General features: G+C 66.6%; 47 protein-coding genes. 23 read left to right on the top strand and 24 right to left on the bottom strand.

Features of this window, described 5'->3' with window-relative positions:
- Positions 1-302: 302 nt before the first annotated feature.
- Positions 303-1,517, bottom strand: a complete 1,215-nt coding sequence (locus Q7V45_RS25550; protein WP_304857168.1) for a CaiB/BaiF CoA-transferase family protein — start codon at positions 1,515-1,517, stop codon at positions 303-305.
- A 134-nt stretch (positions 1,518-1,651) separates the two neighbouring features.
- Here Q7V45_RS25550 and Q7V45_RS25545 point away from each other — a divergent pair, with 134 nt between their 5' ends.
- The 3 genes from Q7V45_RS25545 to Q7V45_RS25535 are packed head-to-tail and all read left to right on the top strand — an operon-like array spanning position 1,652 to position 4,624.
- Positions 1,652-3,103, top strand: coding sequence for an amidase (locus tag Q7V45_RS25545; RefSeq protein ID WP_304857167.1), 1,452 nt, complete (start codon positions 1,652-1,654; stop codon positions 3,101-3,103).
- Positions 3,104-3,129: 26 nt separating this feature from the next.
- Positions 3,130-3,912: an SDR family NAD(P)-dependent oxidoreductase gene (locus tag Q7V45_RS25540; RefSeq protein ID WP_304857166.1), complete on the top strand. Its 783-nt coding sequence runs from the start codon at positions 3,130-3,132 to the stop codon at positions 3,910-3,912.
- A 37-nt stretch (positions 3,913-3,949) separates the two neighbouring features.
- The gene (locus Q7V45_RS25535) at positions 3,950-4,624 is read left to right on the top strand and encodes an isochorismatase family protein (RefSeq protein WP_304857165.1); all 675 of its coding nucleotides are present in this window, start codon (positions 3,950-3,952) and stop codon (positions 4,622-4,624) included.
- A 181-nt stretch (positions 4,625-4,805) separates the two neighbouring features.
- Here Q7V45_RS25535 and hydA read toward each other — a convergent pair whose 3' ends face one another.
- A complete protein-coding gene (hydA, locus tag Q7V45_RS25530; protein WP_304857164.1) occupies positions 4,806-6,251 on the bottom strand; it encodes a dihydropyrimidinase in 1,446 nt (481 codons plus the stop codon).
- Positions 6,252-6,380: 129 nt separating this feature from the next.
- Here hydA and Q7V45_RS25525 point away from each other — a divergent pair, with 129 nt between their 5' ends.
- From Q7V45_RS25525 to Q7V45_RS25480, 10 genes are read left to right on the top strand one after another with little or no spacing between them, the layout of a single operon-like run.
- The gene (locus Q7V45_RS25525; protein ID WP_304857163.1) at positions 6,381-7,388 is read left to right on the top strand and encodes a BMP family protein; all 1,008 of its coding nucleotides are present in this window, start codon (positions 6,381-6,383) and stop codon (positions 7,386-7,388) included.
- Positions 7,385-8,911: an ABC transporter ATP-binding protein gene (locus tag Q7V45_RS25520; protein ID WP_304857171.1), complete on the top strand. Its 1,527-nt coding sequence runs from the start codon at positions 7,385-7,387 to the stop codon at positions 8,909-8,911. Before Q7V45_RS25525 ends, Q7V45_RS25520 begins: the two co-directional genes overlap by 4 nt.
- Positions 8,908-10,005: an ABC transporter permease gene (locus Q7V45_RS25515; RefSeq protein WP_304857162.1), complete on the top strand. Its 1,098-nt coding sequence runs from the start codon at positions 8,908-8,910 to the stop codon at positions 10,003-10,005. Before Q7V45_RS25520 ends, Q7V45_RS25515 begins: the two co-directional genes overlap by 4 nt.
- A gap of 1 nt (position 10,006) precedes the next feature.
- Positions 10,007-10,927 carry an ABC transporter permease gene (locus tag Q7V45_RS25510; RefSeq protein ID WP_304857161.1) on the top strand — a complete coding sequence of 307 codons (921 nt, stop codon included), beginning with the start codon at positions 10,007-10,009 and terminating at the stop codon, positions 10,925-10,927.
- A gap of 1 nt (position 10,928) precedes the next feature.
- The gene (locus Q7V45_RS25505; RefSeq protein ID WP_304857160.1) at positions 10,929-11,324 is read left to right on the top strand and encodes a cytidine deaminase; all 396 of its coding nucleotides are present in this window, start codon (positions 10,929-10,931) and stop codon (positions 11,322-11,324) included.
- The gene (locus Q7V45_RS25500; RefSeq protein ID WP_304857159.1) at positions 11,321-12,112 is read left to right on the top strand and encodes a purine-nucleoside phosphorylase; all 792 of its coding nucleotides are present in this window, start codon (positions 11,321-11,323) and stop codon (positions 12,110-12,112) included. Before Q7V45_RS25505 ends, Q7V45_RS25500 begins: the two co-directional genes overlap by 4 nt.
- A gap of 1 nt (position 12,113) precedes the next feature.
- Positions 12,114-13,436, top strand: a complete 1,323-nt coding sequence (gene deoA / locus Q7V45_RS25495; RefSeq protein WP_304857158.1) for a thymidine phosphorylase — start codon at positions 12,114-12,116, stop codon at positions 13,434-13,436.
- Positions 13,433-14,224, top strand: a complete 792-nt coding sequence (locus tag Q7V45_RS25490; protein ID WP_304857157.1) for a phytanoyl-CoA dioxygenase family protein — start codon at positions 13,433-13,435, stop codon at positions 14,222-14,224. The genes deoA and Q7V45_RS25490 overlap by 4 nt, the downstream gene beginning before the upstream one ends.
- Entirely contained in the window at positions 14,221-15,180 is a 960-nt protein-coding gene (gene add / locus Q7V45_RS25485) for an adenosine deaminase (protein WP_304857156.1), read from the top strand. The genes Q7V45_RS25490 and add overlap by 4 nt, the downstream gene beginning before the upstream one ends.
- Positions 15,177-16,034, top strand: coding sequence for a 5'-nucleotidase, lipoprotein e(P4) family (locus tag Q7V45_RS25480; protein ID WP_304857155.1), 858 nt, complete (start codon positions 15,177-15,179; stop codon positions 16,032-16,034). The genes add and Q7V45_RS25480 overlap by 4 nt, the downstream gene beginning before the upstream one ends.
- Here the strand turns inward: Q7V45_RS25480 and Q7V45_RS25475 are convergent.
- The 9 genes from Q7V45_RS25475 to Q7V45_RS25435 form a co-directional block, all read right to left on the bottom strand.
- Positions 16,025-17,335, bottom strand: a complete 1,311-nt coding sequence (locus Q7V45_RS25475) for an ABC transporter substrate-binding protein (RefSeq protein ID WP_304857154.1) — start codon at positions 17,333-17,335, stop codon at positions 16,025-16,027. The two genes, Q7V45_RS25480 and Q7V45_RS25475, sit on opposite strands and share 10 nt — an antisense overlap.
- 10 nt (positions 17,336-17,345) lie before the next feature.
- A complete protein-coding gene (locus Q7V45_RS25470; protein ID WP_304857153.1) occupies positions 17,346-17,828 on the bottom strand; it encodes a Dps family protein in 483 nt (160 codons plus the stop codon).
- Positions 17,829-17,895: 67 nt separating this feature from the next.
- The gene (locus Q7V45_RS25465; RefSeq protein ID WP_304857152.1) at positions 17,896-19,110 is read right to left on the bottom strand and encodes an adenylate/guanylate cyclase domain-containing protein; all 1,215 of its coding nucleotides are present in this window, start codon (positions 19,108-19,110) and stop codon (positions 17,896-17,898) included.
- Between the two features lie 15 nt (positions 19,111-19,125).
- Positions 19,126-20,103 (bottom strand): ABC transporter ATP-binding protein, encoded by a 978-nt coding sequence (locus Q7V45_RS25460; RefSeq protein ID WP_304857151.1) that lies wholly within the window; start codon positions 20,101-20,103, stop codon positions 19,126-19,128.
- Entirely contained in the window at positions 20,096-21,073 is a 978-nt protein-coding gene (locus Q7V45_RS25455) for an ABC transporter ATP-binding protein (protein ID WP_304857150.1), read from the bottom strand. The genes Q7V45_RS25460 and Q7V45_RS25455 overlap by 8 nt, the downstream gene beginning before the upstream one ends.
- A 10-nt stretch (positions 21,074-21,083) precedes the next feature.
- On the bottom strand, positions 21,084-21,938 hold the full coding sequence (locus Q7V45_RS25450; RefSeq protein WP_370692660.1) for an ABC transporter permease: 855 nt from the start codon (positions 21,936-21,938) through the stop codon (positions 21,084-21,086).
- Positions 21,935-22,870: an ABC transporter permease gene (locus Q7V45_RS25445; RefSeq protein WP_304857149.1), complete on the bottom strand. Its 936-nt coding sequence runs from the start codon at positions 22,868-22,870 to the stop codon at positions 21,935-21,937. The genes Q7V45_RS25450 and Q7V45_RS25445 overlap by 4 nt, the downstream gene beginning before the upstream one ends.
- A 108-nt stretch (positions 22,871-22,978) precedes the next feature.
- The gene (locus Q7V45_RS25440) at positions 22,979-24,574 is read right to left on the bottom strand and encodes an ABC transporter substrate-binding protein (RefSeq protein ID WP_304857148.1); all 1,596 of its coding nucleotides are present in this window, start codon (positions 24,572-24,574) and stop codon (positions 22,979-22,981) included.
- A gap of 177 nt (positions 24,575-24,751) precedes the next feature.
- Positions 24,752-26,365, bottom strand: a complete 1,614-nt coding sequence (locus tag Q7V45_RS25435; protein ID WP_304857147.1) for a gamma-glutamyltransferase family protein — start codon at positions 26,363-26,365, stop codon at positions 24,752-24,754.
- Positions 26,366-26,465: 100 nt separating this feature from the next.
- Here Q7V45_RS25435 and Q7V45_RS25430 point away from each other — a divergent pair, with 100 nt between their 5' ends.
- The 4 genes from Q7V45_RS25430 to Q7V45_RS25415 all read left to right on the top strand — a co-directional run bounded on the left by Q7V45_RS25430 (position 26,466) and on the right by Q7V45_RS25415 (position 29,483).
- A complete protein-coding gene (locus Q7V45_RS25430; RefSeq protein WP_304857146.1) occupies positions 26,466-27,545 on the top strand; it encodes an LLM class flavin-dependent oxidoreductase in 1,080 nt (359 codons plus the stop codon).
- A 52-nt stretch (positions 27,546-27,597) separates the two neighbouring features.
- Complete coding sequence (locus Q7V45_RS25425) at positions 27,598-28,653, top strand: hypothetical protein (RefSeq protein ID WP_304857145.1); 1,056 nt, start codon at positions 27,598-27,600, stop codon at positions 28,651-28,653.
- Positions 28,654-28,664: 11 nt separating this feature from the next.
- Positions 28,665-29,192: a UGSC family (seleno)protein gene (locus Q7V45_RS25420; protein WP_304857144.1), complete on the top strand. Its 528-nt coding sequence runs from the start codon at positions 28,665-28,667 to the stop codon at positions 29,190-29,192.
- Positions 29,193-29,258: 66 nt separating this feature from the next.
- Entirely contained in the window at positions 29,259-29,483 is a 225-nt protein-coding gene (locus Q7V45_RS25415; RefSeq protein WP_304857143.1) for a hypothetical protein, read from the top strand.
- A 7-nt stretch (positions 29,484-29,490) separates the two neighbouring features.
- On the opposite strand, the gene Q7V45_RS25410 is transcribed toward Q7V45_RS25415, so the two are convergent.
- The 9 genes from Q7V45_RS25410 to Q7V45_RS25370 all read right to left on the bottom strand — a co-directional run bounded on the left by Q7V45_RS25410 (position 29,491) and on the right by Q7V45_RS25370 (position 37,276).
- A complete protein-coding gene (locus Q7V45_RS25410) occupies positions 29,491-30,273 on the bottom strand; it encodes a glutathione S-transferase family protein (protein WP_304857142.1) in 783 nt (260 codons plus the stop codon).
- A gap of 5 nt (positions 30,274-30,278) precedes the next feature.
- The gene (locus Q7V45_RS25405) at positions 30,279-30,632 is read right to left on the bottom strand and encodes a Lin0512 family protein (protein WP_304857141.1); all 354 of its coding nucleotides are present in this window, start codon (positions 30,630-30,632) and stop codon (positions 30,279-30,281) included.
- A 15-nt stretch (positions 30,633-30,647) separates the two neighbouring features.
- On the bottom strand, positions 30,648-30,986 hold the full coding sequence (locus tag Q7V45_RS25400) for a Lin0512 family protein (RefSeq protein WP_304857140.1): 339 nt from the start codon (positions 30,984-30,986) through the stop codon (positions 30,648-30,650).
- A gap of 147 nt (positions 30,987-31,133) precedes the next feature.
- The gene (locus tag Q7V45_RS25395; RefSeq protein ID WP_304857139.1) at positions 31,134-31,532 is read right to left on the bottom strand and encodes a DoxX family protein; all 399 of its coding nucleotides are present in this window, start codon (positions 31,530-31,532) and stop codon (positions 31,134-31,136) included.
- A 138-nt stretch (positions 31,533-31,670) separates the two neighbouring features.
- A complete protein-coding gene (locus Q7V45_RS25390; protein ID WP_304857138.1) occupies positions 31,671-31,841 on the bottom strand; it encodes a hypothetical protein in 171 nt (56 codons plus the stop codon).
- 80 nt (positions 31,842-31,921) lie between these two features.
- Positions 31,922-32,077, bottom strand: coding sequence for a hypothetical protein (locus Q7V45_RS25385; protein WP_304857137.1), 156 nt, complete (start codon positions 32,075-32,077; stop codon positions 31,922-31,924).
- A gap of 202 nt (positions 32,078-32,279) precedes the next feature.
- Positions 32,280-33,254 carry a tripartite tricarboxylate transporter substrate binding protein gene (locus Q7V45_RS25380; protein WP_304857136.1) on the bottom strand — a complete coding sequence of 325 codons (975 nt, stop codon included), beginning with the start codon at positions 33,252-33,254 and terminating at the stop codon, positions 32,280-32,282.
- A 27-nt stretch (positions 33,255-33,281) separates the two neighbouring features.
- On the bottom strand, positions 33,282-34,205 hold the full coding sequence (locus tag Q7V45_RS25375) for a hypothetical protein (RefSeq protein ID WP_304857135.1): 924 nt from the start codon (positions 34,203-34,205) through the stop codon (positions 33,282-33,284).
- A gap of 218 nt (positions 34,206-34,423) precedes the next feature.
- Positions 34,424-37,276, bottom strand: coding sequence for a PAS domain S-box protein (locus Q7V45_RS25370; protein WP_304857134.1), 2,853 nt, complete (start codon positions 37,274-37,276; stop codon positions 34,424-34,426).
- A gap of 525 nt (positions 37,277-37,801) precedes the next feature.
- Between Q7V45_RS25370 and Q7V45_RS25365 the strand changes: the two genes are divergently transcribed.
- Complete coding sequence (locus Q7V45_RS25365; RefSeq protein WP_304857133.1) at positions 37,802-38,143, top strand: hypothetical protein; 342 nt, start codon at positions 37,802-37,804, stop codon at positions 38,141-38,143.
- 258 nt (positions 38,144-38,401) lie between these two features.
- Positions 38,402-39,730 (top strand): histidine-type phosphatase, encoded by a 1,329-nt coding sequence (locus Q7V45_RS25360; RefSeq protein ID WP_304857132.1) that lies wholly within the window; start codon positions 38,402-38,404, stop codon positions 39,728-39,730.
- On the opposite strand, the gene Q7V45_RS25355 is transcribed toward Q7V45_RS25360, so the two are convergent.
- Genes Q7V45_RS25355 through Q7V45_RS25345 form a run of 3 tightly spaced genes read right to left on the bottom strand, consistent with a single transcriptional unit; the run spans position 39,727 to position 41,573 of the window.
- Entirely contained in the window at positions 39,727-40,083 is a 357-nt protein-coding gene (locus Q7V45_RS25355) for a hypothetical protein (protein ID WP_304857131.1), read from the bottom strand. The genes Q7V45_RS25360 and Q7V45_RS25355 overlap by 4 nt on opposite strands.
- 45 nt (positions 40,084-40,128) lie before the next feature.
- Positions 40,129-40,821 carry a hypothetical protein gene (locus Q7V45_RS25350; protein WP_304857130.1) on the bottom strand — a complete coding sequence of 231 codons (693 nt, stop codon included), beginning with the start codon at positions 40,819-40,821 and terminating at the stop codon, positions 40,129-40,131.
- Positions 40,822-40,847: 26 nt separating this feature from the next.
- Positions 40,848-41,573, bottom strand: a complete 726-nt coding sequence (locus tag Q7V45_RS25345; RefSeq protein ID WP_304857129.1) for an ABC transporter substrate-binding protein — start codon at positions 41,571-41,573, stop codon at positions 40,848-40,850.
- A gap of 152 nt (positions 41,574-41,725) precedes the next feature.
- Here Q7V45_RS25345 and Q7V45_RS25340 point away from each other — a divergent pair, with 152 nt between their 5' ends.
- From Q7V45_RS25340 to Q7V45_RS25330, 3 genes are read left to right on the top strand one after another with little or no spacing between them, the layout of a single operon-like run.
- Positions 41,726-43,261: a carboxylesterase/lipase family protein gene (locus Q7V45_RS25340; protein ID WP_304857128.1), complete on the top strand. Its 1,536-nt coding sequence runs from the start codon at positions 41,726-41,728 to the stop codon at positions 43,259-43,261.
- The gene (locus Q7V45_RS25335; RefSeq protein WP_304857127.1) at positions 43,258-44,364 is read left to right on the top strand and encodes an enolase C-terminal domain-like protein; all 1,107 of its coding nucleotides are present in this window, start codon (positions 43,258-43,260) and stop codon (positions 44,362-44,364) included. Before Q7V45_RS25340 ends, Q7V45_RS25335 begins: the two co-directional genes overlap by 4 nt.
- A gap of 31 nt (positions 44,365-44,395) precedes the next feature.
- Complete coding sequence (locus Q7V45_RS25330; RefSeq protein WP_304857169.1) at positions 44,396-44,848, top strand: YaiI/YqxD family protein; 453 nt, start codon at positions 44,396-44,398, stop codon at positions 44,846-44,848.
- On the opposite strand, the gene Q7V45_RS25325 is transcribed toward Q7V45_RS25330, so the two are convergent.
- Positions 44,845-46,431 carry an ABC transporter substrate-binding protein gene (locus Q7V45_RS25325; RefSeq protein WP_304857126.1) on the bottom strand — a complete coding sequence of 529 codons (1,587 nt, stop codon included), beginning with the start codon at positions 46,429-46,431 and terminating at the stop codon, positions 44,845-44,847. The genes Q7V45_RS25330 and Q7V45_RS25325 overlap by 4 nt on opposite strands.
- Before the next feature lie 323 nt (positions 46,432-46,754).
- On the opposite strand from Q7V45_RS25325, the gene Q7V45_RS25320 reads away from it, so the two are divergent.
- Entirely contained in the window at positions 46,755-50,042 is a 3,288-nt protein-coding gene (locus Q7V45_RS25320) for an AsmA family protein (protein ID WP_304857125.1), read from the top strand.
- The last annotated feature ends 69 nt before the right edge of the window (positions 50,043-50,111 follow it).

Below are 50,111 nucleotides of genomic sequence, written 5' to 3'. Positions count from 1 at the left end.
GCGACGATGTCGGTCGCCTGGCCGGCCGGAAAGCCGACCACCAGCTTCGCGACCTTGTCGCCCTGCGCATGGGCCGACGGCGCGGCCAGGGTGGCGAGCGAAAGCGCGCCAAACGTACGTCGTAGCATCGTGATCCTCCCTTGCAGGCTGTTGGAACAGGTTTTTGCAGGGACCGGCGAGCAACATCAACCCGCCAGCGGTACCAGGATACCTGCCTCAGAGGGTACGACATTCAATTCGTTAGATTCGTTTAATGCGTTTATTTCGTTTATTCGCCCGGGCCCGGCTTACTGGACGGCCTGCTAGATGACCTTGCGTGCCCGAAGGTCCGCGATCTCCGCCGCGGACAGGCCCAGCCTGCCATAGACTTCTTCGTTGTGCTGTCCCATCGCCGGACCGGCATGGCGTACGGCGCCCGGCGTCTCGGAGAAGCGCGGCACCACGCCCTGCATGCGCACCGAGCCCAGCTCGCCATCGGGCACGCTTACGATCGCCTGGCGTGCCGCGAATTGCGGATCTGCGAAGACGTCGGCGATGTCGTAGATCGGCGAGAAGCCCACCTCGTGGCGCGTGAACGTCTCACGCAACTCGGCGAGGGTCAGCTTGCCGATGGCGGTGCCGACGATCTCGTCGAGCTCGCGGTAGTTCTTCACCCGCGCCGGATTGAGGGCGAATCGCGGATCCTCCAGCAGGTGCTTCAGGTCGAGCGCCGCGCACAGCCGCACGAAGATGCTCTGGGTCGAGGCCGCGATCGACGCCCACTTGTCGTCGGCGGTGCGATAGACGTTGCCCGGCGCGGCGTACTGGCTGCGATTGCCCGACCGCGTGCGCACGGCGCCGAGCTGGTCGTATTCGATGGCGAGGAACTCGAGCGTGCGCATCATCGCCTCGGTCGCGGAGCAGTCGATCTCCTGGCCGCGCCGCTCGGGATGCTGCGCGAGATCGTGCAGGGCGGCGAGGATCCCCAGCGCGCCGAACAGGCCCGCGACGGCGTCGGAGATCGGATAGCCGAGATGCAGGGGCCGTCCGTCCTCCTCGCCGCAGATCTGGGTGAACCCGCTCATCGCCTCGAAGATGCGCGCGAAGCCCGGGCGCCCGGCATAGGGCCCGTCCTGGCCGAAGCCGGTGACCCTCAGGATCGTGAGGCGTGGATTGAGGCCCTGCAACCAGGCCCGCGTGATGCCCCAGCCGTCGAGCGTCCCCGGGCGGAAATTCTCCACCAGCACGTCGGCATCGGCCACCAGCTTCGCAAACAGGTCGCGTCCCTCGGGCAGCCGAAGGTCGAGCGTGACGCCCTTCTTGTTGCGGTTGGTGACCTTCCACCACAGCGGCACACCGTCCTTGTGCGGCGCCAGGGCGCGCAGCGAGTCGCCGACACCCGGCATCTCGACCTTGATGATCTCGGCGCCGTAATCGCCCAGCAGGCCCGCCGCGAACGGGCCGGCCACGACCGTCGATATGTCGACGATGCGCAGGCCCTTGAGCGGTCCTTGGGCTTCGGGTTGGTCGGTCTTCATCGGGCGTTTCCTCATGGTCGAACCGTGGGCCGATGCGCATGCGGAGCGGTCAGGGCAGCTAAACCAGCTTTGCGCGACCGAGAAGGCAGACAGGCGCGGGCGAAGGCTGGCAGACTGGCCGCTGGAGGCACATCATGAGCAACGAACTATGGCGTCTTACCGCAGTCGAGGCCGTTTCGCGCCTCAGGAAGAAGGAGATTTCGCCCCTCGACCTGGTGGAAGCCTCGGCGCGGCGCATGGAAGAGGTCGAGCCCGCGGTGAACGCCATGCCGACGCTCTGCCTCGACCGCGCCCGCGACCACGCGAAGCGGATCATGGACGGGAAGGCTAACGAAGCCGAGGGTGAAGCCGGCTGGCTGGCCGGTCTTCCGGTGTCGATCAAGGACCTGACCGACGTGGCGGGCGTGCGCACCACCTATGGCTCGCCGATCTTCGCCAACCACGTACCGGAAAAGTCCAATCCGCTGGTCGAGCGCATCGAGCGCAAGGGCGGCATTGTCATGGGCAAGTCCAACACGCCGGAGTTCGGCGCCGGCGGCAGCACCTTCAACGAAGTCTTCGGCCGCACGCGCAACCCCTGGAACACCTCGCTCACCTGCGGCGGGTCCACCGGCGGCGGCTCGGTCTCGGTGGCGACCGGCGAGGTCTGGCTGGCGCACGGCTCCGACCATGGCGGCTCGCTGCGGCGGCCCGGCACCTACTGCTCGACCGTCGGCCTTCGCCCGTCGGCCGGGCGTGTCACGCGCGGCACCTCGAACAATCTCTACTCGCCGCAGTCGGTGCAGGGCCCGATGGCCCGCAACGTCGCCGACCTGGCGCTGTTCCTCGACGCGATGTCGGGCTTCTGTCCGCAGGACGCGATGACCTTCGATGCGCCCGCCGTGTCGTTCAGCGCAGCCGTCGCCCAACCGGTGGCGCCGAAGAGGGTGGCCTTCACCATCGACTTCGGCGGCCGGTTCGAGGTCGATCGCGAGATCCGCGAGATCTGCACGAAGATGGCGCAGCGCTTCGAGGAGCTGGGCTGCATCGTCGAGGAAGTCTCGCCCGATTTCGGGCCTGTCGACGAGGTCTTCATGGCATTGCGCAGCCAGCAGTTCGTCGTCGACCGCGAGCTGCAGATCCAGCAGCATCGCGACAAGTTCAAGCCCGACATCATCTGGAACACCGAGCTTGGCCTCAAGCAGACGACGAGCCAGTTGGCCTGGGCCGAGCGCGAGCGCGCGGCGCTCTATCGGCGGATGTTCACCTTCTTCCAGACCTATGACCTGCTGGTGACGCCCGGCGCGCCGACCGCGGCGTTCGACGTCAACCTGCGGGCGCCGGCCACCATTGCCGGCAAAAAGCTGGAGAACTATATGTCGGGCTCGACGCTCAACTCCGCGATCACCGTGACCGGCAGCCCGGCGATCGCGGTGCCGTGCGGCTTCGACAGTTTCGGCCGGCCGGTGGGCCTGCAGCTCGTGGGCAAGCCGCGGGGCGAGGCGGCGCTCCTGCAGGCGGCAGCGCTCTACGAGAAACTGGTCGGATTCGATCGACTGCTGCCCATCGACCCCAGGCCGGGAACCGTGCCACCATCCTCCCCATAACAAGTGAAATAAGGGGGGAGAAGATCATGCGGGTCGTCATTACCGGCGCAAGCCGTGGCATCGGTCGCGCGACGGCCTTGAAACTGGCCGCCGACGGCGCGGATGCCATGACGCTGTGCGACGTGGCCTATCTCGACGAGCTGGAGGCGCTGGCCACCAACCTGCGCACCTCGGGCTGCAAGGTGCGCACGCTCAAGGCCGACATGGCCAAGCCCACGGAGCCCGCCAAGGTGATCGCGGCGGCCGTCAAGGCGATGGGCGGCATCGATGCGCTGGTGGGCAATGCCGGCATCACTGCGCCGTCGAAGCTGGTCGATCTCGACCTCGCGACCTGGAATCGCGTGTTCGACATCAACCTGCGCGCCAACTGGCTGCTCGCCAAGGCGGCCCATCCGCATCTCAAGCGCTCCAAGGGCGCCATCGTGATGCTGGCGTCGATGGCGGGCGTCGTGCCGCAGATTCCGACCGGCGCCTACAGCCCGACCAAGGCGGCGCTGATCATGCTGACCGAGATGATGGCGCAGGAATGGGCGCCCGACGGTATCCGCGCCAACGCCGTCTGTCCCGGCTTCGTCCACACCTCCATGACGGACGCGATCTACAGCAAGCCGGCGCTGGCGCGCGGTCGCGCCAAGATGGTGCCGCTCGGCCGGGTCGCCAAGCCGGGCGACATCGCCGACGCAATTGCGTTCCTGCTCAGTCCGCAGGCCAGCTACATCACCGGCCAGTCGCTGCTGGTCGATGGCGGTCTCGTCCACTCGGTCCTCAACCATGTTCCGGGAGTCGCCGCGACGCCGCGCGCCCGGTAAGCTGGGGCGACAGGCCCCTCATCCCCAAGCACCCGGCATGGAAACCTCGACCAAGACGGCGCGCCAGCTCTACGAGGCCCTGAAAGCCGATCCCCAAAGGCGTCGTTTCGGTTTCGGGCGCAGGCCTGCGCTTGTGAACGTGGACCTCCAGAACGCCTATACGCGGCCTTCCGAGTTCACGACCGCCTATGAGACCGATCCGCGCCAGATCGAGCATGTGAACAGGCTGGCGCGGCTGCTGCGCTCTCGCGGCGGCCCCGTGGTCTGGACCTTCGTCGCCTATCTCGACTCGGGAGAGGATTGCGGCGTCTGGGGAACGCGTGCCGACATGTCGGAGGCTCTGCGCAGCATCAAGGCCGACGACCGGCGGGCCAAACTCGACGATCGCTGCGACGTCGAACGAGACCATGACATCGTCCTGAACAAGCGCATGGCCTCGGCCTTCTTCGAGACGAACCTGGGTTCGCTGTTCACCTTTCACCAGGTGGATACGGTAATCGTCACCGGCGGCTCAACGTCAGGCTGCGTGCGCGCCACCGTGGTCGACAGTCTCTCACGCGGCTTCCGTACGATCGTTCCCGAGGAGTGTGTCTCCGACAAGCACGAGAGCCCGCACTTCGCCAACCTCTATGACATGGCGGCCAAATACGCCGATGTCCTGCCGGTGGCCGAGGTGGTCGATTTCCTGGAGCGCTATAGGCCGGTGACCTAGAGTGTTGGTGTCTCAGATTAGCCAAGCCCACCTCATCCTGAGGAGCCACGCGCAGCGTGGCGTCTCGAAGGATGGGCAACAGGCGTGGTGTGTGTAGCCCACGCTTCGAGACGGCTGCTGCGCAGCCTCCTCAGCATGAGGTTGGTGTTGGGCGAAGCGGTTCATTCCTGAATAGAATGCGTCAATTGAAGATCGACGGATCGATCAGGGGGCGGCCGCGCGGGCGGGCGGCTTCGGGGCGGTCGCATTTCTGGAAGACGCCGCGTCCGGCCGAGCCGCTCATGCGGCCTTCCTCCATCACGACCTCGCCGCGCGACAGGGTCATCACCGGATAGCCGATCAGCTCGCGGCCCTCGTAGGGCGTGTAGTCGCAATTGTGGTGGAGGATCGAATTGGTGAGGCTCACCCGGCGCTCGGGATCCCACAGAACGATGTCGGCATCCGAACCGACCGCGATGGTGCCCTTGCGCGGGTGCAGGCCGTAGATCTTGGCGGCATTGGTCGAACTGAGCGCCACGAACTGCTGCAGGGTGAGGCGGCCCTTGTTGACGCCCTCGGAAAAGAGCAGCGGCAGTCGGGTCTCGACGCCGGGCACGCCGTTGGGAATCTTGCGGAAGCTCTGGGCCGCGCCCGGCAGCTTCTTGCCGCGCACATCGTCGAATTTGAACGCGGCATGATCGGACGAGAGGATCTGGAAGGTATTGGCCGAGAGGCCGGTCCAGATATGCTCCTGGTTGTCGGTGCCGCGCGGTGGCGGCGAGCAGACGCACTTGGCGCCTTCCTCGCCGGGCTTCTCGAAATCCTCCTCGCTCAGGAACAGGTATTGCGGGCAGGTCTCGCCATAGACCCTGAGGCCGCGCGCCTGCGCCCGCTGGATCTCGTGCATGGCTTCCTTGGCCGAGACGTGGACCAGCAGCATCGGCACGTCGAGCAGTTCGGCCAGCGAGATGGCGCGGTGCGTGGCCTCGCGCTCGACCACGAAGGGGCGCGAGGTCGCATGGAACTTGGCGGCGGTCATGCCCTTCAGCTCCAGCCGCTCGGTCAGCCAGGTGATGCAGTCGGAGTTTTCCGCATGGATCATGAGCATCGCCTGCTCGCGGCGGGCGGCGGCCAGCGCGTCGAGCATCTCGCGGTCGGTGAGCTTCACGTCGTCGTAGGTCATGTAGACCTTGAACGAGGTGTAGCCGTCGGCGACCAGGGCGGTGAAATCCTGCCCCATGATCTTCTCGCTGGCGTCCGACAGGATCACGTGGAAGGCGTAGTCGATCAGCGACTTGCCTTCGGCGCGCTTGTGATACTTGTTCACCGCGTCGCGCAGGGGCTGGCCCTTGTTCTGGTAGGCGAAGGGAATGATGGTCGTGGTTCCGCCGGCCGCGGCGGCGCGGCTGCCGCTCTCGAAATCGTCGCAGAAGACCGAACCGTCGGCGGTGTCCTGGTCGAAATGGACATGTGCGTCGATGCCGCCGGGCACCGCGATCAGGCCCGTGGCGTCGATTTCGCGACGCCCCTTGTCGAGCTTTTCGCCCAGTGCGACCACACGCCCGCGGACGATGCCGATGTCGCCCTTCACCACGTCGGAGGCCGTGGCAATCGTCGTGTTGCGGATGACGAGATCGTACTCGGCCATGAGTCCTCCCGGGGCGGCTGCTTTGGATTCTAGTATAGCAAGTCCCGTGCCCGTTTCCGGTTGCCCTGTCTTCGTCTAGACCGGGGACGCGGCCCGGTCCAAACTCTCGCCAACAAAATGGGAATGGCAATGAAACGCTGGGTTGGCTCCCTGATCTCCGTACTGGCGGCCGTCGGTCTCGGCACTCTCGCGCAGGCACAGACCGTCGCCATCAAGCCGGCCGTCGTCTTCAGCACTGGCGGCAAGTTCGACAAGTCCTTCAACGAGGGAGTCTCGCAGGGCGCCGAGCGCTTCAAGAAGGAGACGAACATCGCCGTTGCAGAGTTCGAGCCCAGTAACGAGACCCAGTTCGAGCAGGCGCTGCGTCGCTTCGCCCAGCGCGGCCAGGATCCGATCATCGCCGTCGGCTTCGCGCAGGCGGTCGCCCTGGCGAAGGTCGCCCGGGAGTTCCCCAACATCCACTTCACCGTCATCGACAGCGTGGTCGACCTGCCCAACGTCCAGTCGGTCGTGTTCAAGGAGCAGGAAGGCTCCTTCCTGGTCGGCGTGCTGGCGGCGATGGCCTCGAAGACCGGCAAGATCGGGTTCGTGGGCGGCATGGACATCCCGCTGGTGCGCCGCTTCCAGTGCGGCTTCGAGCAGGGCATCAAGTACGCCAGCCCCAGTGCCGAGCTGATCACCAACATGACGGGCACGACGCCCGCCGCCTGGAACGATCCGGGCCGCGGCGCGGAGCTGGCCAAGGGACAGTTCGATCGCGGGGTCGACGTCGTCTATGCCGCCGCCGGCAGCACCGGCCTCGGCATCCTCCAGGCGACCAAGGACCGCGGCAAGCTCGGGATCGGCGTCGACTCCAACCAGAACCACCTGCATCCCGGCAACATGCTGACCTCGATGCTGAAGCGCGTCGATCTCGCGGCCTACAACAGCTTCAAGGCGGCCCGCAGCAACGAGTGGAAGGGCGGCGTGCAGGTACTGGGGCTCAAGGAGGGCGGCGTCGACTGGGCGCTCGACAAGGACAACGAGAAACTCATCACTCCGCAGATGAAGGCCGCGGTCGAGGCTGCGAAGGCCGCCATTATCTCGGGCCAGATCGTCGTCCACGACTACATGAGCAACAATTCGTGCAAGAGCTGACGGCCGACGCTGCCATCGAGCTCCGGGGAATCGACAAGTCTTTCGGCAGCGTGCACGCGGTGCGGGGCGCCTCGCTGCGGGTCGAGCGCGGCAGCATCACCGGCATCGTGGGCGAGAACGGCGCCGGCAAGTCGACGCTGATGAGCATCCTCTACGGGCTCTATCGCGCCGATGCCGGCGAGATTCTGATCGAGGGGCGTCCGGTCGAGATGGCGAGTCCGCGCGATGCCATCGGCCACGGGATCGGCATGGTCCACCAGCACTTCATGCTGGTCGACAGCTTCACCGTGCTGGAGAACCTGATCCTGGGCGCCGAAGGCGGGGCGCTGCTGGCGGGCGGGTTGGCGGCGGCGCGGACCGAGCTGGCGCGGCTCGCCGGTGAATATGGGCTGGCCGTCGATCCCGATGCGCGGGTCGCCGACCTGTCGGTGGGCGAGCAGCAGCGGGTCGAGATTCTCAAGGTGCTTCTTCGCGGCGCGCGGATCCTCATCCTGGACGAACCCAGCGCCGTGCTCACGCCCCAGGAGACTGACCGGCTGCTGCAGATCCTGCGCCTGCTGCGCGACCGCGGCGTCACGGTGGTGCTGATCACCCACAAGCTGCGCGAGATCCTGGCGGTGACCGACAAGGTGATCGTCATGCGCCGAGGCGAGGTGGTGGCGGAGCGGCGGACGGCGGAGACCGATGCCCAGGATCTCGCCGAGCTGATGGTCGGCCGCACGGTGCGCTTCGATCTCGACAAGGCGCCGGCGCGGGAAGGAGAGACGATGCTGGCCGCACGGCACCTGTCGCTGGTCGATGGCCGCGGCGTCCGCCTGCTCGACGACATCTCGCTCGAGGTGAGGGCGGGGGAGATCGTGGGCATCGCCGGCGTTTCCGGCAACGGCCAGACCGAGTTGCTGCAGGTCCTCTCGGGCATCCGGCCGCCTACGGGCGGCGAGATAGAAGCCTGCGGGCGCAGGGTCGATGCCGCCCATCCCGTCGATCCGGCCGAGATGCGGGATCTCGGGGTGGCCCATGTGCCGGAAGACCGGCTGCGACAGGGACTTGTGCCGGCCTTCCTCGCGTCGGAGACCTCGATCCTCGGCTACCAGGATCGCGAGCCGTTCTGCCACAACTACCTCATGGACGGTCCGGCGGTCGGCAGATACTGCGCCGATCTCATGGAGCGCTTCGACGTGCGGCCGCGCGCGCCGGGCCTGCGCTCCTCGAACTTCTCCGGCGGCAACCAGCAGAAGCTGATCCTGGCACGCGAGATGGCGCGCAATCCCAAGGTGCTGCTGGTCGGGCAGCCGACGCGCGGCGTCGACATCGGCGCCATCGAATTCATCCGTCGCGAGCTGATCAAGAGCCGCGACGCGGGCTGCGCGGTGCTGGTCGTGTCGGTCGAACTGGAGGAGATTCTGTCGCTGGCCGACCGCATCCTGGTGATGTTCGGCGGGCGCATCGTGGGCGAGGTCGCCGCAGGCGAGGCGGACGAGCGCATGCTGGGCCTGATGATGGCGGGCGCGCGGGCGGCATGAGCGCCTCGCGCCGTCCGTTGCCCGGCTGGGTCGAGATCGGTTTGTTGCCGCTGGCCAACATCGCGATGGCCTTCCTGCTCGTCGGGGTGATCGTGGAGGTCATCGGCGTCGATCCCCTCCACGCGCTGAAGCTCCTGGTCCTGGGCGCCGTGGGTTCGTCCGAGGCGATCGGCTACACGCTCTATTACGCCACCAATTTCATCTTCACCGGCCTCGCCGTCGCAGTGGCCTTCCATGCCGGCCTGTTCAACATCGGCGGCGAAGGTCAGGCCTATATCGGCGGGCTGGGCTGCGGCCTCGCCGTGCTGGCGCTCGACCGCTACCTGCCGCCATTGCTCGTGATCCCGCTCGCCATCCTCGCCTCGGCGGCGTTCGGTGCGGCCTGGGCGGCCATTCCCGCCTGGATGCAGGCCTGGCGCGGCAGCCACATCGTCATCACCACCATCATGTTCAACTTCGTGGCCTCGGCCCTGATGGTCTACCTGATGGTGAACGTGCTGATCGCGCCGGGCTCGATGACGCCACAGAGCCGGGGCTTCGCCGCCTCCGCCGCGGTACCGTCGATGCAGGCCGCGCTGCAGTGGATCGGTATCGCGGTCGCGCCGTCGGCGCTCAACCTGTCGCTGCTGCTGGCGCTTCTGGCGTGCGTCGGCGTCTGGATCTTCCTGTGGCACACGCCGTGGGGCTATGGCTTGCGCACCATGGGGCACAATCCGGAAGCGGCGGTCTATGCCGGCACCAACCTCAAGCGCATGACCATGCTGGCCATGTGCCTGTCCGGCGCCCTGGCCGGCGGCGTCGCGGTCAACGAACTGCTGGGCGTACATCATCGGCTCGTGCTCGACTTCGCCGCCGGCTACGGCTTCACCGGCATCGCGGTCGCGCTGATGGGAAGAGGCCATCCGCTGGGCATCGTGCTGGCGGCGCTGCTGTTCGGCGCACTGCAGCAGGGCGGGGCGGAACTCGCCTTCGAGATTCCCGCGATCACGCGCGAGATGGTCGTCGTGATCCAGGGGCTGGTGATCCTGTTCTCGGGTGCGCTCGTCCATCTGCCGCGGCCCTGGCTGCAGGCGTTGTTCGCGCGACGGGGCTGAGATGGAGGAGACGCTCACCCTCGTCATCGCGACGCTCGCCGCCACCCTTCGCGTGGCGACGCCGCTGGTGCTCTGTGCCATGGGCGGGCTGTTCTCCGAGAAGAGCGGCATCATCGATGTCGGGCTCGAGGGCAAGATGCTGATGGCGGCGTTCTTTGCGGCGGCCACCGCATCGCTCACCGGGTCCGCCTGGGCGGGCGTCGGCGCCGCGATCCTGGCCGCCGAGGTGCTGGCCCTGCTGCACGGCTTCGCCTGCATCACCCATCGCGGCAACCAGGTGGTGAGCGGCATCGCGATCAACATCCTGGCAATGGGTCTCACGGTGGTTCTGGGCGCGGCATGGTTCGGGCGGGGCGGCCAGACGCCGCCGCTGGCCGGGACGGAGCGCCTCAACCCCATCTTCTTCCCCGTCGCCGGTGACAACATCCTGGTCTATGTGGCGCTTCTCTCCGTGCCCTTCGCCTGGTGGGTGATCGATCGCACGCGCTTTGGCCTGCGACTTCGCGCCGTGGGCGAGGTGCCGCTGGCGGTCGATGCCGCCGGCATCTCCGTGTCGTGGCTGCGCTACCGGGCGGTGCTGCTGTGCGGCCTGTTCGCCGGCCTGGCGGGCGCCTACCTCTCGATCGCCCAGAATGCCGGGTTCAGCCGCGACATGACGGCAGGGCAGGGCTTCATCGCCCTGGCCGCGATCATCTTCGGGCGCTGGCGGCCGGTGCCGGCCTTCGGCGCCTGCCTTGCCTTCGGCCTGCTCGATGCCACCGCCATCCGCCTGCAGGGCGTGAAGCTGCCGGGCATCGGCGAAGTCCCGGTGCAATTGATTCAGGCTTTGCCCTATCTTCTCACCCTGTTCCTGCTGGCCGGGTTCATTGGCCGCACCGTCGCCCCGAAAGCGGCCGGTGTACCCTACGAGAAGGAGCATTGAGATGAACGACCTTCTCCACCTGGCGCAACGGATGATGCTGCGCGCCCATGCCCCCTACTCGAAGTTCCAGGTCGGCGCCGCGCTGCGCGCCGAGGACGGCTCGATCCACGGCGGCTGCAACGTCGAGAACGCGGCCTATCCGCAGGGGCTTTGCGCCGAGGCCGGAGCCATCGCGGCCCTGGTCGCGGCGGGTCACAAGCGAATCCTCGAATGCGTCGTCGTCGGTCCCGGTCCTGAAGTCATCACGCCCTGCGGCGGCTGCCGGCAGAAGCTGCGCGAGTTTGCGGCCGACGACGTGCCGGTCCATCTCTGCGGGCCCGACGGGCTGCGCCGCACAGTGACCCTGGGGCAGCTCCTGCCGATGTCCTTCGGTCCGCAGCATTTCGCCCAGCCGTGAGTGACGTGCTCGAACGCGCAGCCCCGGGCTTTCGGCCGAAGGTCGCCTTGATCCTCGGCTCCGGCCTCGGCGGCTTCGTCGAGGAAGTCGCGGCGATTGCCACGATTCCCTATGCGGACCTGCCGGGCTTCCCGCAGCCGACGGTGGGCGGTCATGCCGGACGGTTGGTGCTGGGTCATGTCGGGTCGACACCGGTCGCGGTGCTGCAGGGCCGGGCGCATTACTATGAGCGCGGCCGGGCCGACGAGATGAAGGGCGCCATCGATGCGATGGCCGGACTGGGCTGCGAGATCCTGCTGCAGACCAATGCGGCCGGCAGCCTGCGGCTCGACATGCCGCCGGGCTCGGTGATGGCGATCAGCGATCACATCAACTTCACCGGCGTCAATCCGCTGTTCGGCGTGGGGACAGGCGACAGCCGCTTCGTCGACATGGTCGACGCCTACGATCCGGTTTTGCGCATGAAGCTGATGGAAGCGGCGCGGGCGGCCAACGTCGTCTGCCATGAGGGCGTCTACATCTTCTTCAGCGGGCCGAGCTTCGAGACGCCGGCCGAGATCCGTGCCGCGCGCGTGCTGGGCGCCGATGCCGTCGGCATGTCGACGGCCCCCGAGACCATCCTAGCGCGCCATGCCGGCCTCAAGGTGGCGGCGCTGTCGCTGATGACGAATTATGCCGCCGGCCTCGTGCCCGGCGCGCTCGCCCATGAGCAGACGCTCTCGGTGGCGACCGCGGCGGCGGACAAGGTGCGCCTCGTCCTGCGCACCTTCCTCGAACGGTGCGCCTGACATGCTGCCGCAGGAGATCATTCGCCGGAAGCGCGACGGGCACGAACTCTCCGATGAGGAGATCGCCTTCATCGTGCGCGGCATCCACGACGGTGGCCTGAGCGAGGGCCAGGTGGCGGCCTTCGCGATGACCGTGTTCTTTCGCGGCATGTCGGTGCCGGAACGGGTCGCGCTGACCCTGGGACTCGCGCGTTCGGGCATCATGCTCGACTGGCGAGACCTCGCCCTGCCGGGGCCGGTGCTCGACAAGCATTCGAGCGGCGGTGTCGGCGACAAGGTGAGCCTGATGCTGGCGCCGATCGTGGCCGCCTGCGGCGCCTTCGTGCCGATGATCTCCGGTCGCGGTCTCGGCCACACCGGAGGCACGCTCGACAAGCTCTCGGCCATCTCGGGCTACGAGACCCAACCCGACATCGACACGTTCCGCCGCGTCGTGCGCGAGGTCGGCTGCGCCGTGATCGGCCAGACCGACGATCTCGCGCCCGCCGACCGGCGGCTCTACGCGACGCGCGACGTCACCGGCAGCGTCGAATCGATCCCGCTGCTGGTGAGTTCGATCCTCAGCAAGAAGGTCGCCGAAGGGCTGGACGGGCTGGTGATGGACGTGAAGTGCGGCTCCGGCGCCTTCTGCGACACCGAGGAGATGGCGCGCGACCTGGCACGGAGCCTGGTCGATGTCGCCAACCGCGCCGGACTGCCGACCGTGGCGCTGATCACCGACATGGATCGGGTTCTGGGCCGTGAGGTCGGCAACGCGCTCGAAGTCGCGGAGACCGTCGCCTATCTCACCGGAAGCGGCGCGCGCGAGCCGCGCCTGCACGAGGTCACGATGGCGCTGGCGGGCGAGATGCTGGTGCTGGGCGGACTGGCGGCGGACGCTGGCGAGGGGCGGGCCAGGGCCGAGGCCGTCCTGGCCGACGGTCGCGCCGCCGAGACCTTTGCCCGCATGGTGTCGGCGCTGGGCGGTCCCGGCGATTTCCTCGAACACAGCGCCCGTTATCTGGGCCATGCCCCGGTCGTGAAGCCCTGCACGGCCGAGCGGTCCGGTCATGTCGCCGGCATGGACGCCCGCCAGGTGGGCATCGCCGTCGTTGAACTGGGCGGCGGCCGCCGCCATGCCGACGATGCCATCGATACATCTGTCGGTCTCACCGGGTTTGTGGACGTCGGCCGGCGGGTCGAGGGCGGCGAGCCGCTTTGCCTCGTCCATGCCGCCAGCGATGCCGACGCCGACGCGGCGATTGCCTTGATACGCCGAGCCGTCCGCATCGAAGAGGCCGCGCCGTCCGAGACGCCCGCGATCCTCGAACGGGTCGCGCTGTGATCGACCTCGACGCCTACGCGCGCGATGGTTTCTTGGTCCTGCCGGATTTCGTCCCACTCGCCGACTGCGAGGCGCTCAAGGCGCGGGCCGCCGAGCTCGTGGCCGGCTTCGAACCGGGTGCCGCTCCCACGGCCTTCTCGACCGGCGATCAGTCCCACGCCCGCGACCGCTACTTCCGCGACTCGGGTGGTGACATCCGCTTCTTCGTCGAGGCGGACGCATCGGACCAGCTGAACAAGATTGGCCATGCCCTGCACGATCTCGATCCGGTGTTCGACCGCTTCTCGCGCCAGCCCCGGCTCGCCGCGCTCGCGGCTTGTCTCGGCCTCGAGGCGCCGCTCCTCCTGCAGTCCATGTATCTCTTCAAGCAGGCGCATGTCGGTGCCGAGGTCGGCTGGCACCAGGACGCCACCTATCTGCGCACCGATCCGCCCAGCGTCACGGGCTTCTGGATCGCCCTCGACGACGCCGACCGGGACAATGGCTGCCTGGTCGCCCTGCCGGGTGCCCATCGCGGGCCGCTGCGGGAGTGGTTCGGCTATCAGGACGGGGAACTCGTCAGCCGTACGATCGACTCGACGCCGTGGCCGCCGGTCGAGCCGGTGCCCCTGGAGGTTCGGCGCGGCACGCTCGTCGTCCTGCATGGACTCCTGCCGCATGCCAGCACGGCCAACCGTTCGTCACGGCCGCGTCAGGCCTACGGCTTGCACCTGATCGACGGGCGGGCCGATTATCCGGCCGACAACTGGCTGCAACGCCCCGACCTGCCGCTCCGAGGATTCGCGTGATTCCCAAGGCCGAAATCCACTGTCATCTCGAAGGCTCGATCCCGCCCAGGCTCGCCCTCGAACTGGCCGAACGAAATGGCCTGGTGCTGCCGCCAAACCTGCTGGATGCCAACGGCCATTACGCCTGGACGAATTTCTGGAGCTTCCTCGACGCCTATGACCGGGTCTGCACGGCGCTGAAGACGCCGCGCGATTTCCGCGACGTCATCTACACCTATCTCGCGGGGGCGGCGCGCGAGGGCGCGGTCTATGTCGAGATGTTCTGTTCGCCCGAACGGCCGGCCGCGCTGGGCATCTCCTACCTCCATTGGCTCGAGGCGCTGGCGCAGGGCATCGACGACGCCCGCCGCGAGTTCGGCATCGTGGGCCGCATCATCATCATCTGCATCCGGCATCTCGGACCGGAACGGGCCGAGGCGATGGTCCGCGCCATGCTGGCCGAGCCGCATCCCTATGTCGTGGGCTTCGGCATGGGCGGCGACGAGGCCAAGTTCGCACCCGTCGATTTCGCCCCGGCCTACCGCCTCGCGCATGAGAACGGCTATGGCTGCACCGTCCACGCCGGCGAGGTCGTGGGGCCGGAGAGCGTGTGGGCCGCGATCCGGGACCTGCCGGTGACGCGCATCGGCCATGGCGTGCGCTCGGCCGACGATCCGGCCCTGATGGAGGAGCTGGCGCGGCGCGGCATCGTGCTGGAGGTCTGTCCCGGCAGCAACGTCGCCCTGGGCCTCTACCCCGACCGTGCCTCGCACCCGTTGCACCGTCTGATCGCGGCGGGCGTCAGGGTCACGCTGAACTCCGACGATCCGCCTTTCTTTCATACGACGCTGGGCACCGAATACGACCTGGCCGGTCTCGACGAGCGACAGCTTCGCGGCATCGCCCGCACGACGATCGAGGCGTCGTTCGCCGACGAGGCGACCAGGCGGCAGTTGCTGGAGAGGATATTGCCATGACCGCCCGCAAGACTCTGCTGCTCGGTCTTCTGCTCGCCGTGCTCTCCGGTGGCGCGGTCCGCGCCCAGGATGTCGCGCCGGCGCACGACTTGCTGCTGGCCAATTTGTGGATGCAGCGCGCCGTCGAATACAAGGCCAATGCACTGACCGTGTATGCGCTGGCGCGCCTGCGTCTCGACGAGGCGCTGGCCGACAGGAGCTGGACGGCGGCCCCGGGCGAGCAGACGGGCGACTTCCAGAACCTGCCGCCGGCGGTCGTGCTCGACGTCGACGAGACCGTGCTCGACAACTCGAAGTACCAGGTCTGGCTGATGCGGGCGGACCAGAGCTTCAGCACGAAGAGCTGGAACCAGTTCTGCGCCGCCCGGATTTCCGCGGCGATTCCGGGCGCCGTCGAGTTCACGAAGTACGCCGAGTCGAAGGGCGTGAAGGTGTTCTACGTCACCAACCGGGGGGCGGAGACCGAGACGGATACGCGCGAGAATATGGCGAAGCTCGGCTTTCCCCTGGGCGGCAACGTCGACACGTTCCTGATGCAGGGCGAGAAGCCCGAGTGGACCGGCGCCAAGAGCACGCGCCGTGCCACGATCGCCAGGGACTATCGCGTCCTGTTGAACATCGGAGACAACCTCGGCGACTTCGACGACCGCTATCGCAGCAGCGAGGCCGAGCGGGTGAAGGCGTTCGAGGCCGGCATGCCCTACTGGGGCAGGCAGTGGCTGATGCTGCCCAACCCGACCTATGGCTCGTTCGACACGGCGCCGTACGGCCATGACTTCAAGAAGCCGCGCGGCGAGCAGCGCAAGGCGAAGTGGGACGCGCTGGACTCGTGGGCGGGGCCGGCTCAGCCGTAGATCTTCCTCAGCCTGCCGTCGGCCCATCTCACGGCCTCATCGGCCGGCATGCCCTGCACGGCCTTGGCGTACATGTCCGAGATGACGTACTGCGACAGCGCTTCCGCTGCTCTGGTGTTGGGCGGGCCGGCCCGGCCGGGCGCTTGGCCAAGCTTCGCTGCGAACCTGAAGGGCGCCATGACGGGATCGTCTGTCCAGGCCGCGTGACCCTCCCACCGTTCGGTGCAGGGTGTCGAGAAGCCCTTCTGCGACACGAACCATTTCTCGAAGTTCGTCTCGGCATGAATCCACGTCAGGAACTCCTTGGCTGCCTCCTGGTTCTTGGAATACTTCATCAGCATGTTCGACTGCAGCAGGTGCATGCCGAACTGCCCCGCTGGCCCCGCCGGCAGCGGCGCGTGCAGGATGTCCCTGTTCAGCGGCGTGCCATCGGCGGTCCGGTAGCGCTCGGGCCGGCGCAGCGTCTCGATGTAGATCGAGGCGCCGTTGAGCGTCGCCGAAATGGCCTGGGACAGGAAGGCCCGGTTGTTGCCGGTATCGTCCCACCCGAAGCCGCGTTCGTCGCAGGCGTCCTTCCAGAATGCCTGCATGAACTTCACCGACTCGAGCGTCGCTGGCGAATCGAGGATCACCCTGCCGGCCGGATCGACCTCCATGCCGCCCCATGACCACAGGAAGGGATAGGCGAAGCCGGGTGTGTCGCCCAGCGTATGGGCCAGGGTCTGGCCGATCGGGCGGCCTCGCGCTTTCAGCTTCTTCGCAATGTCGAGGTATTCGGGCCAGCTCGTGGGGAAGGCGGTTGCGCCGGCTTCCTCGAACCATGATCGGCGATAGGCGATCATGCTGCCGATCACGGCCCACGGCAGGGCCATGAACGCGTCGCCGTCGCTGCAGGTCGCGCGGGCATAGGGGTAGAGGCCGCCCTGGGCCTGCGCGACGGACTGGGCGATGCCGGTGAGATCGACCGCGGCGCGGGCATAGAGGTAGGTCTGTTCGTTGAAGGCCATGACCAGGTCAGGGCCGGCGCCCGACTTGATCGCGGCGGTCACACGCGGCTGCAGGTCGTTGCCGTTGACCGTCTCGAGAACGATCCTGATGCCCAGGGCCCGCTCGGCTTCCGGCAGCATCTCTCCGCGCAGCAGCGCGTCGGACGCGGGGACGAAGTCGACCCACTTCAACCAGTGGACCGTTCTCTGCCGCGCCAGCGCCGGCATGCGGCCGGTGGTCAGGATGGCAGCCATGGACGCGGCAGCGCTGCCGCCGGCCAGCCTCAACAGGCGGCGGCGTCTGGTGCGGGGCATGTTGGTGAGGCTACTCCAGCAGCGAACGCAGCATCCAGGCCGACTGCTCGTGCACGGTCAGGCGCTGGGTCAGCAGATCTGCCGTCGGCTCGTCGCCGGCCTTGTCGGCCACCGGGAAGATGCCGCGCGCGGTGCGCGCCACCGCCTCGTGGCCGGCGACGAGGATGCTCACCATCTCCAGCGCCTTCGGCGGCTTGGCCGGTGCGTCGGCGAGCGAGCTCAGCTTGCCGAACTGGCCGTAGGAGCCGGGGGCGGGATAGCCCAGCGAGCGGATACGCTCGGCGATCGGATCGACCGCGTTCCAGAGCTCGGTGTACTGGGTCATGAACATCGTGTGGAGCGACGTGAACATCGGCCCCGTGACGTTCCAGTGGAAATTGTGGGTCGTGAGATAGAGCGTGTAGGTGTCGGCCAGCAGGTGGCTGAGGCCCTCGGCGATCTTCTTGCGGTCCGTTTCCTTGATGCCGATCGAGATGGCGGGTGTCTTGGCCATGGGCTGCTCCTCTGAAGTCAGGCCGCGAACGTAGCAGCGTCCGCGCCATCGGCAACCATACCAGAGATCAGAGCAGCTCCGGATCGATCGTGAACAGGTCCTGCGCCCTGCCGACGCCGCGTAGCGCGAACCGGCCGACCGAGACCAGGGGGGCGCGTTCCTCCGCGGGAAGAGCTTCGGCAAAGGTCGAAGAGACGAGGACGGGCCGGTCGACCGAGCGGCACATCGAGGCGATGCGGCTGGTCTCGTTGACCGCGGGTCCCACCACCGTGAAGTCGAGACGGTCGACGCTGCCGATATTGCCGTAGAAGACCTCGCCGATGTGCAGGCCGACATAGGCCGTCGTGACCGGTTGCTCCGCGGCGAGGCGTCGTTCGTTCAGCTCTTTCATCCGGGTCCGCAGATTCTCCTCGGCCCGCATCGCGCAGCGGCAGGCTTCGGCCGGATCGTCGGCGCGAAAGACCGCGAGCGTGCCGTCGCCGATCAGCTTCAGCACGTCACCGCCGGCCTCGTGGATCGAGGTGATCACCGCCTCGGCATAATCGTTCAGGAGCGGGATGATCTCGCTGGGTTTCGCGGTGTCGGTGATGGCGGTGTAGCTGCGCAGGTCGGAGAACCACAGGGCCGCCTCGATCCGGTCCGCGACGCCGCGCTGGATGCTTCCTTTCAGCACCCGCCGGCCGGCATCGCGTCCGAGATAGACTTGGACCAGCGTGTCGGCCACGCGCGCCAGGGCCGCGCTCTTGATCGCCAGGCCGAGCGCCGGCACCAGGCGGCGCAACGCAATCAGATTTGCCTCGCTGAAACCGTCAGGATGGCGCGTCGACCAAGCCGAGTAGACGCCATCCATTTCGCCAATGGTGGCCTCGTCGGCGAAACGATGAATGAAGACGATGTAGTCGGTATGACCGAGATCCTTCATTTCCTGAATGATCGTGAAGTCGGCTGGCTCGCCAAAGCCGATGCGGCGGCGCAACTCCTCGCCGCCCGTCTGCAGCAGGTGATAGAAAGGACTTCGCTGCCAAGATACGGCGCCCTCGCCTTCGTTGCTGCGGCCATACTCAACGGCGGCCTTCTCCTCGACGTCATCGCTGCGCCAGCGATAGACGGTGCCTTCATGCACGGGATGCAGCGTATCGATGAACGCGAGGGAACGCGATAGTGCGAGCCCTGCCTCGTTGCACCGTTCGCTGAACTCTCGCACCAGCTGGGAGCCCCCAGCGCCCTCAAGGCCGCGGCGAACGATCCAGTCGAGAAGGATGTCGGTGTCGAGGGGAGCCATGGGACGATTGCCCCATCAACTCACGCGGTCACGGAAATGACAAGCTGCGCGATGGCCGGGCGATACCTCGCCGAACGCCGGGTACTCGGCCGTGCAGATGTCGGCCCTCAGCGGGCAGCGCGGATTGAAATGGCAGCCTGGGGGCGGGTTGAGCGCGCTGGCGATCTCGCCGCGCGCCTTCGCATCGGCACTGATCGCGGCACGGTGGAACGGGTCGGGGATCGCGGCGATCAGCGCGCGCGTATAGGGATGGCGCGGATTCTCGAAGATCTCCTGCCAGCCGCCCTGCTCGACGATGCGGCCGAGATACATCACCGCCACCCGGTCGCTCACATGTTCGACCACGCCGAGATCGTGGCTGATCATGATGTAGGCCAGCCCCATATCGTCCTTGAGCTCGAGCAGGAGGTTGATGATCTGGGCGCGGATCGAGACGTCGAGCGCCGACACCGGCTCGTCGCAGAGCACCAGCTTGGGCTTCAGGATGAGTGCACGCGCGATGCCGATGCGCTGGCGCTGGCCACCCGAGAATTCGTGCGGATAGCGGTCAGCCTGCTCGGGGCGCAGACCGACCTTGGCCATCATGTCGATCACCCGCGTCTCGACCTCGGCCTTGTCTGTGATGCCGTGCAGGCGCAGCGGATCGGCCAGGGTGCGGCGCACCGTCTGCCGCGGATTGAGCGAGGCATAGGGGTCCTGGAAGACCATCTGCACCGTGCGGGCCATCTTCATGCGGTCGGGCGGCGTGCTGCCGGAGATCTGATGGCCGTCGATGCCGATGGTTCCGCGCGTCGGCGGCAGCAGACCCATAATGGCCAGCGCGAGCGTGGACTTGCCGCAACCGGATTCGCCGACGAGGCCCAGGCACTCGCCGGGCTTCACGTCGAGCGTGACACCGTCGACCGCCTTCAGGGTCTTGATGCCGCCGGCCAGCGCGTTGCCGACCTTGAAGTGGACGGCCAGGCCGTCGAGCGAAAGCAGGGACTCAGCCATGGTGATGGCACCTCACGACACCCTCGGCCGGCAGCGGCGTGGCCTCGGGGACGACCGATCGGCACACTTCGGTGACGGCGGGGCAGCGCGGATTGAACCGGCAGCCGGCCGGATAGTTGGCGATCGACGGCACGACGCCCGAGATTTCGCGCAGCTTCTGGCGGCCGCGCCGGGCGCGTTCCCCGAGGCGCGGGAGGGAATCGATCAGCCCCTGCGTATAGGGATGGGTTGGCGCCGCGAAGATGGCATCGGCCACCTGGCTTTCGACGATGCGGCCGGCATACATCACGGCGACCCGCTGGCACATGTTGGCGACCAGGCCGAGATCGTGGCTGATCATCAGCACGGCGGTACCCTTGGCGGCGCAGAGTTCGGCCATCAGGTCGATGATCTCGGCCTGTACCGTGACGTCGAGCGCCGTGGTCGGCTCGTCGGCGACTAGCAGGTCGGGGCCGCAGGCCAGCGCGATGGCGATCATCACCCTCTGGCGCATGCCGCCCGAGAGCTGGTGCGGATAGTCCTTGATGCGCCGCTCGGGCGAGGGCACCCGGACCTGGCGCAACGCGTCCTCGGCGCGGTCCATCGCCTCGTTCCAGTTGGCGCCCTGGTGCAGCACGAACATCTCGGCGATCTGCCGGCCGACTGGCGACAGCGGATTGAGCGCCGTCATCGGCTCCTGGAAGATCATGGCGATGCGTTTGCCGCGCAGGCGGCGCATCTCGGCGGCGGAGACGTTCTGGATCTCCTTTCCGTCGAGGATGACCCTGCCGCCGGCCAGCGACAGCGGCCGGCGCAGCAGGCCCATAACCGACAGTGCTGTGATGCTCTTGCCGCAGCCCGATTCGCCCACCAGCCCAAAGGCCTCGCCACGGCCGATCTCGAACGAGACGTTCTCGACGGCGTCGTAGGTGACGCCGTCGCCGGCCAGCGCGATGCGTAGGTTCTCGACCTTGAGCAGAGGCGTCGTCATGCGCGTGGCCTCATCCGCGTCGCGTCGTCGACTGCGGGTCGAGATAGTCGCGCAGGCCGTCGCCCAGCAGGTTGAGGCCCAGCACCGTGAAGAAGATGGCGAGGCCTGGAAACACCGACAGCCAGGGCGCCGTCGTGATCTGGTCGCGCGCCTCCGACAGCATGCTGCCCCAGCTCGGGAAGGGCGGGCGGATGCCGAGGCCGAGGAAGGACAGCGCCGCTTCGGCCAGGATGGCGCCGCCCATACCCAGGGTCGCGATCACTATGAGCGGTCCCAGGATGTTGGGCAGGACCTGGGTGAACATGATGCGCAGGTCGCCATAGCCCAGGATGCGCGCGGCCTGGATGTAGCCCTGGCTCTTCAGCGACAGGACCTGGGCGCGCGCAATGCGACAGGAATAGGACCAACTGGTGAGGCCGAGCGCGATCACGAGGCTGACGAGGCCGGGGCCGAGGATCGCCATGATGGCCAGCGCAAAGACCAGCGACGGGATCGCCAGCATCAGGTTGGTGAGGCCGCTCACCACATCGTCCCACCAGCCGCCCCAGTAGCCGGCGGTGAGGCCGAGCGTGACGCCGATCAGGCTGTTGCAGATCTGGCTGATGATGCCGACGCTCAGCGACACGCGGGCGCCCCAGACGATGCGCGAGTAGATGTCGCGGCCCTGTGCGTCGGTGCCGAAGGGAAACTCCCAACTGGGCGGTAGTTCGGCGTTCATCAGGTTGGCGTCGAGCACCGGGTCGGTCAGCGCAATCCACGGCGCCAGGATGGCGGAGGAAATGGCGATGGCCACCAGCCCGCCGCCGACCCAAAGGGAGGACCCGCCCTTCAGGCGCAGACGGGGAAGCTTAAGGGCGAGGCTCATCGGTACCGGATCCGGGGGTCGATCACGACGTAGGCCAGGTCGACCAGCGTGTTGATGACGAGGAAGAACAGCACGATCATCAGGATGCAGCCCTGGACCGTCGGCATGTCGCGCTGGAACACCGAGTCGACCATCAGCGAGCCGACGCCCGGCCAGGCGAACAGCTTCTCGACGACGACCGCCTGTCCCATCAGCGAGCCGAACTGCAGGCCGACGATGGTGATGACGAGGACCAGCGCGTTGCGCAGCACATGCCACTCGACGACGCGGCGCTCGCTCATGCCCTTGCTGCGCGCGGTGCGGACGAAGTCGGCGTTGAGCACGTCGAGCACCGCGGCGCGCGTGGTGCGGGCCAGCAGGGCCATCGGGCCCACGCCCAGCGCGATCGCCGGCAGGATGAGGTTGCGCAGGCCGCCATCGCCGTAGCCGAAGCTCGGCAACCACTGGAGCTTCAACGCAAACAGGTACATCAGCATCAGGCCGAACCAGAACTGGCTGAGCGAGAGGCCGGAAATGGCGCCGACCATGGCGGCGGTGTCGATCAGGCTGCCGGGCTTGAGCGCGGCCAGGAAGCCCAGAGTGACGCCGACTAGGATGGCGAAGGTCATGGCCGCGAAGACCAGCTTCAGCGAGGGCCAGATGCGGCCGGCCAGCATCTTGGTGACCGGCTCGCGGGTGCGAAACGAGATGCCGAGGTCGCCCGTGGCGGTCGCGGCCACGTACTTGGCGAAGCGCTCGATCAGCGGATCGTCGAGGCCCATCTCCTTGCGCATGCGCTCCATGACCGCGGGGTCGATGGTCGAGCGCCCGTCCTCGTTCATGCCCGAGATGAAGCTGCCCGGCAGGACGGAGAAGAGCAGGAAGACGAGCGCCACGACGGCGAGCATCGTCGGGATGATGTTGGCGAGGCGGCGGCCAAGGACGAGGAGCATGGTTAGCCCGTCATCCCGACCGAGCGAAGCGAGCGGAGGGATCCGTCATGTACCAAAGACAAGAAAGACCCCTCGACTACGCTCGGGGTGACGGTGTTTTCGACACCGTCACTTGGCCGGCGAGGTGGCATCGACCCAGATGTTTTCCGGGTACTGGTGCGTGATCTCGGTCGGGTTGGGCTGCAGGCCGTGGACCCACGGCTGGAAGGCCAGGACCGCCTTGTTGTAGTTGAAGAACCAGACCGGTGCCTCGTCGTAAAGCAGGTTGTTGGCCTTCTTCAGGATCTCGTCGCGCTTGGCCATGTCGCCTTCCTGGGCCGCCGCGTCGAGCAGCTTGTCGAACTCGGCATTGTTGAAGCCGGTGTAGTTGCAAGCCGTGCGCGGCGTCTTGGAGTAGTAGCAGCGCAGCGTCGCGAGCGAATCGGGCCCGGTAAGGCTTGATCCGATGAGCGCCTGGTGGTCGCCCTTCATCAGGATCTCGGTCAGCACCGTGACCTCGACCAGCTTGGGTTTGGCCTTGATGCCGACGCGCGCCAGCATCGGGATCACCGCCTCGACGATCGGCAGACCCCAGCTCTCGTTCTGGCTGGTGGTCCATTCGAACTCGAAGCCGTTGGGGAAGCCCGCCTCGGCCAGCAGCTTCTTGGCCTTCTCCGGATCGTAGGGGTAGGGCTTCATGGTCTTGTCGAAGGCCGCCGACGAGGGCGGCAGCCAGCTGGTGGCGCGATAGGCCTTGTCCTTGACCAGGCGCGAGATGATCAAGTTGGAGTCGATTGCATAGTTGATTGCCTGACGCACCCGCTTGTCCTGGAAGGGCTTGATCGAGTTCAGGTTGATGTGCATCGAGCGCGTGAACATCTCGGCCACTTCGAGGATGCCCTTCGAGAGCTGCGGATCGGCGCGATAGGCGACGTACTGCGCCGGGCCCAGGATCGAGGTGTCGATCTCCTTGTTGCGGAAGGCGACGTCGCGGGCCGCGGCCTCGGCCATGATCAGCACCTCGAGCTTGTCGAGGTAGGGTTGGCCCGTCTTGTAGAACTTGTCGAAGCGATCCATCACGACGCGCGAACCCGGGATGTGCTCCTTGAACTTGAAGGGGCCGAGACCGACCGGGTTCGACGCGTAATTGCCTTTCGCGACCTCCTCCTTGGGCAGGATTGCGGTCGAGCCACCGAAGAAATAGTAGCCAGGGTCGACGCGGTCGGTGATCGTCATCTCGAGCGTGTAATCGTCGACCTTCTTCAGGCCGGAGATTTCCTTGGCGGTGCCCTTCTCGACATCGACCGCGCCCTTGATCAGCCGGACGTAACGGGCGCCGGGATAGCCCTTGCTGCCGTCCATGATGCGGGTGAAGGAAAAGATCACGTCGTCGGCCGTCATTTTGCGGCCATTGTGGAAGAAAGCGTCGTCGCGCAGCTTGTAGGTGTAGGTGAGACCGTCGGCCGACACCGAGACCGACTTGGCCAGTTCCAGCGACAGCTTGTTGGCGGCGGTGTCCCAGTTGTAGAGCGAGCGCTGCAGCGCCTTGCCGACGATGTCGTCCTGGGCCCGCGGTGTCACGTGCGGGTCGAGGCTGCCGAAGCTCGCGGCGTAAGGTGCCGTCATCCGGAGCGTGCCGCCCTTGCGCGGCGTCTGCTGCGCATTCGCCGTGCCGGCGCCGATGACGGCGATCGCGGCAATCGCGAGCCATGCCAGTTTACGCATCAACCCATCCCCCTCGTGAACATTCTCGTTGGAGTGCATTCCATCTTGCCTTGCCTCTCCGTGCAAGAGGAATGCCTGAGCCGGTCACAACCATGTCGCGAGAGCGGCATTACCCAAGCGTCGCCACCTCCCCCATTTGAACGACGAGGAGAGTGATTCTGCTTCGTCCGGTCAGGTCTAGGCCGGAACGCAATAGCCGTCGCGGCGGGGATCGCAGCCGCCGGTGAAGATGCCGGTGTCGGGATCGACAGCGACGCCCTGCATGCCGCCCACCTTCATCGTCCATTCCGGGCCGGTCGTGACGTTGTGGCCGAGCTTGCGCAGGTCTTCATGGATCTGCGGCGGCAGGCGCGATTCGAGGTACACTTCCGCCCCATCGGTCAGGCGGCCACGCGGCGCCTCGATTGCCTGCTGCAGCGGCAGGCCGAAATCGACATGCTGAACCATGGCCTGCGGCTGGGTCTGCAGGATGCCGTAGCTGCCCGGCGTGCCGAGCGCGAGGATCGGGGTGCCATCCTTGGTCGAGATCGACGGCGCCATGCACATCGGCAGCTGGTCGCCCGGCTTCACGCGGTTGGGGCTCTGCGGGTTCACGTCGGCCCAGTAGAGGAAGTTGTTGAGGCAGAGGCCGGTGCCGGGCACCACCACGCCGGAGCCGAAGACGCTGCCCAGGCTCTGCGTCAGGCAGATCAGGTTGCCGTCGCTGTCGGCGATCGAGAAGGACGTCGTGTGGCTCTCGTCGGTCGGCGAGACCGGTTGCTGCGGCGGCGTCCACTGTTCGGTCGGGCCGATCACCGGCTTGCCGTCGCGCACCCGGGCGCGCAACGTCTCGACATGGGCGTCCGAGAGGATCTCCGCCAGCTTCTGCGGCGCCGGCACGCCGGCCGCGATGCGAACGCCGGCGGCGAGGCGGACGGCACGCAGCACCGTGTCGAGATGCTCCGTCGAATTGCGCTTCATCGCGGCGAGGTCGAAGCCTTCGAGGATGCGCAGCGTCAGCAGGAACTGGAAGCCCTCGCAGGGTGGCGGGGGCACGTGGACGGTGCGGCCGCGATAGGTGACGGAGACCGGGTCCCGCCAGGTCGCCTTGGCGTCCAGCAGGTCGTCCATCACCAGGCAGCCGCCCAGCTCGGTCAGCCGGTCGAGGATCTTCTGGCCCAGCGCGCCGCCGTAGAGCAGGCCGGGGCCTTCGTTGGCGAGTGCCTCGAGCGTGCGGGCCAGGTCGGGCTGCTTCAGCACGTAGCCTGGCGTCACGTTGCCGGCGCCGCCGGTATAGACCCGCGACCATTCCGGATGCAGCGCCTCGTAGCCGGCCAGTTCGCCGGCGACGCCCTGGATCTCCTCGATGTTGAACTCGATCAGCTGGAAGCCATCGCGCGCAATGGCGATCGCCGGCGCGAAAAGTTCGGGCAGCTTCTTCTTGCCGTGCGCGCGGTTCAGCTCGCACCAGCCGGCGAGATTGCCCGGCGCGCCCACCGCCACGGCACCGCGCTGCAGTTGCGAACGGTTGCTGAGCTTGTCGACCGGGAAGTTCCTGGAGATCGGCCCGACGAAGTCGAGCGTGCGGACGCGCTTCTCGCGGGCGATGTAGCAGGTTGCGACACCGCGGCCGGCAAGGCCCGACATGTAGGGTTCGACGACGTTCAGTGCCGCTGCCGTCGCGACCGCCGCATCGAAGGCGTTGCCGCCGTTCGACAGGATGCGCGCACCGGCCGCCGCCGCCAGCGGATGGGCCGCCGCGACCATGCCGTGCCGCGATGCGATTGTCGGACGCTTACCATGTTGCAGCATCTGCCCGTCTCTCCCTTAAGGTGGCGCGGATCGTGCCGTTTCCAGACGGTCGCGACCACACTGAATTGCGCTAAGCTGCCAGCGGAAGGAAACGGATCTCATGCGCAAACTCGAATTCGGCTGGTTCTTGCCCACCGCGGGCGACACCACCGCCTATGGACTGCCGAGCTCACTGGTGCCGCCGTCGCTCGAACTGTTCGACAAGATCGTCGGCGCGGCCGAGGCGGCGGGCTTCGAATACATGCTGGTGCCGGTCCAGACCGCGTGCTGGGAGGCCTGGATCACCAGCGCGATGATGGTGGCGCGCTCCAGGTCGATGCGGATGCTGGTGGCCGCGCGGCCGAGCTACATCAATCCCGTGTTGCTGGCCAAGATGATCACCGCCTTCGACCAGCTCTCGGGGGGGCGCATCTGCATCAACCTGATCGCGGGCCAGAGCGAGGCGGAGAACGCGTCGGAAGGCATCAAGTGGGGCAAGGAAGAGCGCTACGAGATCATGGACGAGGAAGTCTCGATCCTGAAGGCGCTGTGGACGACGCGCGGGCCGGTGAACTTCGACGGCAAATTCTATCAGCTCAAGGGCGCGCAGATCCGGCCCTATCCGCTGCAGCAGCCCCATCCGCGCTTCTATCTCGGCGGTGGGTCCAGGCAGGCCTGGGAGATTTCGGCGAAGCATTCCGACGTGCATCTCTTCTGGGGCGATACCTACGAGCGCATCCGCGCCAACATGGCGGAGATCAAGTCGATGGCGGCGCGCCACGGCCGCGAGAACGAGATCGGCTTCGGCATGCGCCTGCAGGTCGTCTGCCGCCAGACCGAGAAGGAAGCCTGGGACTTCGCCCATGGGCTGGTCGAACATGCCAGCGAGGCGCAGAAGGCCTTCGTGAAGGAACGCTTCGCCACCTCGGAGGCCAACCGCCGCGTGCGCGAGCTGGCCGCGATCGGTGAGACGATCGAGCCGCACCTGTGGACCGGCATCACCCAGGTTCGCCCCGGCGCCGGCATCGCCATCGTCGGCGATCCGGAGCAGTGCGCCGATACCCTGCAGAAGTTCATCGACCTCGGCTGCCACTCCTTCTGCCTCTCGGGCTATCTGCACGACGAGGAGGCGGAGCGCTTCGGCAAGTGGATCATGCCGATCCTGCGCGAGCGCAACCGCGAACGCATGCTGGCCGCCTAGTTCATCGTCAGACGACGCCCGACGCGCTACTGTGAAAGGTGGAGGAAACAACGTGCAGTTTGCATCCCGATCCTACTCGGCCGACAGCATCTCGGCCGTTCAGGAGCTCTATCATTCCAACGGCTGGACCGACGGTCTGCCCATCGTCCCGCCGACGCGCGAGGCGGTAGAAGCGTGCCTCGAGTGGGTGATGATGCCGCCCGACCAGCTGATCGGGATCGAGCCGGTGCGCGGGCTCGCGATCACCGCCGAGAAGCTCGCGATCAACGCCGTGATGGCGGGTTGCCTGCCCATGCACTTCCCGGTCGTCGTGACGGCCTGGACTGCCATGATGCAGGAAGAATTCCTGATGCACGGTGCGACGGCGAGCACTGGTGGGTGCGCGGTGCTGGTGATCCTGAACGGACCGATCCGGCTCGAGATTGGCGCCAGCGGCTCGTTCAACGCGCTCGCCAACTCGGATCGCGCGACGGCGGTCATCGGCCGCGCCATCCGGCTCTGCCTGATCAACCTGCTGGACGACCGACCGGGCGTGATCGACCGGTCGACCCTCGGCCATCCCGGCAAGTTCAGCTACTGCGTCGCCGAGGACGAGGAGGACACGACCTGGCTGCCGCTGGCCGAGCATCGCGGCGTGCCGAAGGGCGCGTCTTCCGTGACCGTGCTGGCGGCCGGCGCGCCGCGCCAGCTGATGAACGAATGGACGACCAAGCCGGAGGAGATCCTCGAGACCTTCGCGGCCGAGATGCGCGCCAACATGCGCCACTACTCGATCCATCCCGGCAACTACGCCCTGATCATCCCCAAGCAGCTGCGCGAGCATCTGCAGGCGGGCGGCTGGACCAAGGCCGACATCGCGACCTTCATCCATGAACGCGCCCGCATCCATCGCCGCGAATGGGCCGATGTCGGCAAGGGCGCCGTCGTGCGTGATCGTGGCGACAGCGTTTACACCGCGATGGATTCGCCCGACCAGCTCCTGGTCGTGGCGGCGGGCGGCCCGGCCGGCGGCTTTGGTGCCGTCATCCCGCCCTGGCTCGGCAACAAGAGCTATGCCGTGACGTTGCCGATCGGCGTCTGCGTCGATTGCGAACCTCCCAAGAAGTAAGAGGAAACACCATGTTCGAAGTTCTCGATCCCACGCCGGGCACCGCCCCGCCGGCCGGCCAGCTCGCCCCGCGCCTCGATACGCTGGAAGGCAAGACGATCGGCTTCATCTCCAACGGCAAGGAAGGCACCAAGGGCTTCTTCAGGCACCTCGACCAGATCCTGCGCGAGGAATACGGCGTCGCCCAGGTGGTGAGCCGCACCAAGTCGAACTACAGCGCGCCGGCCGATCCTCACATCGTGGCCGAGATCAAGGGCTGGGATGCCGTCGTCTCGGGCCTGGGAGATTGAGGGAGCTGCTCATCGTGCAGTCTGCACGACTCAGTTACCGCTGAAAGACTGGAAGTGCCTGCGTTCAGCGTGATGACCACGCGGTTCGCGAGTGCCGCCGACATGATGAGCCGCGTGCTCGGCATGCCGGGCTATGCGTTTGCCCAGATCGGCCATCCGGTCAGCAGCGCGACCGACGACCAGCTCCGCGCCATGGCCCGCACGGCCATCGAGCAGGGCCTGGCGATGCTGGTCCGGCCGAAGGCCTGAATTCCCCACTCGGCAACCCTGGACGGCTTTTTGCGTTGTCCGGGGAACCGATAAGGAGTTTACGGCATGAAGCCGATGGCAATTGTGGGCGTACTACTGATCGCGATCGGCATCGCCGGTCTGGCGATCGACAACATCTCCTTCACCGAGCGCAAGACCATCGTCGATGCCGGCCCGCTCAAGATCACGGCCGACGAACAGCGCACGATTCCCATCCCGACGATCGCCGGCATCGTCGCCGTGATTGCCGGTGCGGGCCTCCTGTTCATGGGCCGCGCCGCCCGCGGCTGAGGCTTCTTCAGCCCAGCGGCCAGGTGAAGCGGATGTTGTTTCTGGCCAGGCCGTCGAGAACGACCTGCTGGCCGCCCGACTTCATCATCCATTCCAGGCGATGATCGCGGTACTCGCGTCGGATCTGTCCCGAGGCGAGCCGCTCGGCTGCGCTTGCCATGCCGGCGGCGGCGGCCTCGAACTCCTTGAAGGTTGCGGCAACCGACGGACGTTCGATGAGCCGTTCGCGCCACTGTGCCAGCGTTGAGCCGGCCGGTGTTCCCAGCCCATAGAAGAACGAGCGGTTGAGGTACGGCGCCACGCTGAGATCGGCCCAGCCGAAGCTCGCGCCGTTGAACCACGGCCGGTCACCCAGCTTGCCCGCAAGCCAGGCCTGCAACTGGGCGGTCTGGCGCGCCGCCGTGGCCTTCATCTTCTCCGCCTGCTCGCCCTCGGCGCGCTTGAACCAGCGGATCTCGCTCAGGCCCCAGTTCACCGCCTCGTAGAGCGTGTCGCAGAGATCCTCGATCATCCTTGCCTCGGCGCGCGCCGCCGGGTCGCGCGGCAGCAGGGGCGGCGAGGGATATTTGTCGTCGAGATATTCGAGGATGATCGTCGAATCGAAGATGCGTGCCTCGCCGTCGATCAGCGTCGGCACCTCGTTGCGCGGGCTGGCCGCGGCGAACGCCCCGCCGGCCGTCCCGGTGCCCAGCGCGGCCGGCGTCTCGACCGTGAAGTCGAGACCTTTCTCGCGCAGCGCGATCTTCACCTTCTGGGCATAGGAGGACAGCGGATGTTCATAGAGCAGCATGGCGCTCACTTCGCTTGAGGAATCTCCATGCGGACCGCGATGGCGGCGCTGGCGATCACCGCCGGGTCGTTGTTCTCGGGATCGGCGATGTCGAGCCCGCCCTTGACCACCTTCACCGTCACGATGCCGTGCGGCAGCGAGGCCTTAACCTTCTCGGCGTCGACCTTGTCGGGCTGCTGCACGCCGATCGTGACGTCGACGAACATGCCGGTCTTGGTGTCGACCCTGAGGGTCCGGATCATTGCGAGCGAGGAATGGTGCAGGGCGTCCTGTACGGCGCGCAGGGCGGCCTTGGTATAGTCGCCCCCGTGCAGATCGTTGCCGGTGCCGAGTTCGAGGATCACGCGCTTGGCGGTCATGGTCTTGGCTCCGCTTTACAGGTCGAGCCGGACGATGGCGGCCGCCTGCGCGATCACCGTCTTGTCCGTGCCGGCTTCGTTTTCGATCTCCAGCCCGCCCTCGACGACCTTCACCGTGCCGGTGCCGTGCGGCAGCACCGCCAGCACCTGGGCGGTGTCGACCTTGTCGGGTTGGGGCACGCCGATCAGGACCTCGACCACCATGTCGTCGCTCGACTTGCCGAGCGCCGTCGCGACGGTGAGCGAGTTGTGCCACAGCGCGTCACGCAGGGCACGGACCGCGGCCTTGGTGTAGTCGCCACCCCTTATGTCGGTGCCCATGCCGATCTCGAGGGCCACCTTCTTCAGCGCCATGACAATCTCCTGTTCAGGGCTTCGCGAGGCCCGCGGGGACACGAACGCGCCGCCTGTTCTGTCTTGTCGGTCGTGCACACGACGAAACGGCTGCACGAGGCAGCCGTCCGTTCGTTCCATAGCGTTTCGGCGAAGGCGCGTTAAGCCCTACTTCCGGCGCACGGCGTCGATACTCCAGGGGCCGGGGCCGGCCGCGGCGAGATAGAGGAAGACGAAGCAGTAGAGGGCCGCGAGCTCACCGCGGTTGAGGATCGGGAAGAAGCCCATCGGTGCGTGGACCATGAAGTAGGCAACGGCCGTCATGCCGGAAGCGATGAAGGCGGCCGGACGGCTGAACAGCCCAATGACCAGCAGGATGCCGCAGACGAACTCGATCATGCCCGCATAGCCCGGCATCGACATGAGCGTGAAATTCGGCGGAACGGCGCCGGCGGGAAACGCCAGCAGCTTGGCGGTGCCATGCTGGAGGAAGAGAAGTCCGCTCATTATGCGCACGATACTGAGCAGGCGCGGGGCCCAGGCTGCGCCGAGTGCGTCGAAATTCATGGCAGTACTTCTCCAAACAGAACGCGGGGCCTCATCCTGAATGCGGCTCTATATTCCGACAAGCGACACATTGGTGACCGGGTTACCAACCCGTCAGTGAAGCTGTCGCGAGCGCGGAACAAGAAGGCACACGCCGACTCAGGCGATCGGGCTGGGTGGGCCCGACGGATGCGGGACGGGCGTCGGGTGATCCTCCGGCATCGGCATATCGGGCCGGGCCGGCATCTCCGGCGGCACGGGATCGACCTTGCCGGGCACAGGCGGTACGGCGGGAATCTCACGCGGCGGGTCGGCGGCCTGGAACGTCATCGATCTCTCCTGTTCGTTCGCGCAAATGCCAAAACGAATGCCCGCCGTGAGGCGGGCATTCGACTGTCCTGGACCAAGGTCTAGCGTTCCTGGTTCTGCGGCTGCGGGCGCTGACCCGGCTGGCCCGGCTGATTGGGCTGCTGGTTCTGCTTCTGCTGCTGCTCGCGCTGGACCTGCTCGCGCTGCTGGCGATCGCGATCCGGCTGCTGCGACGGGTTCTGCTTCTGGTCGTTCATGGCGTTTCTCCATGTTCGCCGCGATCGCCGGACTGGCGACCGCTGCTTACCAAACGCCGCCCTCGGGAAAGGAGTTGCACGTCCTGCCGTTTCTTGCGGTGCCGAAGGTCGAACAAGAAGTACGCAGTTGCAGCGAATCTTCATGCAGTCGGACGTGCACAGACTGCCGTCGCGGCCGCGGTGTCTTGACGGAGAGCGCTTCCTATTTCTCCGGTACCTTGCCGATGCGCTCCACGGCGACTTTCAGTCGTGCGGCGTCCTTGTCGAGGAAGGTCTTGAACGCGGGAGCGTCGAGATAGGCGATCGGGGTCTCGACCTTGGCCATCGCCTCCTTGAACTCCGGATCTTCGGCCGTGCGCCGAACCGCGTCGCGCAGCGTCATGAGGATCGGCGAGGGCGTGGCCGCGGGCGCGAAGAGCCCCGACCAGATGTAGAAGGTGGCGTCGTAGCCCAGCTCCTTCATGCTGGGCACTTCCGGCAGCGAGGCCAGCCGCTTGTCGCCCCATACCGCGAGCGCGCGCATCTTGCCGGCCTTGATCTGGCCGATGGCCGCCGACGGGCCCGAGGCCAGCGCATCGATCTGGCCGCCGAGCAGCGCCGCGACTGCCGGGCCGCCGCCCTGGTAGGGAATGTGGAACAGCTTGATGCCCGCGGCGTCGGCGAAGATCTCCATCGCCACGTGCAGCGTGCCGTACACGCCGGAGGAGCCATAGTTGATGGTCCCGGGCTTGGCCTTCGCGGCCTCGACCAGATCCTTCAGCGTCTTGTAGGGGCCGTCCTCGCGAACGACGAGCACCGTGGGGTCGGCGCTGATCAGGGCGATCGGCGCGAACTGGTCGAGCTCATAGGCGGGCGTGCGGCCCTGCAGGCGATCGGCCACCGGCAGGACCGAGATCGACGACAGCGCCATCAGGATCGTGTAGCCGTCGGGTGCCGAGCGCGCGGCCTGTGCGGTGCCCACCGAACCGCCGGCGCCGCCCTTGTTCTGCACGACTACCGACTGCTTGAGCAGCTTGCCCATGACATGCGCCGTCGGCCGGCCCGTGATGTCGGCCACGCCGCCGGGCGGGAACGGTACGATCATGGTGATCGGCCGCGACGGCCAGGCCTCTTGGGCCTGGAGCGGAAGGCCGAGCGGCAGCATCGCCGCGCCGGCCAGAAGGGTACGCCGCTTCATCGTTTCCTCCATTCACGTCTTGGTTGGTTACTTGCCCTTGGAGCCTGCCTTGGCTGCTCCGCTGCGCGTGCCGGGATAGGTCGCGGTGAAGCCGAAGAGGGTCGAGAGCGCGTCGGGGACCATGATCTTGTCGAGGTCTCCCAGGCCGGCTGTCTTGGCGGGCTTCAGGCCCAGCACCAGTGGTCCCTTGGGGGCCTTCCAGTCGCCGACGAAGGAGGCGAGGGCGTCGAGCGCCTTCAGCGTATCGCCTGTCTGGGCCTGGGCGAAGCCGGCCAGCGCGTCGAGCGCGGTCGTGATCAGCTCCTCGGGCTTGATCCCTTCCTCGCTGGCGAGCGCGGGGAGGAGTTTGTCCAGCAGTTGCTTGTCGTCGATCGTGAAGGAAGCGCTGCGCAGCCGGCCCTCGTCCTTGGCGGTGTCCATGTCGGTGTCGTCGCTCACCCCGTCCACGATCATCGACAGGGCAAAGCGGCCCTGGCCGCGCAGGGTCACTTCCAGCATGTTCAGCGTCAGGACCTTGGCGGCCGGGTCGATGCGATAGTCCAGTGCGACGTCGAACGGAACCTTCGGGACCCCGTAGGGCTCGAGGGCGGTGAACATCTCGTCGTCGCCCGTCATGCCCTCCAGCTTCAGCCTGGCGAAACGCGGCGCGCGGTCGTCCTTCGAATCCTTCGCGAGGCGCTCGAAGTCGAGATCGTCGACCGTCACCTTGTCGATCCTGATCGTGCTTTCCTTGTCGCCGGTCGCCGGATTGGCCGGCACCACGGCCAAGACGTCCTTCAGCACGAACCCCGTGGCGCCGAGCGGCTCGGCGCCGGCATAGCTCAGCGTCTTGAGCTCGAACTGGGGTTTGATCTCCTTCTCGAAGCGCTCCAGCCCGTTCTGCGCCCAGGAGCCGGTCGCAAACCCGATCAACAGCAGCGCCGACATCAGCGCCGCGAAAACTACCCGCATGAACTCATCTCCTCGCCCGACGCCCGAGATTAGCACAGAGAGGCACAGGCCCCGACCGGCGTCGACCCACCCGATACCAAGGGACGGCACCGACGTCCTCACAGGCGATTCCCGGCGTTCCCTCCGGCAACCCTCAGGGTACCGGGGTGCGACCTGCTCCCCAGAAACTCCCCCTCCGTAGCAAACCGCGATTCGTGGAATGCTGCGACGATTGGCAATCAGGAGCCGGCGTCGCTCCAGATCTTCAGCGCTTCCATTGCGGCGGGACCAAGCCGCAGCAGCTCGGCGACACGATGCATGATCTCCGAATCGTCGGCGCTCTCGACGGCACCGGCAGCCACCGCAGCCTGCGGCGCTCCGAACTGGCCGAACAGGCCCCTCAGGCGATGTGCCGCCTTGCGCAGGCGTACCACGTCTCCTGTCGCGACGGCGCTCTCGACCTCGGCGAGCGAGGCCACGGCATCCTGCTGACACCTGGATGACAGAAGCGCGAAGGTATCGGCCCCAACTGCCTCACGCAACGCGACGAGCGCTTCGATGTCCAGCGGGCCCGCGGCGGCTGTCAGTGGGGCGGCGGCGGCCTCTCGCATCAACGTCTTCTCAATCATCGCGACCAGGTCTGTGGCTCGAATGGGCTTGCTGAGGTAGTCGGTCATACCAGCGGCCAGGGCCAGCTCGCGGTCGACCTCCCGAGCAAATGCAGTAAGCGCGATGATCGGAACCCGACCCGCGGCGCCGCCCAGCGCGCGAATCCTGCGGGTCGCCTCATGACCGTCCATGATCGGCATCTGAACGTCCATCAGGATCACGTCGAACCGCCCGGCCTTCGCGGCAACGAGAGCCTCGCCGCCGTCACTCGCCACCTCGACTTCATGCCCCATCTTCTCCAGCATGGCGCGCGCCACGATCTGGTTGGCTGGCGTGTCCTCGGCAACCAGCACACGAAGGTGGCGCGCAACCGGAGCCGCGGCGTCTGTAGCGAGAATGTCAGGCGCGACGAAACCCTGTGCCGGGGCCCGCTCGAGCTCGAGTTCGAACCAGAATCGAGCGCCGCGACCGGCTTCGCTCTCGACATCGATCTGGCCGCCCATCAACTCGACGAGCTGCCGGCAGATCGCCAGCCCGAGACCGGTGCCGCCCTGCCCACGTATCTGCAATTCGGCGCCCTGCTCGAAAGGCTTGAAAAGACGGCTTCTGGTGGCGGGGGATATTCCCACGCCGGTGTCGCGCACTTCGAAGCGCAGGCGGATCCTATCGGTACGACGTTCGACGACTTCCGCGGACAGGGTAACCGTCCCATGCTCCGTGAACTTCACGGCGTTGCCGAGAAGGTTCAGGAAGATCTGGTTCAACCTTCCCGCGTCACCCACCAACACGTCAGGCAGGTCCGCCGCCAGCTTTGCGGATATACCGAGGGCCGCTCCACCCGGCAGCCTCCGCGCCAGGTCGACGGCTTTTTCCGCCAGTTCGCGGACATTGAACGGGCTCCTCTCGATCTCCAGCCGGCCGGCCGCCAGCCGGGAGAAGTCGAGGATGTCGTTGATGATGGTGAGGAGATTCCCCGCAGACTCTTCGATGATGCGAACATAGTGCTTCTGGGTCGAATCGAGCGCTGAACCGGCCAGGAGGCTGGACAACCCGATCACCGCGTTCATCGGCGTTCGTATTTCGTGGCTCATCTTCGCGATGAAGTCTGACTTTGCACGATCCGCGAACTCCGCTGCCTCCTTCGCTTGCCGCAGATCCTGCTCCTTCTGCCGTCGATCCGTCACATCGGTTGCGAACGACAACAAAGCCGGCCGGCCCTCCCACTCGATCGAGACGGCCGAATGTTCGAACCAGCGCACCGTCTCCCCGCCGGACCGTATCCGCAATTCCATCTTGCGGGGCGCCCCCTCGGCACGCATCCCGCGACCGTAGTGCTCGCGCACCTCACGCCAATCCTCGGCCACGACAAGGTCCTGGATGGATGTTCCCGCGAGGGGTCGCTGGCGGTCACGCAGGAGACTCTCGGCTGCCGGATTTGCGAGTACGATTCGCTCGTCCTGGATGACGAATATCCCTTCGCTCGAATTCTCGAACAGCTGCCGATAGCTCTGCTCCGACAGTCGCAGCCTCTCCTCCGACTGCCGGCGATCGGTAATGTCGCGAAGGTAGGCGATGAAGCCCGGCCGATCCGGCGACTTGATTGCAACGATCGAGAGCTCGCAGGGAAATACGGAACCATCGCTGCGTTGTGCTTCGATCTCGATTCGCTTCCCGAGGACGGTGCTCTCTCCCGTCGAGAAATAGCGACGCAAGCCGTTGCGGTGAGCCTCCCGGTACTTCTCGGGCACGATGAGGTTGGACATTTCCTTGCCGACCACATCCGCCCGTAGATATCCGAACGTTCTCTCGGCAGCAGGATTGAACTCCAGGATGCGCCCCTGATCGTCGATGCCGATGACGCAATCGATCGCCGCACCTGCCAGCTTTGCCAGCCGCTCCTGGCTGTGGAGCAACGCCAACTCGCGTTCCTTCTGGTCCGTGATGTCAATGCGCAACCCTACCGTGCCGCCTCCAGGCACTCGGCGCTCCAGGATGCGGACCCAACGCCCCCCGGCCGTGTACTGTTCGATTGGTCCTCCGGGGTCGCGATGCTGTCGAAGACGGTCTGCGATCCAAGCCTGTTCCCGGCCGCGCGCCTCGGGGTACTGGCCCCGGCGCACCCCTTCGCGAAGGCCGAGTTCGTAGGATGCCCCTGGGAAAATCAAGACGCTCTCGCCGTACATGTCGCGATAGGTCTTGTTGAAAAAGGCGATGCGGTCGTCGGCGTCGAACATCACGAAGCCGTCGGGTAACGCCTCGATGGCCGCCCGAAGTTGGGCGTCGGTCTGTTCCAGGGATGCGATGGATGCGCGCTCAGCCGTCACATCGCTCAGAACGGCAACGAACTCGCCGTTCGATGAGCCTGGAAGCGGCCAAACACGGACCTCGACGGAGAGGTCTGCCACGGTCCAGTCACCGAACGTAGCCTTCTGGCGCCCATCGGGCGGCCACGCGCCGGCCATTGGCCCGATGATTTCCGCCATTTTTCGACCTTCGCAGGGGACTCCATCCCTTTCGAGAAATCGCCGCGCGGCTTCATCCGGGAAGCGGATCGTACCGTCCGAGTCGAGTCTCACGAGACCCGGCGGCAACACCTCCTGCGTCCTTGACGCTTTCATCCGACACTTCCCAGACGAACCTTTGGAACGGGAGGAATGCTATCATTCTGCCGGGTTCCGGGGTAGCCGCGAGCGGCAGACGCAAGTTCCCCTGCCCCCCGACGAGGTGCTGGTCTGCAACAGCCATCAGGCCGAGCGCATCATCCAGTTCGCGATCGGTCAGCAAGCCGGCGTCGGAGGTGACGCTCGAACCGTGGAACTCCAGCTTGAGGCGGCGGTTTCGCGCGACCAGGACGGTGAGGGCTTCAAGACCAGCAAGTCGAGAAAGGTTGTCCGGTCTCCAGGTTGCTCAGTGCTGGGATTACGCTCCGCAAGACTTTGAAGTAGGTTCTGGCACTCAAGATAGGGTGCGCCGCCTCTTGCGGCGCCCCGCATGCCGTGGAGATTTCGATGTTTCGTGCGTTCGCCTGCTCTCTCGCGCTGCTGGTCCTGCCGCTTGCGGCGGCTTCCGCGCAGACGCTCAAAAAGGAAGACGCGGAGAAGATGGTGATCGGCCTCTACGCGGTTTCCGTCGCCGTCGACACCTGCGATCTCGACATGACCAAGGAGCAGGAAACGCGCCTCGAGTTCTGGATCGACTGGGCCGAGCAACAGCTCAACATCGCCGATCGCAAGCTCGACAAGGCCTACGCCGAGATGGAGAAGGAAGCGGAGAAGAACAAGAAGGACTTCTGCGAGAAGATGATGCCGATCGCAACGCAGGCGCTGAAGGAGCTTCCCCCGGCCATGTAGAGGCGAGGGAAGACTATTTTCCCGTCCTCGCGACCGGAGGGCCCGAGTGGAGCGATTCTTTCTCCGGCTAGAGCCTTATGGGCGCGAAATCAGGTCCTTGTGTCTTGTCACTCACCGTCACCCTGTCCCGGGCAACGGCGACGCCCAGCCGGTCAGTATGCGAGATCGTCCATTTGACGGGCATGAAGGGAATTCTGGCACGGAATGGATGACGCGCGGGACCGGGAGACGGCATAGTGCGGCCTCCGGGGGAGTACCATGAGCATTCGCGTCTTTACCGTCGTCCTCGTTGCCTCGCTTCTGGCGGCCTTGATGCCGGCCAGCGCCGAAATCCTGCCGACGCCGCCGGGCTGGCAGGTCGATCGGGCCGTCCTTGTGAACCGGCACGGCGTGCGCTCGCCGACCGAGCCCAACGAGCGGCTCGACAGATACAGCGCAACGCCCTGGCCCGCCTGGCCAGTCGAGCCCGGCTACCTCTCGCCTCGCGGCGAAGAGCTGATGCGACTGATGGGCGGCTACTATCGCGTGCTCTATGGCGGGCGCGGGCTGGTCCAGGCCGACGATTGCCCGACCGCGGGCACGGTCGCCGCATGGACCGATCTCGCGCAGCGCACGCGCACCTCGGGCGCCGCGCTCCTGGCCGGCATGTATCCGCGATGCGCCAACCTGCCCCTGCGCAACCAGGCGAACTTCACCGTCCCGGATCCCCTCTTCAATCCTCAGGCCACCGCGTCCTGTCCGATGGATCTCGCGGCCAATCGCGCGGCCATCCTGAAGCGTCTGGGCGGCAGTTTCGCGTCAATACAGCGCGACTACGGCGCGCCGCTCGCCATGATGCAGTCCGTCCTGTGTCCGGCCGACGCGACCAAGGGAGCCGGCGGCGGCAGCTGTGGCGAGGCGGGCATGCCGACGAGCATCGTGAGCGGCACCGAAGATGGCGTCCGGTTGCGCGGCCCGATCGGCTACGCTTCGACCGCCGCCGAGAACTTCCTCATGCAGACGGCCGAGGGCATGCCCAAGGATCAGGTCGCATGGGGGCGGCTGGCGCACGACGCCACGCTTCGCGAACTCCTGACGCTCCACCAGTTCGATCAGGATCTCACCCAGAAGACCATGCCCATTGCCCAGCAGCGCGGGTCGAACCTCCTGACGCTGATCGGCGCCATCCTGGTGAACGGCCATAGCTTCCCCGGCCATGCGGCCACGGGCCAGCCGGTGCGCGTGGGCTTTCTGGTGGGGCACGAGAGCAACATCCACAACATTGCCGCCCTGCTCGGCCTCACCTGGCAGATCCCGGGCTTCCTCCCGGGCGAGGCCTCGCCGGGTGGCGCGCTGGCCTTCGAGCAGTTTCGCGAAGTGAGGACCGAAAAGCGCTACGTGCGCATTGCCTACTATGCGCAGACGCTGGACGAGATGCGCCGTCGCGCGCCGCTCAACTACCGCGATCCGCCGGGCATGGTGCAGGTGGCGCTGCCGGCCTGTTCGGCGGACCTCGTGAACAATGCCTGTCCCCTCGAAACCTTTCTCAAGATCGTCAAGGCGGCGGTCGATCCGGGTTGCGTCACGGCCACCGGTGGCAATTACTAGCGATCGCAGATCAGCCGTTCGCGGCCGAGCGCGGTGATGGCATCGCCTGCGGGACTCGTCTCGATCAAGGAAAGGTGGAGGAGGCGTTGGCGATGCTCTTCGGGCATCGACGCGGCTGTGCCTTCGGCCAGCGCACGCAGGGAAGCAAGAGCGGCCTGGGTCAGTGGTGCGATCAGGCCTTTGGGCGTAGTTCGAACGTCTCTCGCCATGTGTCGTATCACCTCCGGGTTGGACGGTGATAACGGCAGGTCGATGCGAAAGTTGACGACGCAGACCTCGATTACAGCGGGAACCGCCTCGACTTCGCCCTGTTTCCAGCACGCGTGGACTGGTCGCAGGTTGACCAGCCGCAACAATTCTTCGGAGGTGGCAAGTTCGTCGGCAGCGAAAGTTCGGCGTCAGCGCTCTGCGAACTGCATCGCCTCGCGACGACCGGCCTGTTCGTTGGCCATCATCACGAGCCCGTAGGTCACCGCCAGGGTAAAGACGATCGTGGCGTAGAGCGTGTAGGGATGCGTCGCTGCCGCCGCGCCCGGCGGAAGGAGGTGGATCACCTCGAATCCCAGGACTCCCGCGCGGACGACGCGCGCGATGCCGAGGCCGACGAAGGCGAGCGCCGCAGGCAGCCGGCTGCGCAGATCGTCCTTGTGGCGGCCCTGTCGGATCTCCCAGGCGCAAGCCAGTCCCAGCAGGCCGAGGAGAAGGGAGAAGGGAATCGACGCGGCTTGTCGTCCCGCACCGAAGGCTCTCAGGACGACGAACAACGCGAGGAAGGTTGCGCCGATGGCGATCGCGACGGCAAGCAGCCGGACGAGGTCGGTGCGGCCCTGGTTGGCGAAGCGCAGGCTCAGCCACATCGCGGCGAAGCCCGCGACGATCACCATGTCCGCGACCAGGACGGGGGCCAGATCGGCATCGGAGGTGCGGAGGCGCAGGATGAGCGCGCCGAGGACCGTCAGCAGCAGGGCGGCTGCCCAGGCGCGAAGCCCCGGCGCATTGCGATGGTGGTACCAGGTCAGCAGGACCGCGCCGGCACTGGCGATGGTGACGATGCCGCCAATCAGATAGAGGGTCTTGACGTTCAGTTCCATGACGGGCCGGGTAGTCTCATGAACGATCAGGCGGGCGGAGCAACGGAGAGGCCCTTGACCCTGTGACGGTCGATGAAGTTCTGGACCATGCCGGACTTCTTGGCCTTCTCCACGAAGTCGGCGAGGAAGGCCGCAGCCTCGACATTGGCCTTGGCCGTGCCGACCGCCTGTTGCACCGCCGTGAACTTGCCGTCCAGGATCTTCAGGCCCGGCGCCTTCTCGACGTCCTTGAGAAGGCCGGGGCGGAGGCCCGCCAGCACCTCGAGCTTGTCGGACATGAACTTCTCATACGCGGCATCGAGGCCGCTCACCTGCACCAGCGTGGCGTTCCTGATGTTGTTCACCAGCCAGAGGTCGTAGGCCGAGCGGGCGGAGACGGCGATGCGCACGCCCTTCGTGTCGACGTCGGCGATCGATTTGATCGGCGAGTCCTCGGGGACCATGTAGGTCGCCTCGATCTCGACATAGGCGGCCGTGAACTGGATCTTCTCGGCGCGCTGCGGCTCGGCGCCGATCAGGCCGATGTCCCACACGTCCTTGCCGACCTGGTCGCCCAGCTCGCCGGGAGACTTGAAGGTGACGTACTTGACCGGCACGCCCAGAGCGGTCGCGATTTCGCGCGCCATGTCGGGTGCGACACCGGTGGGCTCGCCGCTTTCGCTGCGGCCGGTGACCAGCAGGAAGTTGGAGAGATTGATGCCGGCGCGCAGGACGCCGGTGGGGGCAAGTTGGGCTCGGATCTTGTCGTTCATGGCGGCAGTCTATGGCCAACCGGTGCTGGATGATAGATTGATGCGCATGTCCAGGCAGCTCACGGCCCCGAAGGAGCTTGGCGTCCAGCCAGGCGAAATTGATGCGATCCAATCGCAGCGCCGGCCCGCCCGTTCGCGCTAGACTGGAAACCATGACAGCAGAAATCGTCGTCGAGACCACCGCCGGACGGATCCGCGGCACAAGCGACCGCGGCGTCGAGATCTTCAAGGGCATTCCGTATGCCGAGCCGCCGCTTGGCGACTTTCGCTTCCGGCCGCCGCGCAAGCCCAGGCCCTGGACCGGCGTTCGCGACGCGACCGAGTACGGCAACATGGCGGTGCAGAGCCTGAATGTCTTCGCGCTGCCCGAGGACCTGCTGCGTATCTTCACGCTCGCCGGAAAGCAGAAGCTCGACGAGGACTGTCTCTATCTCAACGTCTGGACCTCGGGGCGTGAGGGATCGGAGCGGCCGGTCCTGTTCTGGTGTCATGGCGGCGCCTTCATCACCGGTTCGGGCTCCTCGCCCTGGTCGGACGGCGCCAATCTCTGCCGGCTCGACGATGTGGTTGTCGTCTCGTTCAACCATCGGCTGGGCGCGCTGGGATATCTGCATCTCGAGGACATGGCCGGCGGCTTCGAGAATGCGGGGCTCGCGGGCATGCTCGATATCGTGGCGGCCCTCGAATGGGTGCGCGACAACATCGCCCAATTCGGCGGCGATCCGAACAACGTCACCATCTTCGGCGAATCGGGCGGCGGCGCGAAGGTGAGTGTGCTGATGGCCATGCCGCCGGCCAAGGGCCTGTTCCACAAGGCCATCATCCAGAGCGGGCCGGCCGTGCAGATGGCCAATCGCGAGGACGGCACCCGGACCGCACGCCAGATGCTGGAGCATCTGGGGCTGGATGCGGCCGATGCCGGCAGGCTTCGCGAGCTGCCGCCGGCGAAGCTCCTCGAAGCACAGGTCAAGGTATTGGCGGGGGTCAGCCGCGCCGCCTTCGCCGACCGGCGGCGGCTCGGCTTCAATCCGGTGATCGACGGCACTCTGTTTCCGGGCGGGCCCTTTGCGCCGGAAGCGCCGCTGCCTTCGATCAACGTGCCGCTGATGATCGGCAGCAACAAGGACGAGATGACCCTGTTTCTCGGCCACATGCCCTGGGTCGCCGATGCAACCTTCGAGAGCCTGCCCGAGTCGCTCACGCCCTATCTTGGCGCGCGGGCGGCCGAGATCGTTGCGATCTATCGCAAGGCGCAGCCGAGGCTCAGGCCGGACGAGATCGCCATCGCCATCGTTTCCGACCAGGGCATCCGCGCACCGTCGCTCGTCATCGCGGAGCGCAAGCTGGCGCAGGAGGCGGCGCCGGTGTTCGTCTATCTCTTTGCCTGGGAGACGCCGGTTCTGGGCGGCCGGCTGCGCTCCTGCCATACGCTCGAAATTCCCTTCGTGTTCTCCAATCTCGAAACGGCGGCGCTGACCGGCGAGGATCCCGCGCGTCTGTCACTCGGGGAGATCATGAGCCGGGCCTGGATCGCCTTCGCGAGGAGCGGCGATCCGAGCCACCCCGGCTTGCCGGTGTGGCCTTCTTACTCGCCGCGCATGCGGGCCACGATGATTTTCGATACGGTTTGCCACCTCGATATCGACCCGCTGGGCACGGAGCGGCGGGTCTGGGAGACAAAGCAATGAAGATCACCGACGTCACGCTGACGCTGTTCGCCTGGGACGACATCCCGCCCACGACCTACGGCGCGCACACCGGCCGCTTCTCGGGCAAGAGCGCGCTGGGACTGCTGCGCCTCATCACCGACGAAGGGCTCGAAGGCCACGCCTTCCTGGGGTCTGCGATGAATCCTGCGACGACGGACGGGCAGGGGCTGATCTCCCACCTCAAGCCGGTGCTGATCGGCAAGGACCCGTTCCAACGCGAGCACGTCAACCAGGAGATCTGGAAGCGCCAGCGTTCGGCCGGTGTGCGCGCCATCGGTGCGGTCGACGTGGCGCTGTGGGATCTGGTCGGCAAGGCGATGGGCCAGCCGATCCACCGTCTGCTCGGCACCTACCGCGAGACCGTGCCGGCCTATGCCAGTTCCGCCGTGCTGGCTTCGCCCGCCGAGTACGCCGAGGAAGCGATGCGATTCAAGGAAAATGGCTGGGCCGCCTACAAGATCCATCCGCCGACACGCTGGAAGGAAGACATCAAGGTCTGCGAGGCGGTGCGCCGCGCCGTCGGCGACTACACGATCATGCTCGATTCGACCTGGAGCTACGACTACCCGGCCGCCATCCGCGTCGGCCGCGCCGTCGAGGAGATGGGCTTTTACTGGTACGAGGACCCGCTGGCCGACCAGGACATCTACAACTACACCAAGCTGAAGCAGCAGCTTTCGATCCCGATCATGGCCACCGAGTATCCGCAGACCGGGCTCGATTCCTACCAGCCCTGGATCATGGAAAAGGCCACCGACTATCTGCGCGGCGACGTGGCCGTGAAGGGCGGCATCACCACGCTGGTGAAGACGGCGCATCTCGCCGAGGCCTTCCGCATGAACTACGAGGTCCATCACGGTGGCAACTCGCTGAACAACGTGGCGAACCTCCACGTCATCGCCGCGATCCGCAACACCGAATTCTTCGAGGTGCTGCTGCCTGACGGCGCGCAGAAGTACGGTCTCGAGAAGGACATCGTCGTCGGACGCGACGGTCTGGTGCATGTGCCGAACGGCCCCGGCCTGGGAGCGGACATCGATTTCGCCCTGATCGAGCGCAAGAAAGTCGCCGTCCTGAGCTGAGCTCGACGGGAACGAAGCCGGGGAGGCTTGAATCGACATCTACATCGACGCCGATGCCTGTCCGGTGAAGGCCGAGGTCTATCGCGTCGCGGAGCGCTACGGACTCAAGGTCTTCGTGGTGGCCAATGCCTACATCAACGTGCCGCGCGATCCCCAGATCGAGCGCGTCGTCGTGAGCGACGGGTTCGATGCGGCCGACGACTGGATCGCCGAGCGGGCCGGGCCGGACGACATCGTCATCACTTCCGACATTCCACTCGCCGATCGCAGCTTGAAGAAGGGAGCCTCGGTGATCGGCTCCAACGGCGTGCCGTTCACCGCTTCCTCGATCGGCATGGCGATGGCGAACCGGGAACTGTTGTCGAACCTCCGGGCGATGGGCGAGATCACGGGCGGGCCGAAGCCGATGGCGCCACGCGACCGTTCACGCTTCCTGTCGGCGCTCGACGAGGCCATCCAGAAGATCCGTCGACGCCGGGCCTAGCGCCGGTCGAGCCAGACGTCTTCGAAGCGGAAGCCGTTGTAGGAGCTGTTGGTCTGCGGCACGTAGCCCCGGACGTGGGGCTGCCAGCAGGTCGCGGCGCGGTTCCACATCAGCGGCAGCCGGGCACTGTCCGCCAGCAACCTGGCGTCGATGTCCCAGGCGAGGCGCCGGCGCTTCTCGACGTCGAACTCGGAGGACTGCGCTTCGAACAGGCGCTCGATCTCGGGATTGCAGTAGTTGTTGTAATTGCGCTCCGAGCGGCAGGAGAAGGTCTCGTAGAAGACCTGGTCGGGATCGTCGACGGCATTGCCGGTCGTGTCGATCGCCAGCGCGAAATCGCGGCGCTGCAGGCGGGTGAACCAGTGCACGGTCTCGACGATGTCGAGCGTCGGTTCAATGAAGATCTCCCGCAGCTGGTTGGCCAGCACTGCGGCCGGGCTGCGATAGAGCGAAACGGCGCGGGTGAGTATCCCGAGCTGCAGCGGCTTGTCCGGACCGTAGCCGGCCTTGCGCATCAGTTCGCGCGCGGCCTCGCGGTTATTTTCGGGATTGGCATCGAAACCCGGCATCCCGGCGAGCGCTTCGGCCGGCATGCCCCAACGCCCTTCGGGGGGCGGCTGGAGGTGGCTGCCGATCACGCCACCGCCCTCGAGTGCATCCATGAACGCCTGGCGGTCGAGCGCCAGCGTGACGGCCCGGCGGATGTCGGGATCGTCGAACGGCGGGGCATTTCGGTTCAGCATCAGATTGGTATTGTTGTTCATCGCCGCCTCTTCGCAGATCACGCGCGACGACTGCCGCCGGACGTCGCGAAGCTGCGTCATCGAGACGTCACCGGGGAAGGTCATGTCGTAGCGGCCAGCGACGAAACTCAGCAGGGCCGTCGAACGGCTCGCGACCACCGAGAACTCTATGGCATCGAGGTACGGACGGTCAGGCTTCCAGTAGCGGGGATTTCGGGTCAGTCGGATGCGGTCGAACTGGCTGAAGCTTTCGAGCCTGAAGGGGCCGGTGCCGACCGGCTTCATCCTCATCTGCGACGGCAGCACATGACAGGGATAGATCGGCGTGAAGCCCGACGCCAGCATGGGCAGCAGGGACGGCTGCGGCCGGTTGAGGTGGATCGTGACTTCGTGATCGCTCGGCGCCTGTACGAAGTTGATGTTGCCGAACCAGGCGCCGCGCGGATTGGCACGCAGCCGGTTTCGGGCGCGGTTGGTCAGCAGGTTGAACGTGCATTCGACGTCGCTCGAGGTGAACGCCACGCCGTCGTGCCACGTCACGCCGCGGCGCAGCTTGAAGGACAGTTCGGTCCTGTCGTCGTTCCAGGACCAGGATTCGGCGAGATCGGGAACGATCGAATCGTCGGTGTTCTGCGCAACAGCCGGATCGAACATCACCAGGTTGTTGAAGATCGGCATGAATGCCACGACGGTCGAGGCGTTGGTCTCCTCGAGGATCGACGCGCTGGCCGGATTGTCGCGATGGAAGATTCGGAGCATGCCGCCGCTGCGCTGGGCGAATGCAGCATCGCTCCAGCACAACAACAGGACCAGGGAGCCGACAAGCAGCCTCGTACGCATTCGCAAAACCCTTACGCGGCGCCCGACCGCTCGGCCGCGGCAAGCCTCAAATCTTATAGGCTGGCAGGGCGGGCGGAAGGCTCATTCCTGCACACTAGGACCGGTCGACACCGAGCGGGAAGGGACGGCACGTCACGCGATACAAGCAATACAATTCATCGGCCGCGGGTGGCACGCGCCTCGTTCATGTCGACGTTGCAAGCCCACGGCCCGTGGCGGGATACCTTGGAATGGCCCCAATGCCGGCTCTCAACTAGTATGTCGGCATCCAGCGACGACGCGCGGCGTTCACACGGCCGGGGGCGTTTGACAAGACCATGGCCATGCGGAAGCGAACCTTGATCCGGATCGGAGCGGCTGTCGGGGCGGTCATCGCCCTGCTGGCGCTCGCCATCGTGGCCGCGCCAACGCTCCTGAACGTCGAACAGTACAAGCCGGCCATGATCGCCGCCGTGAAGGAGGCGACGGGCCGCGAACTGGTGATCGAGGGTCCGCTCAAGCTCACCCTCTTCCCGAGGCCCCGCATCAGCGCGCGGCAGGTTCGCTTCGCCAATGCACTGGGTGGCAGGGGCGCGCAGATGGTCGATGTGCGCTGGATCGGCGTCTCGCCATCCCTGGAAGCGCTGCTGCGCGGCAGAATCGAGGTCGGGAGGCTCACGCTCTTCCGGCCGACCCTTATTCTGGAGACCGATGCCGAGGGGCGGCCGAACTGGGAATTCAGTCCCGGCGCCGGCGCCGCCCAGCCGGAGGGTGCGCCCAGCAGCGGCCTGCACCTGGCGATCGGCACCCTCAAGATCCGCGAGGGGACGCTCAGTTACACCAATCCCAGGACCAATCAGACGCTGAAGGCCGAGAACGTCGAGCTTCTGGCGTCGGTCGGTTCCCTCCAGGGGCCGTTCAGCTTCGACGGCACGGCAACGGTGAACGGCGTGCCTTTGTCGCTGATGGCTGCCGTCGGCGAGCCGACGGACACGGGCAGCGACATGTCCTTCAAGCTCAAGGTGCAGAGTGGTGCCCTGAACTTCGACGGGCATGTCAGCCGCATCTCCGTCGACGCCGACGTGAAGGGCAGGGTCTCCCTCACGACCGGTGGACTGACCGACTTCATTGCCGCTCTCGTGCGGGCGGGGGGGCAGGAACCGCCGTCCTTCGACGCTTCGGTCACCGGCCAGTTCTCGTTCGACGGGGATATCGACCTCTCGGCGGAGAAGCTCGCGCTCACCAACTTCACGATGTCGATGGGTAACGAGACCGTATCGGGCGATGTCGCCCTGACGAGCGGCGCCACCCCGTCGCTGAAGACTCGCCTGTCTCTGCCCAGACTCGACGTCGAGAAGTGGAGCGCATTGCTGGCCGATCCCGGCCTCTTCAAGCCAACGCCTGCGACGGCCAAGCCCGTCGATGCCAAGCCCGCGGCGACTGCTGCCGGAAAGCCGCCGGCCGCGGTGGCGGCGGCACCCTCCCTGTCGCCGTTCCCTCCGGCATTGACCGTTCAGGTGTCGATCGATGCCAAGGAAGTGCTCTACCGGAAGGACACGGTGCGCGACGTGGCGCTCGGCGTGGAGATCCGGAAGGGGGTGATAACCGTGCCCCGGCTCGCCGCCACCCTGCCGGGTGACATGGTCTTGCGCGCCAACACCACAGCGGCAGCGCCCGCGGCTCCTTCCGCCAAGGCGCAGCCCAATCCCGTTCAGTCGGCCGGCGAGTTCAGCCTCGCCGGCCCGCGGTTGCGCGAGACTCTGGCGTGGCTGGCGATCGACACGTCGGGCGTGCCACCCGACAAGCTCCAGGCGTTGTCGATCACCGGCAGGGTCGCCGCGACGGCCAACAGCCTGCAGATCTCCGATCTCGCGATGGATCTGGACGGCCAGCGCGCGACCGGCGCCGGCAGTATCACCTTCGGCCTGCCGCTCACGGTGGCGACCTCGGTGCAACTCGACCGTTTCGACCTCGATGCCTACCTGCCGCCGCCCCGCGAGCCCTCGGTCGCCGCGGACCCGGCCGCATCGACGGCACCGGCACCCGCGCCGGCCGCGAACCCTGCTGTCCCCGACAAGACCCTGCCCGTCCTGGGACTCAAGGCCAAGGTCGCAAAGCTGGTTTTCCGCGGCGGAACGCTGAACGGCATCGAGGCTGACCTCGCGGTGCAGGGCAATGTCCTGAAGGTGAACGCGCTCAAGGTTGCCGACGTCCTGGGCGCAAAATTCGACCTCAAGGGCCAGGTCGCCGACTTCGGCACGGCGCCGCGCTTCGACCTCACCGTCAACGCCACGATGCCCGATACCGACAAGCTCCTCGTCTATGCCGGCATGCCGAAGTTCCTGAACGGCAAGCTGGGCGCCTCGACGGCGGGCGGCAGCGTTGCCGGCACGATGGACGCGCTGACCCTGCGCAACGCATCGGTCACCGCGGCCGGGGCGACTGCCCGCGCCACCGGCTCACTGGTGCTGGGCGACAAGTTCGCCTTCGATCTCGCGAGCTTCGCACTGGAGGCGCAGGATGCCAGCGGCTTGGTGTCGGTCGCCACGGGGCGACCACAGACCGGCCTCGGCGGGCTGGCCGCCCAGGGCGCCTTCAAGGGCAACGACCAGCGGGCTTCGTTCGAGGGGAGCCTCACGGCGATCGGTACGCAGATGTCGGGGCGCATCGATGCCACCCTGGGGGCGAGGCCCAATTTCTCGGCCAATCTGCGCATCCCGGGAACGCTCGATCTCGATGACTGGCTGGGCGTCACCGACGGGCCCGTCCCTGTCGTGCCCACCCCCGCGCTGCCGGCCACTCCGGGCGGGGCAAACGCCGCCGCCGTGCCGCTGCCCTCGGGGGGCCCGCGCGTCGCGACGGACAAGCAGATCGACCTCTCGGGCCTGCGCGCCTTCGACGCCACGCTGAACCTCGAAACCAGCGCCATCGAGGTCGGTGCTCTCAGGGTCACCTACGCCGACATGAACGCGACCTTGCGCAACGGCGTCTTCAAGGTTTCCAAGCTCACCGGCCAGTTCTACAGCGGTGCCGTCGACTTCGCGGGCACGGTCGACGCCTCGAAGGACACGATGACGGTCGACGTGGCCGGCACCCTCCAGGGCATCTACGTCGGCGAGATGTTGCGCGGCGCGGCCGGGCAGAACGTCTTCGGCAACGAGCATCTGAAGGTGGCGGTCGACGGCAAGATCAACGTCATGAGGATCGCGCTGCAGGGGCAGGGGAACTCGCCCGGGCAGATCCGCGATTCCATGACGGGCCAGGGCCATCTGTCGGGTGTCATCTATCCCTCCGTCGCCGGTGGCTCGCTGGGCTTCGCCTCGTTCGCGACCGGGATCGGCAGCCTCTTCAGCACCGAGATGGGGTTCAATTCGGCGGTCATCTCGGGCTTCATCAACGCGCAGAGCACGATCGAGGGCGACATCACCCTCTCGAAAGGCGAGATCAACCTGCAGAACCACGCGTTGAAGGGGCCGAGCGCGACGGCGCGAATCAACAGCCGCACCAGCCTGACCGCGGCGACCACGGAGACCACGATTGCTCTCGACTCCGGCTCGAATGGCGCGACCGACTATGTGATGACGGTCAACGGGCCCGTCTCCGCGCCGACGATGAGCATTCGCGGCAGGTGACGCGATCGCGGCGAAGCCGCCCTACGCCGCGCGATCCTTGAGGATTTCCCAGGCGCGGCGGAAGGTCTG

The sequence above is a fragment of the Reyranella sp. genome, from assembly GCF_030651995.1.
Taxonomy (GTDB): Bacteria; Pseudomonadota; Alphaproteobacteria; order Reyranellales; family Reyranellaceae; genus Reyranella.
Note: the sequence above shows the minus strand (reverse complement) of the source record. Positions and strands in the feature narration are given on the sequence as shown.

Bases quoted from the DNA above. Each gene is read 5' to 3' on its own strand.
- Q7V45_RS25410 (WP_304857142.1), bottom strand. From the start codon at position 30,273: ATGCTGCTCTATGAACATCCGCTGTCCTCCTATGCCCAGAAGGTGAAG.
- Q7V45_RS25365 (WP_304857133.1), top strand. From the start codon at position 37,802: ATGTTTCGTGCGTTCGCCTGCTCTCTCGCGCTGCTGGTCCTGCCGCTT.
- Q7V45_RS25510 (WP_304857161.1), top strand. From the start codon at position 10,007: ATGGAGGAGACGCTCACCCTCGTCATCGCGACGCTCGCCGCCACCCTT.
- Q7V45_RS25385 (WP_304857137.1), bottom strand. From the start codon at position 32,077: ATGAACGACCAGAAGCAGAACCCGTCGCAGCAGCCGGATCGCGATCGC.
- Q7V45_RS25350 (WP_304857130.1), bottom strand. From the start codon at position 40,821: ATGGAACTGAACGTCAAGACCCTCTATCTGATTGGCGGCATCGTCACC.
- Q7V45_RS25515 (WP_304857162.1), top strand. From the start codon at position 8,908: ATGAGCGCCTCGCGCCGTCCGTTGCCCGGCTGGGTCGAGATCGGTTTG.
- deoA (WP_304857158.1), top strand. From the start codon at position 12,114: ATGCTGCCGCAGGAGATCATTCGCCGGAAGCGCGACGGGCACGAACTC.
- Q7V45_RS25480 (WP_304857155.1), top strand. From the start codon at position 15,177: ATGACCGCCCGCAAGACTCTGCTGCTCGGTCTTCTGCTCGCCGTGCTC.
- Q7V45_RS25455 (WP_304857150.1), bottom strand. From the start codon at position 21,073: ATGACGACGCCTCTGCTCAAGGTCGAGAACCTACGCATCGCGCTGGCC.
- Q7V45_RS25335 (WP_304857127.1), top strand. From the start codon at position 43,258: ATGAAGATCACCGACGTCACGCTGACGCTGTTCGCCTGGGACGACATC.
- Q7V45_RS25545 (WP_304857167.1), top strand. From the start codon at position 1,652: ATGAGCAACGAACTATGGCGTCTTACCGCAGTCGAGGCCGTTTCGCGC.
- Q7V45_RS25445 (WP_304857149.1), bottom strand. From the start codon at position 22,870: ATGCTCCTCGTCCTTGGCCGCCGCCTCGCCAACATCATCCCGACGATG.
- Q7V45_RS25460 (WP_304857151.1), bottom strand. From the start codon at position 20,103: ATGGCTGAGTCCCTGCTTTCGCTCGACGGCCTGGCCGTCCACTTCAAG.
- Q7V45_RS25435 (WP_304857147.1), bottom strand. From the start codon at position 26,365: ATGCTGCAACATGGTAAGCGTCCGACAATCGCATCGCGGCACGGCATG.
- Q7V45_RS25525 (WP_304857163.1), top strand. From the start codon at position 6,381: ATGAAACGCTGGGTTGGCTCCCTGATCTCCGTACTGGCGGCCGTCGGT.
- Q7V45_RS25465 (WP_304857152.1), bottom strand. From the start codon at position 19,110: ATGGCTCCCCTCGACACCGACATCCTTCTCGACTGGATCGTTCGCCGC.
- Q7V45_RS25505 (WP_304857160.1), top strand. From the start codon at position 10,929: ATGAACGACCTTCTCCACCTGGCGCAACGGATGATGCTGCGCGCCCAT.
- Q7V45_RS25395 (WP_304857139.1), bottom strand. From the start codon at position 31,532: ATGAATTTCGACGCACTCGGCGCAGCCTGGGCCCCGCGCCTGCTCAGT.
- Q7V45_RS25430 (WP_304857146.1), top strand. From the start codon at position 26,466: ATGCGCAAACTCGAATTCGGCTGGTTCTTGCCCACCGCGGGCGACACC.
- Q7V45_RS25540 (WP_304857166.1), top strand. From the start codon at position 3,130: ATGCGGGTCGTCATTACCGGCGCAAGCCGTGGCATCGGTCGCGCGACG.
- Q7V45_RS25345 (WP_304857129.1), bottom strand. From the start codon at position 41,573: ATGAACGACAAGATCCGAGCCCAACTTGCCCCCACCGGCGTCCTGCGC.
- Q7V45_RS25340 (WP_304857128.1), top strand. From the start codon at position 41,726: ATGACAGCAGAAATCGTCGTCGAGACCACCGCCGGACGGATCCGCGGC.
- Q7V45_RS25415 (WP_304857143.1), top strand. From the start codon at position 29,259: ATGAAGCCGATGGCAATTGTGGGCGTACTACTGATCGCGATCGGCATC.
- Q7V45_RS25375 (WP_304857135.1), bottom strand. From the start codon at position 34,205: ATGCGGGTAGTTTTCGCGGCGCTGATGTCGGCGCTGCTGTTGATCGGG.
- Q7V45_RS25535 (WP_304857165.1), top strand. From the start codon at position 3,950: ATGGAAACCTCGACCAAGACGGCGCGCCAGCTCTACGAGGCCCTGAAA.
- Q7V45_RS25360 (WP_304857132.1), top strand. From the start codon at position 38,402: ATGAGCATTCGCGTCTTTACCGTCGTCCTCGTTGCCTCGCTTCTGGCG.
- Q7V45_RS25450 (WP_370692660.1), bottom strand. From the start codon at position 21,938: ATGAGCCTCGCCCTTAAGCTTCCCCGTCTGCGCCTGAAGGGCGGGTCC.
- Q7V45_RS25440 (WP_304857148.1), bottom strand. From the start codon at position 24,574: ATGCGTAAACTGGCATGGCTCGCGATTGCCGCGATCGCCGTCATCGGC.
- Q7V45_RS25400 (WP_304857140.1), bottom strand. From the start codon at position 30,986: ATGGCGCTGAAGAAGGTGGCCCTCGAGATCGGCATGGGCACCGACATA.
- Q7V45_RS25470 (WP_304857153.1), bottom strand. From the start codon at position 17,828: ATGGCCAAGACACCCGCCATCTCGATCGGCATCAAGGAAACGGACCGC.
- Q7V45_RS25475 (WP_304857154.1), bottom strand. From the start codon at position 17,335: ATGCCCCGCACCAGACGCCGCCGCCTGTTGAGGCTGGCCGGCGGCAGC.
- Q7V45_RS25405 (WP_304857141.1), bottom strand. From the start codon at position 30,632: ATGACCGCCAAGCGCGTGATCCTCGAACTCGGCACCGGCAACGATCTG.
- Q7V45_RS25550 (WP_304857168.1), bottom strand. From the start codon at position 1,517: ATGAAGACCGACCAACCCGAAGCCCAAGGACCGCTCAAGGGCCTGCGC.
- Q7V45_RS25370 (WP_304857134.1), bottom strand. From the start codon at position 37,276: ATGGCGGAAATCATCGGGCCAATGGCCGGCGCGTGGCCGCCCGATGGG.
- Q7V45_RS25390 (WP_304857138.1), bottom strand. From the start codon at position 31,841: ATGACGTTCCAGGCCGCCGACCCGCCGCGTGAGATTCCCGCCGTACCG.
- Q7V45_RS25325 (WP_304857126.1), bottom strand. From the start codon at position 46,431: ATGCGTACGAGGCTGCTTGTCGGCTCCCTGGTCCTGTTGTTGTGCTGG.
- Q7V45_RS25380 (WP_304857136.1), bottom strand. From the start codon at position 33,254: ATGAAGCGGCGTACCCTTCTGGCCGGCGCGGCGATGCTGCCGCTCGGC.
- hydA (WP_304857164.1), bottom strand. From the start codon at position 6,251: ATGGCCGAGTACGATCTCGTCATCCGCAACACGACGATTGCCACGGCC.
- Q7V45_RS25320 (WP_304857125.1), top strand. From the start codon at position 46,755: ATGCGGAAGCGAACCTTGATCCGGATCGGAGCGGCTGTCGGGGCGGTC.